This is a genomic window from Agarivorans sp. DSG3-1, from assembly GCF_046774965.1.
Taxonomy (GTDB): domain Bacteria; phylum Pseudomonadota; class Gammaproteobacteria; order Enterobacterales; family Celerinatantimonadaceae; genus Agarivorans.
Genome location: NZ_CP177241.1, coordinates 1,034,044 through 1,091,714 on the forward strand (window position 1 = coordinate 1,034,044; position 57,671 = coordinate 1,091,714).

Sequence of the window (57,671 nt, forward strand, 5' to 3'; positions counted from 1 at the left end):
TTAGCCAACACAAAGGCGTCACGGCCTAAACCAGCGGTTCCATCAATTACACTAGGGCGTTGACCCTTCTTAACACCTACGGCCTTGCTAACGGCTTCTGCGCCGCCATATTGACGACGATGAGCAGCCCTGCCGGCAAGAAAGTCCACAGAGATATCTCCCAACTTGGCCTCATCGCACCAGCGTAAACGCAAGCTATCTTCATCAAGTATCAAGCAAAAACCACTAGCAGGTAGTTGCGTACACAGCTGCAACGCAAAACGCTGCACTAAACTCGCGGCATATTCTGGCTTAGCGCTGTCTTCACAAAATAAACGTGGTTGCTGGTTACTCAATCGAGCTCTCCAAGAAAAAATAAGGTGGCTAGTTTATCTAGTCGCGGCTAGTTAAGCACTAACATCTCGATAGGTACTGGCTTACCAAAATGGTAGCCCTGAGCATAATCGACACCAATTTCCGACAGAATTTGATTAATCCCATCGTTCTCAACAAACTCGGCAATGGTTTTCTTACCCATAACATGCGCCATTTGATTGATGCTTTTTACAATTGCCGCATCCATGTGGTCATTCTCTAAATCACGAATGAAGATGCCATCAATTTTCAGGTAATCAATCGGCAGGTTTTTAAGATAACCAAACGACGATAGCCCAGAACCAAAATCATCCAGAGCAATTTTACAGCCCAATTGCCTTACTTTGTTAAAGAACTCGGTAGCAATATCTAAATTGGCAATCGCTACGGTTTCAGTGGTTTCGAAACACAATTTGTTCATTGGCAACGCACTGTTTTCTAGCGTATTTAGCAGCCATTCAACGAATTCGGCACTACCTAAAGATTGCCCAGACAGGTTCATTGAACACATGTTTAATCGGGTAAGGTGGCCAGGATTTTCGGCTAACCATTGCAGGCTTTTAGCAATAACGACTTTATCAATTTGGTCAGCCAAATTGTAATTTTCAGCGGCTGGTAAAAAGGCCCCAGGCGGTACAATTCGACCCGCTTCGTCAATCATTCGCAATAGCACTTCATAATGCAGATAATCATCATCAATAGCGGTAACCGGCACTATCGCTTGCGCGTATAACAAGAAGCGTTCTTCGCGCAGCGCTTGTTGAATACGAGTGACCCATTCCATTTGGCCTTGCCGCTCGAGCAGCATTTGGTCATCCATTTGGTACAAATAAACCCGATTTCGACCAAGAGATTTTGCCGTGAAACAGGCATTGTCGGCTTGTGCAATCAGCTCTTGAGCTGAACCTTGTTGCTGCTGAAACAAGGTTAAGCCAATGCTACAACCAAAACTAAACATCCGCTCATCACGCACATAATGACTATCGTTAAGTCTGTCGATAACCCGATTAGCAAAATCTAAACTGTCTTGCTGCGAACAAGCCTCTAATAAGATGGCAAACTCGTCGCTTCCCAAACGGGCAACAATGGCTGAGCGTGGCAATAGCTGCTCTAAGACTCCGGCAACCTGTTTAAGCGCTTGGTCACCCGAGCCATGACCAAAGGTATCGTTGATAACTTTGAACTGGGCTAAATCAATGAACAACAAAGCGTGCAGTTGGTTATCTTGGCTTGATCCTAACAGTAGCTCTAAACGCCGCTCAAAAAAGCCACGGTTGTATATACCGGTGAGCAAATCAAAGTTTGCATGAAAGTCCAACTCTTCGGCTAGGCTGCGAGTAGCGGTAACGTCTTCACATACCAACATAAATACATCTTCTTCAGCCATTCTCACAAACGACTCTTTAAACCAAAGTTGCTGGTTTTTACTATTGCGATAAGCAATTTGGCGAGTAACTTTGTGCTTGCCCACAGTGTCTAGGTATTCCAACAAAGTCGTTTGCTGCTCTGCCTCACCGTATAAACTGCGTAATTGCGACAGTTCTAGTTGCTTACGGGGATAACCCAAATGCTTAGCCGCCACTTTGTTACAACAAACAATCACCCCCAAGCGATTCACCAACATTAACAAGGCTGGGCTTTGTTCAAACAGTAATCGGTAATGGGTTTCGCTTTGCTTAAGTTGACGATGTTGCTGCTGAATCAGTGCAAGGTTTCTCATTTCCAGTACCACTTGCTCAACCCGATTGCTTTGGTCGAGCTGCGGGCTCATAGCAAAATCATACAGAATACTGTGTTTGCCTTGATCAAACTCGGCTTGAAAATGCACCGCGTCGCCACTCAAACTTTTAGCAATACCTTCTCGCAACTGCTGCTTAAGCGCCGACTGATGTTCCCAAATGTGGCTATCGAGCAATGAATTTCCAATAATAAAACCCGCGCGGTCACCCAATAAATCCATTAGTGCTTGATTGATTAACAAGACATGGCCGTTCTCGTCCAACAGCGCGCAGGCTTGCTCGGTTTTACTAAATACCGACGATAACTGCTTTTTCTGCTGCACCAAATGTGCTCTAGCGCGGCCGTAAGCCCGCCACAAAGCAAACAACAGTAGCCCAGCGAACAAGCTCAGCCCTGTCATCATCAAACTCGTTTGGTAGCGCTGCGACCACGATTGGTAGGCCTGCTGATTTAAATACTCACTTCCTGTGGCCAAATTAGCCCGAGACACCTTCCAGCGGTTTAGTTGAGTACTATCAAACAAATAGGTTTGCGGACCGCGCGTATTAATCGCAACATCACGTACGTCGGTACCAAGCAATACTTTTAACACCATATTACCAATCGCTTCGCCTAAAGGTTTAGGCTGGGTAACAAATCCACCGACCGCACCATTACCCACCGCATACTCCCAAAGGCTGTACATGGGCGCGCGCGATACCATAGATAAAGACTGAACCCGTTGCTCGGTTAACTGAGTTTTCCCGGTTGGCGCTTGTTGTAAAACCCCCAATAAAATCGCCTCATTGGCACTAAGTAACGACGTTTTAGCTTTTACTTCTTCGTAATCTTGCTCTTGCCAAAGGGTATAGGGAATAGCTAGCTGATCGGCCAATTGAATAAATTCTTTGCGAATATGTTCACTGCCAGGCTGGTCATCAATCAATAAGTGAACGGCTTCTAAATCGGGGATTAATTGACGAATAAGTAACAGGTTTTCGCGAATAGCGAGTTGCTCATGAATACCAGTAATTCGCCGTTCTCGCGGCCCCATATAGGCAGACAAGTCAGCGCCAGCAGCCACAATGGGGGCTTGCAAGATGCCCTCATCTTGCAAAGCGAGAGCAATATTAAGCGCTTGCTCACCTACGCTCACCACTAAATCAAACTGGTAATAGAGAATAATTTCATTCAGTAAATCAAACTGGGCTAAGCGGTAACTGGGGTCTTGATTAGGAGAAGGTTCAATACGGTGGTTAAACATCCATACCGAACGGTCGCCAACTTGCTGGCGCAAACCTAAGTCAAAACTGGCATCCCATTGCATACCCGCCTGGTAAGAATTGAGCATGAGGACTCGAGCAGTGCGGGCTTCAGCAGAACAAACCAAACAAAGTAACAGCAAGCCAAGCAAACCCAAATAGCTGAACTTTGAGTTGATGAGTGAAGAGCCGCTTGTTAAACACTTACCCACAGAAATAAACCGCCACCTTTGTCACCAACTATCCGTTTTTACTCATATTTTCAGAGCTTGAACCTACTACTAGGCGGAACCAAGCCTCTTCTGTAGAATATGCTATCAAACTACAGCAAGGTTTATCATATTTATGAATATTTTGATGGCTCTATCACAACTCGAAGTGACCGGAGCCGAAGTCTACGCCACTCAAGTTGGCGATCGGCTAACTCAGCGAGGACATCAAGTATTTTACGTCTCTGATACCTTAAGTTGCCCCCATCAAGGACAACACTTTAGATTACGTTTCAATAAACGCAGCTTACCCCGCAGAGTATGGCACGTATTCTACCTTATCTATCTAATTCTTAGATATAAAATTCAACTGGTCCATGCACATAGCCGTGCTTCTGGGTGGTCTTCTTATATCGCCTGTAAGTTAACTAACACGCCAATGGTTACCAGTGTGCATGGTCGCCAACCAGTGCACCGTTCACGCAAAAAGTTTCACGCCCTCGGTTATCATGCTGTCGCAGTATGTGAAAACATCGCTCAGCAAATTATTCGTGACTTAGGCGTGCCTAGCGAACAAGTCAGTGTGGTTCGCAATGGCGTTGATAGCCAACAATTTTCTCCGCTCCCAGCTGCCAATAACGATAAACCCATTATTCAAATCATCGGGCGATTAACCGGTCCCAAAGGCGAGCTTGTTTATCAATTGCTTAAACAATGCATTGATTTAGATGCCAACCAAGTACAAGTGATTAGCGGTAGTAAAGTGGAGCCACGCTTTGCTGAGTTTGAAAACAAAGTAGAGTTTTGTGGATACAGCGACAACATTCGCTCGACAATTAGCCAAGCTGATTTGGTCATAGGTGCCGGGCGTGTCGCAATGGAAGCGCTGTTGTGCCAAAAGCCTGTGTTTGCAGTGGGCGAAGCTAAAGCATTAGGATTTATCACCTTGGGTAATTTACCCGCAGCGCTAGCCAGCAATTTTGGTGATGTAGCCGATGACGGTAAAACTGAGCTGGATATCGACTATCAGCAACTTGCAAAGCAACTCTTAGATTTGCCGCAAAACACCGCCGTAAGTGAGCAATTAGTTACAGCTATAAAAGCTGAGTACGACCTTGATGAAGTATCTAAAAAGCTCTTAGATATTTATCAAAGCGCTTACGTTTATACCAAACAGCGCGAAGTACCCATCATTATGTATCACCGGGTGATTGACGATCCAACGCAACATGGCGCTTATGGGACTTATGTTACGGTGCAGCGATTAGAAGAGCATTTTCAAACCATTAAGTGGATGGGGCTAACCCCCATTACTTTTAGCGAGTTAGCAAAAGTAGGGCTTGAGCATCGCTTTAACCACGGTAAACGCTATATCATTCTTACCTTTGATGATGGCTACCAAGATAATTACGATTTGTTGCTGCCCTTGCTCAAAAAATATCAGTTTAAAGCAGTGATTTATGCCGTGAGTGGTACCGATCATAACCAATGGGATGTAAGCCACCCTACAAAACCTGACCAACGGTTTGAGCTAATGAACCCCGAGACTATGCGCAAGATAGACCAAAGTGGTTATGTGGAAATAGGCGGGCATACAGTGACTCATCCAAAGTTAGCAGAATTAAGTGAAGCCGAGCAACAACGAGAAATAGAGCAAAACAAAGCGGAACTAGAAGAGTTGTTGGGGCGCAAGCTAAACACCTTTGCCTACCCATACGGCAATCATAATCAACTAACCAAAAAACAGGCAAAGCAAGCAGGCTATACTTACACAGTGGCTACTGATTCTGGCCCAGTAGGCATGCACCAAGATTTACAACAAATACGACGGATTGTGATGTTCCCAAGCACGACCAAATTTGGCTTGTGGCGAAAAATTAAAGGAAACTACACCTACAAAAAAAATATAAAAGCGGATAGCTAAATATGCAAAACTTTCCCGTTATTACGGTCTACATTACAAGTTATAATCGCCCAGCAATGTTGGCACGAGCTATCGAATCCGTTATAAGCCAAGGTTTTGAAGATTGGGAGCTGATAATCATTGATGATGCCTCAAATAAAGACGTAGTTTCTATTTTAGACAAATATGCAGCGATAGAATCCCGAATAAATTACCTCAGAAATGATAAACAATCTGGTGCTAACTTTAATCGAAATTTAGCTATTAGTAAGGCTCAGGGAAAGTTTATTACCGGCTTAGACGATGATGATTATTTCAAACCGAATCGTTTACAGTTTTTTATTGATAACTACGACTCAAAGTACGCTTTTATTTGTGACAACAGAGATGTTTTAGAAAAGGATGGAAGCACTTCGCAATCCTATAAAAATCGCGAGCAAAAGGTCTCACTGGCTCAAATTATGAAAGCTAATGTTTGTGGCAATCAAGTCTTTGCTGAGACGGCTCGATTAAGAGGAGTCGGTGGTTTTGATTTAAATATCAAAAAATTTCAAGACCATGATACTTGGATCAGCCTAATTGCCAAATATGGCGATGCATATCGCTTCAATGAATGCAGTTATGTTGTTGATGTTCGCCACGAACAGCAACGAATATCTAGTTCCGAGAATACTTATGATGCAACGCTAGCTCTATATCAAAAGCATAAACATTTATATTCCTCTTATTCTGAAAGCGAAACACGTCTTAAGATTATGAACTTTAAAGGGCATCAAAGCTTAAAATTGAAAGCCAAAGATTTTCTTTTCTTTCCTTTACAATCGCTTAAAGCATTCAAAAAAACAACATTGACACGATCACAATGAAACCTGACCATCGACTAGCCATACTGATTAGCGGGCCGCTGCGTTATATTGACAGAGTTATTTGCTCACTTGAAGCCTCTGATATACCAGTACCTTTCGATTTTTTTATTCATGTGTGGAAGGAAGATACATCAAACAAAAAAAGAACCGATGAAACTAACCTAAGCAAAGTCTTTCAATTATCTCAAAAATGTCAAACACTCATCATTGACAGTGCTCCTGAGAACAAAGACATAAAAGAGCGATACGGTGAATGGACCGACACGCATTCAACTGTAGGTGCTATGTTTGGTATGTTTAGCGCGATTAATAAACTAATTCATTGCGTAGATAACGATCCTAGCGGAAGCAAATATACTCATGTGCTCCGGATGCGAACGGATATAAGTTTGCTACAGCCAAACTTTTTCAAAGGCATTAATTGGGCTTCAAATAAAATTTACTTAAGTGATAACAAAGTAGTTCAGCCCGCATGGATATCAGACCACATTATGCTTGCTAGGGTGGATGACTTTAAGTCTATATGGAAATTTGATGGCTTTAAGCACTTCGAGAAGAATTTTTCTTTGAAAGCAAGAAATCCAGAATTTTTTCTTAAATTCCGTGTTAGAAAATCACAAGTAATCAAACAATGGGTTCGCTATGAAGATTACCATGTCGTGTATAACCCACCTAAAGATACCGATCCAGAAATCTTAAACAATATACAAATTCAAGGTGGTCTAGATAGTATCTTTAATCTCAAATTAACTGCCGAGCAAAAAAAAGAAATCAAGATTCATAACGATAAACTCGCTAGCCACTATATTGGCTATTATAAAACCAAGTATTTGATTAAACGATTTTTTAAAAGACTTAGAAATAAACAAAAAGCAGTCTAGGTAAGGTAAAATGAAAAAGCTGATTGTAGATTTAGATGGCACGATTACCCAAGCGAACACTAGTGATTATAAAGTAGTATTACCGCGTCTAGATGTAATAGAGAAGTTAATCCATTACAAAGCTAAAGGCTTCTGTATTGTTATTTCAACAGCTCGCAATATGCGGACGTACGAAGGGAACGTTGGCAAAATAAATATCCATACATTACCAACTATCACAGAGTGGTTAGATAGACACAATGTCCCATATGATGAAATTCTGATAGGTAAACCTTGGTGCGGCCACGAAGGCTTTTACATCGATGACAAGTCTATTAGACCTTCTGAATTTACTAGTCTTTCAAGCCAAGAAATAACAGAATTATTAGATAAGGAAAAAGTATGTTCCTTATAATGTCAGCTGCCTATGTAGGACAAGAGTTACAATCTGAATTTGGAAAGCTTCCCCCAGTTTTTTGCCTTTAGCAAATAGGCGATTATTCCAACAACAAATCAGTTTAGCTCCAAAAGATGTGGCTATCTTCTTATCTGTTCCCGAGTCATATAGAATAATGAAAACGGATGTTAGCTGGTTGCAGGCAAATAACGTATCAATAATCTATACACCAGAAGGCATCAGTTTAGGTGCATCTCTAGTAGCTGCTTTAAACCTATCAGAACATAATTTAGATACTTCCCTACATATCTTATTTGGCGACACGCTTTTATCTGAACTCCCCTTAGGTGAGAACATAGTTTGTGTCTCTGATGTAAAAGAAAGTTACGATTGGGCAATAGTAACCACTGATGAGTCTCATTGGTTAAAAACCAGTGAGCAAGAAATAAAAAGCGACGCTCACAATGTAGTTAATGGTTATTTTAATTTCAGTAAACCTCGCCAATTAATCAGAGCTATGACTCAATGTAATTGGCAGTTTCTTGAAGGGCTCAACAACTACCGTGACCAAGTAGGGCTAACGACAATCTACTCCGAGCATTGGTTAGATTTTGGACATGTAAATAGTTACTATCGCTCTAAAGCTAATTTCACAACTCAACGGGCGTTCAATGAACTGATAATTACATCAGAGTGGGTTGAGAAGGCATCGTCGAACAATAAAAAGATTTCTGCTGAAGCAAATTGGTTTAATAAACTACCTTTTTCGCTACGTGGCTTTATTCCTCAATATTTGGGCTCTCAGCAGAAGCACGGCCGCATATCTTATCGTTTAGAGTACTTACACTTAACAGCGTTAAATGAGCTATACGTATTTGGAGACCTAGCGCTAAGTAATTGGGAGCAAATTTTAAGTGGATGCGTTAACTTTTTGAAGTCTTGCCAACAAGAAAAGGCACCGAGCACCGTATCAGTCAATTTATTACCTGAACTGTTGGAACAAAAAACTTACCATCGACTTGAAAAATACTGCATAAGCAAAAGCATCTCGTTGACTGATAAATGGCAATACAATAACGAGAAACCAATCTCCATTGAAGCGATGTTAAATGACTGCGCTAAACACCTTCCTAATATTACTTCAAGGGATGGTCTAACCATTCTTCACGGCGACTTCTGCTTTAGTAATGTGCTTTATGACTTTAGAGCAAATAAAATCAAAACAATTGACCCAAGAGGCATGACCAGTGCTGGCGAACCAACTCTTTTTGGGGATATTCGTTATGATATAGCGAAGCTAAGCCATTCAGTTATTGGGATGTACGATTGGCTTATTGCTGGATATTATGAAGTAGAAACAACAAACTTTAATATACACTTTCACATCGAAGAAAGCCCGCAACTCAAAGAAATTCAACAATTTTTTATAAACCTCGTAGAACGAGAGTTCTCCATTTCTGCTGTGAGTTTGTTGGCAATGCAAGTGCATTTATTTTTTTCGATGCTTCCATTGCATAATGACGATAACGTTCGCCAGCAAGCGTTATTTGCAAATGCTATTAGATTATACTTCACAATGAAGAGGTTTGAAGAATGATAGTAATTCCCATGGCAGGTCTTAGCTCTCGATTCTATAAGTCAGGCTACAGTATTCCAAAGTACATGCTAGAAGCTCAGGGGAAAACGCTATTTGCGCACTCAGTAGGAAGCTTTAGAAAATACTTTAATAATACCCCATTTTTGTTCATTGTCCGTGACACCTTAAACTCATGTGATTTCATCACTCAGCAAGCGTCTGCAATGGGAATAATTAACTACTCCATAGTAACTTTAGACCAAGAAACTCGAGGACAGGCAGAGACCGTGACTTTGGGGCTCATAGATTGGGATAATAAGCGTTCTGATGCTATCGACTCCCCTATAACAATTTTTAATATAGACACTTTTAGACCCGATTTCGTATTTCCAAACCTAGAAGAGTTAGATGATGGTTATTTAGAAGTCTTTCGCGGTAGTGGAGAAAACTGGTCGTTTGTTAAACCGTTAAATAATTCCTCGACAGAAGTTATAGAAACAGCCGAAAAGAGACAGATCTCAGACTTATGTTGTACTGGGCTTTATCACTTTAAATCATTTAAAGCTTATCTTGAGGTATATTTCGAGTATGCGGCCAAACCTAAAAGTGAATGGGAGAAAGGAGAGATATACGTAGCGCCTCTTTATAATCTGTTACTAAAAAGAGGGGGGAAAATACACTACGACTTAATAGGCCGGGAACAAGTTATTTTTTGTGGTGTACCAGAAGAATACATCGCATTTAAAGGCGATCGGCAACTATAAGTTCAAATTTGAATCACTAGATAGCAACTAATGATTTTTTTCATATTAACCATATGCGACATTGCCCTTAGCCTATTATATAATGACTATACTGAAATTAATCTTTTCACTGCAATTTTAAACGCTTAAAGCAATCTATATAGGAAAATGTAATCCATGGGCTATTGTTGGAATGATGATGGTGTATATATCAGCAAAAAAGCGAAAACAATACTTCCCAGCTTCCACCCTGATTCTGTCAAGCGTATAACTATCATTCGTCAAGCCGCGTTAGGAGACATGATAGTTACTCGCCCTTTTATTTTAGAAACTCGTAAGTTTTTTCCTAACGCTCATATCACTTTAAGTATTACCACAGACTCTCAGCTCGGTGCGCCAATAGACTTAGCAGATAGCGTGCACATTGTGCCGGGTAAAGATCAGCGTCACGGCCCCTTAAAAGAACGCTTTAAGCAACTAAATGCTCTGCCTGAGCAAGATATTATCTTTGATTTAGTCTGCACCAATCGCTCAAGTTACATAACCTTGCTCACAAAAGCTAAGTTGAAAGTAAGCTACCCACATCGCGATCTGCAAGCTCGCATGCTTTATGATATTTGCCTGAAGCGCAGTTCTTTTTCCTGTGAGGCTGAGGTAATGCTGCAAATGTTGATGTTTTTTGGTCATCAACCTAGCTTACCTTTAGATTTTCAATTACCTGATAACCGCCAGGTAAGGGATACGCACACACCCTACGTGAGTTTTTTTACGGGCTCTGCAGCTCCCAGCAAATGCTACCCTCTAGACCAATACAAGCAGGTAATCGAGCAACTGGCTAAGAGTTATCCACAACTAGACTTTGTATTACTTGAAGGCACTAAGCCCGAAGAAACACAGCAGGGTTGGGAAGCGGTTATTACTAACAATACCAATGTGCGAGTACAGCCACTATTATCAATAGATGGCGTTACTGAGCATTTGGCTAAGGCTTCTTTAGTCATCTCAAATGACACAGGGATCCGCAACGTAGCCATCGCAACCCATACCCCTACCTTAGGTATTTTTATTGGTACAGTGCCTTATCGTTACCTCCCGACTTACGAAGCCCACTATATCGTATACAACCCAGATAAGAGTATCGCATCGGTAGACAAAGTGTTTAATAAAGCAATTCAAGCTATTACCGAACTAAAGTTACTTGCAGAAAGTGAAGAGTAATATGAGTAGCTACCTGAATCTGAAAAAGAAGCAACTACGACGCTGGTATTTTGAAAAAAGGGTTCGTAAACAAGCGGGTTCCATTAAAGGCAGTATTTGGTGCAATAAAAAAGTTAAAGTCACCGGTAATACTCACTTAGGTGACAACGTTAACTTTGATGGTGCCCATTTATCCGGTGAAGGGAAAATTACCATAGGCGATAATTTTCATTCAGCTATTGGATTAGAAATTACCTCTTCTTGGCATAATTACCAAGGGCAAGAGCTACCGTTTGACTCTAGCTGGATCCACAAAGAAGTCACCATAGGTAATAATGTTTGGATTGGCGAAAACGTGCTGATTTTAGGTGGTGCCAACATAGGTGATGGCGCAGTAATTCAAGCCCGAAGTGTTGTTACTGGTTCAATCCCAGCCTTAGCCATCGCTGGCGGGCATCCTGCAAAAGTATTCAGTTACCGTGATAAAGAACACTACGAACAACTCGCTAGCCAAAAAGCGTGGCATAGTTATTCGTGGAACAAGTACATGACCTAAAGGTATTCAATGACTCCTCTCAATTATATTTTTTTAGCAACCGGACCAAGGCTGGCTTATCACACTCAGTTAGCGTTTTCTTTAGCGACTCTGCTGGCGAACACACCTAAAGATCGCGACTTTAAAATATATGTGGTCACCGACGCACCTCATTTTTATAAGTGGATATCTGATAGCGCGGTGATTGTTGAAAAATCAAAAGAAGAGTTAACAACTTGGCGAGGCAAGTATGACTTTTTCTTTCTCACTAAAATTGAAGCGATTTTGTCTATTTGTGAGTTAAAGTCTGATGAGCATTGTATTTTTCTAGACACAGATACAGCGTGCGTTAGCGATCTTGAAGCGATTGCGACCGAATTAGACAAAGGCGTCAATTACTTACACAAAAAAGAATATGAATTAGGCACGCCCAAATTAAAAGGAAACGCGAAAGCTATTAGTGACGGCACGTTAGGTCAAACATTTGCAGAGCAAGCGGTTATTGGCAGCAGTGCTATGTGGAATTCAGGTGTTGTGGCGATAGCTAAAAATAACCAACCCGCAAAAGTAATGCAAAAAGCTAAAGCCATTTGTGAGGCTATGTTAGATAGCGGCTTGAGGCAGACTTTTATCGAGCAACTCTCTATTGCGCTAGCGGTAACTTCATCAGGGAAAACTTTGGAAGCAGAGCCTTTGATCAAACACTATTGGGGTAACAAAGAGCCCTGGGATCAGCTAGCTTACCAGTTTCTAGCTGAAATCCGGCTACGTAATATAAGTCTGGCTGAGTCCGTGGCTCATTTAGATAAATATCCTTTAGATATGCCCGCCTACGTGAAAGAGCCGAAACTAGAAAAGCTAAAAAATAGTATTAAGAAACGTCTGCCGTCTATTTAGCTGATTAAAGACGCTCAAACTCTTTAAGTGCATTATCTGGCATAAAGCGTTGATAACATTCTTCAGTAATAGATGGAGGTGCAACGCTTAAGCGCTTCAAACCTTCAGAAAATGCGCTCACATTTCCTAATGGAATTAAATAATCGTTTAAACCGGCATAACCTAATATTTCTTTAGGTCCTGAAGGGCAATCCATCGCAAGAAGTGGCGTTTTTAGCATAAGCGCTTCCACCAAAACCAGCGGAGCCCCTTCTTTACTCGAGCTTAAAAGTAGTGCTTTAGCGTGCTTTATATACGGGTAAGGGTTAGTTTGAAATCCAGCAAAAACTACACGGTCAGCAATACCTAGCTCTGTTGCATATTGCTTTAACTCTGCTTCTATCTTTCCTTTGCCCAGCAATACTAGGCTCTCGGATACTTCGCTAGTGGCAAAAGCTTCAAACAATGCCTTATGCCCCTTGCGGTCTTCCAAAGCAGCGACACAAACAAAGTAGCCTCCTTGGATAGCAGGGTTTTCTGCGCAGGCTTCTCGCTGAATAAAATTAAAGTCGATCGGGTTCCAAAGCACCTGATTGCTTGCAGGCTTAATGCCGATAGTCTCTATGCTATTGGCTACACCATCAGATACGCATAACAGATGCTTGCCGTTGTAACGACGTTTAAACTTAGTAATGTGTTTAGCCTTACTTTCAGAATAATCTGCATGCAGCCAAAAATACTGATTAGCGTGGCGTAGGTGAGCACCAACCTTGTCGCTTGAACAACAAATCAACACATCTATTTGCTGTTTATCTAATTCTCTTTGTACACGTAGTGCTTGCCACTTTTGAATAAGGCTATTGTCAAAAGCTTTGGTAAAGGGAGTAATGATGTCTAATACGGTTACGTCTAGGTTGTCTGGTATCTTGTGTTCTATTTTGTTTCGTAATAGCCACACCTGTACGTCGTTACCGCGACTAGCTAAACCGCTAGCAACGGTGAGCAATACCTTCTCTGCACCACCGCCATAAAGATCATCAATAATAAATACAAAGCTTTTAGTTGTCATATTGCCCTAAATTAAAAAGAGTAGCCTACACGCAGCTGAAGCATGTCGTAGTCACGTAAGTTCGATTCACCAGGAGGGCGAGATAAATTATCATCCGCATCATTCGATGTAGAACGATATTCACCGCTTAGTGACCAGCGTGGGCTAAACTCATAGCGCAAATAGCCGCCATACAACAAACCAAATGCTGTGTGGTAGCGATTACTCATTTGCCCGCCTGCATACGCCCCAAAATAAAGCTGATCAAACAAACGATAACGAGCATCTACGGCCTTTAAGTACCAGTAAGAGTTTTGCGCTTCAAAATTAGATAAGTCACCAATAAAACCTGCGCCAAGACCTAATTGGAAGTTATCAGAAAACACTCCATGAACTTCAACAGCTATGTCACTGGCGAGTACTTTTTCAGTATTGTTACCAACACCAACCTCCTGCACGCCTAAACCTAGGTTAACCGAAGGGATAAACTGTGTATCCTTCAGCGATAGTGGCTCAGCATAGGCACTGCCAGCGAAAATAAATGTTATAAGTGCTAACAGTCTACAAATGATATTGTGCATATACTCTTCCATAAGAATCTTTCGAAGTATCACGACCAGCTAAGAAACCCGCTGCAACATCGTAACCAAATAAATTAAAGCTATACATCATATCCAGCTCAAAACCAGGGCTATAATCCGAATAGTAACTATCATTTTTAATGTAACGCAAAGTAGTAAACAGTTGTTCCTGATTGCTTAGCATACGCTCGTATTTAAAAGAGAAGGCGTTAGCACCAACGCCTTCATTAATGTCTTTACGGTTTCCGGCACCCCAATGCCCCATTACATTGCCATTATTGGTAAAGCCATTTTGATACATCCAGTGACTATACCAAGATGATTGCCAGCTATTCCATTCAACTCTCAACGAAGATTGCGAAGTTAACATGGGTAAGTAAACGCCTGCTCCCATAGTGATATTTCCAAGCTCATAATCACGATCGTTTGCAGTATCTTCGCCACCATACTCAAAATATACACTCATCGGCTGACCAACATCGATGTTAAAACGACTTTGGATGCTCATCAATTGATTGCCCCACGCATCATCGTTGGCGTTGCTTTGAACACACGTTGGGCATACTAAGGCTTCGAGAATATCTGACCAAGAGCGGTCAACGCCATCACCGCCATATTGAAGGTTACGAGTTATACCTATTTGCCACCAATCCACCGGCATAAGAGATAGTTGGAAACTTAAAAGCTCCGGTCGATCTTGGCGACACTCCCCCTTAACACGTATACAATCAACTTCTTCCAATTTGCTGTAAAAAAATTCGTACTGGAAACGCCAAGGTGTAAGCGGCTCAGAATTACTTAAGGTGATAGACGGAGAAACCTGAGCATGGGTGCTCATTAGCATAGACGAATCATTAAAAGGCGAGTACCAATGCTCTCGCATTCCTACGTCTAACTGCATCCAGTCAAAGCCTAAGGCGACAAAGGTTTCAGTCGGATTTAATTGATTTGCTTGAGTGTAATGAGCACCTAATGAAGCTGCAGCCCAGTCGGTGGCACGCCAATGACCGCGTATACTTGCCTGAAAATTATCTTCAACTTTCTGACCTCGAGCGTTGGCTAAACTTTGCTCGCCATGACCTAAAGAAAGCTCTACATTCGCATCGGTAAGCGCCCAATCTTGCTCGTAACGCTTCAAATAAGTATCAATGCGCGCATATAAGCTAGGGTAAGCCTCCGTTATTTGTTCTGCGTAATGACGAATTTGATTGACCGGATAAGGTCTTTTTAAACCAGGGGCGGAAGTAATAGTGACTAATTTTTCAATATCAGATTCAATGCCTGCATTTTGATTTAGAGGCAAATACAACGATACTTGCGCATAGCTACTAAAGCCAACAAATAACAAGCTTAGCCAAGCTAACGTTGGCTGCCTTAATCGTGTAAGTGTGAGAAGCAAGAGGAAATTCCTTTTAAATTAAGCTTATAAGAATCGTTTACTGAAGTGCAACGCCGAAGCGATCACTTTATCCATGTCGTAGTATTTATATTCTGCCAAACGGCCACCGAAATGAACAGCTTCAGTGCCTTTACTCAATTGGCGGTAGCGTTTATACAATTGCATGTTTTTATCATCGTTCACTGGGTAGTAGCGCTCCAAACCCTCGCGCCATTCCAGTGGTGATTCTTCTGAAATCACTGTGTGTTTAGTATCAGCATCCAACGCAAAGTGTTTATGCTCAATAACCCGAGTATAAGCAACTTCTTTGTCAATATAATTAACTACTGCGTTTCCTTGGTAATTATCTTGCTCCAAGCGCTGCGTGTTAAAGTGCAGAGAACGGTAGTCTAATTTACCAAAACAAAAATCATAATAAGCATCAATGGGGCCGGTATATACGACCTCTTTTGCAAGTGTTTGATAGTGAGCTTTCTGCTTCAAGAAATCAGTATTCATTTCTACATCAATCCCAACTAAAAGACCTTCGATTAAGGGGTTATACCCATCTACAGGTATCCCTTGATAAGTATCGTTGAAGTAGTTGTTGTCAAAAGTAAAACGCAGAGGAAGTCGCTTAATGATAAAGGCGGGTAAGTCTTTACAATCGCGCCCCCACTGCTTCTCTGTATACTCTTTTATCAGCAATTCATAGATATCTTTGCCAACCAACGCAATGGCTTGTTGTTCAAGATTTTGCGGTTCACCTTTCACCCCCCTTCGCTGCTCTTCAATTATGTCCAATGCTTGTTTCGGCGTTTTAACCCCCCAAATCTGAGCAAAAGTATTCATATTGAAAGGTAAGTTATAAAGCTTTCCTTTTGACAGCGCTAACGGCGAATTTGTAAAGCGATTGAAATCCACAAAACCATTAACAAAATCCCACACTTCTTTATTACTGGTATGAAATATGTGGGCGCCATATTTGTGTACTTTGATGCCATCGTTGTCTTCACAATAAATGTTGCCCCCTAGATGATGACGTTTTTCAACGACCAGTACATTTAAGCCTTGTTGCTTAGCTTTGTAGGCTGTGACCGCACCAAATAAGCCTGAACCAACTACAAGCAAGTCATAGTTCATTGGATGCCTCTTACAAACGGCTTTTCGTCTAAGGTAATAGTGGGTACTTCGAGATATTTAAGTTTAGTCTCTTTTAACAGCCAAACATCAATCAAGCGTTCCGACACAAAACCAAAAACACGTTGTTGGTAAAGCGTTCGGGATGCCATATCAAGACGCTGCTCAAGAGTAAACAATATCGGGAATAACCAAGAGCAATAGCAATCAAATATGCTTTTCGGCGCAATGAGCATGTTTAAGCCATGGTACTCACCAGAAGCCATAGCTTGGTCAAAGTAAAACACCGAACTAACATCAGTATCTTGAAGAACCTCTCGAACCAACATTAAATCAGCCAAGTCATGATGCTTCCTGTAATGTGCAGCAACGCTAGAGCCCAACTTCATCGGTCGAGGTAGAATCAAATCATAGCCTTTAGCAAACTGCTGCCTCCAAACTTCTTGCGGGTACGCCTTATCCTTTAACAAATACTTAAAAATCCCTCGATACTCTTTAATTACAAAGTAACGTCGATAATGGGAGATACCCACAACGTCCTCGTTTGTATGTTTCCACAAAGCATAAAGAGCAGTTAACTCGCAATAGTAAGCATTTTTGTCTGCAATATTATTAGCATAACTAGAATCATGATGGGTATCGCTAGCCATTGTTTCACCAACATATATTGGTTGATACCCTAAAGCATTTGGAAGTTCAAAAGGCTTATGAGATACAACATGCATAGTCATTTGCGAGTTACTTCCTTGAAATTTTAACTAGCGCCAATCTAAAATCACTTTACCACTCTGTCCTGAGCGCATTGCGTCAAAACCTTGTTGAAAATCATCAACAGAGTAGTGGTGAGTAATAATGGGGCTTAAATCGAGGCCAGATTGTACCAAAGATGCCATTTTATACCATGTTTCAAACATCTCTCTGCCATAAATACCTTTAATCACAAGGCCTTTAAAGATCACTTGGCTCCAATCAATGCCCATGTCGCTAGGGGGAATACCCAACATGGCTACTTTACCGCCATGGTTCATTAGCTCAAGCATTGAGCTAAAGGCACTGGGCACACCAGACATTTCAAGGCCTACATCGAAACCTTCAGTCATTTTAAGCTCAGCCATGGTGTCGTTAAGTGATTGCTTAGCCACGTTCACTACTCGAGTTGCGCCCATTTTTTTGGCTAACTCCAAACGGTAGTCGTTTACATCGGTGACGACCACATGACGCGCGCCCACATGCTTACAAATGGCTGCTGCCATTACGCCAATTGGCCCTGCACCTGTAATCAATACATCTTCGCCCACTAAGTCGAAGGACAAAGCACTATGTACGGCGTTACCAAAAGGGTCAAAAATAGCCGCTAAATCATCACTAATTTCATCGGGTAACTTAAAAGCATTTACTGCTGGTATCACTAAATATTCAGAAAAACAGCCGGTGCGATTAACACCCACACCAACGGTATTGCGGCATAGGTGGGTACGCCCACCGCGGCAGTTTCGGCAATGGCCACAGGTAATGTGCCCTTCTCCCGAAACGCGATCGCCAATAGCAAAACCTCTTACTTCTTGGCCTATTTCAACTACTTCTCCAGCATATTCATGGCCCACCACCATTGACACAGGAATGGTTTTTTGTGACCACTCATCCCAATTGTAAATATGTACGTCGGTGCCACAAATCGCTGTTTTATTAATTTTAATCAGTAAGTCGTTATGACCAAGCTCTGGCATCTCAACTTGAGTCATCCAAATGCCTGGCTCTGCTTTGGTTTTCGCTAAAGCCTTAATGCTCATGCTATTACTCCAAGCTCTTTACCTACCTCGGTAAAGGCTTTAACCGCATGGGCTAATTGTTCTGGCGTATGTGCCGCAGAAATTTGCGTACGAATACGCGCTTGACCTTTAGGTACCACAGGGAAGGAAAAACCAATCACATAAATACCACGTTCTAGTAATTTGTCAGCAAAGGTGCTTGCCAGTTTGGCATCGCCTAACATCACTGGAATAATCGCATGATCAGCGCCCGCAAGGGTAAACCCTGCCTTGCTCATTTCGGTTCTAAAGTAGCTAACATTATCCCAAAGCTGCTTACGCAGAGCATCGCCTTCGGTAAGTAATTCCAACACTTTTAAAGACGCTCTCACAATTGATGGTGCTAAGGAGTTTGAAAACAAATACGGACGCGAGCGCTGACGCAACCAATCTATCACCTCTTTTTTGGCAGACGTAAAACCACCCGAAGCGCCACCCATAGCTTTACCTAAAGTTCCGGTAATAATGTCGACTCTATCCATCACTTGATGATATTCATGGGTACCGCGACCTTGCTCACCAACAAAACCCACGGCGTGAGAATCATCTACCATCACCATCGCATTGTACTTATCCGCTAAGTCACAAATGCCGGGGAGCTTGGCAATGACTCCATCCATTGAGAATACACCATCGGTGGCGATAAGTTTAAAACGTGCACCTGCTGCATCGGCTTCTTTTAAACATTGCTCTAACTCAGCAAGGTTGTTGTTGGCATATCTAAAGCGTTTCGCTTTACATAAGCGAACGCCGTCGATAATAGATGCGTGATTTAAAGCATCGGAGATAATGGCATCTTCAGGGCCCAGCAAGGTTTCGAATAAACCCGCATTGGCATCAAAGCATGAAGAGTAAAGAATGGTGTCTTGCATACCCAGAAATTCGCTCAAGCCTTGCTCTAAGCGCTTGTGAATATCTTGAGTACCACAAATAAAACGCACTGAAGCAGCGCCAAAGCCGTGGCTATCTAGGCCATCTTTGGCTGCTTGAATAAGCGCTGGAGAATTGGCTAAACCTAAATAGTTATTGGCACAAAAGTTAACTGCTTGACCTTGGTCAACCGCAATAGAGGCTTGCTGTTGCGAACTAATGACCCGTTCACTTTTATATAAACCGTCATCTTTAACTTGTTGCAGTTGTTGTGAAATGAATGCTGAGAAAGCGGCTGTCATACCAAACCCTATTTAAATCCAGAAAATTAGCTGAATTATAGTGCTTTATTTGGCAAATACAGCCTTTAATCTCAATTAAAAACTATTCGCTGCGTTCAGCACATTTTACGTAGTGATCATACAAGCGCTGATAAATACTCATAGACTCTTCGGTAAAGTAAGGCCTTAAGGTAAACAGTATTTTTAGTACTCCTTGGTAGAGCCGAGGCTTAGTAATTTCGCCCCCCTTTAACTGCGCACTTTGGTAGCCGATCCACGCACCAATAATGAACTTAACGCTGTCTGCCAACTCAGCCATAGTCGCGTCATCACCACTAATAAAGCGGCTTTCTTTTAGCTGCAGTAAAATATCTCGACTCCAGTTAGACAATTCTAGCTGCATGTTTTGGTACTGTGTTTCTAGCTCAGGGTCTCGCGCCAGTAACTCCAATAAGTTGGCGTACATAAAGCGAAAACGCCACATTAACTCGAAACTGGCGTCTAAATATTGGGTTAAATGATCAAGACTCAGTAACTGGTCGGCATGCGGCCTAAAGCTGTTTTCTAATTGCTCTACATACAATTGAAAAATACTGCGGATAATCTCTTGCTTGTTACCGAAGTGGTAATACAAATTGCCAGGGCTAATGCCTAGCTCAGCCGCGATATGATTAGTAGTAATTTGGCGTTCGCCACGTTCATTGAAGAGCTGTAAAGAAGTGTGAATGATTTTATCTTTAGTTTTCATTTGGCTAAAAAGTTCTCCGTTATACTACTGTGATACCTGTAAACGCTGCCAAAATCCAGTTTTTCTTCGCTAGCTTCTGCTGTTGAGGCAATTGCTATTCCCCTCGCCACAGCATAAAATCCTTAGATTAACGGCAATTTTTGGAATGGTAGTATTATGATTATCGTAACAGGTGGGGCGGGCTTCATTGGCGCCAATATTGTAAAGAGCTTAAACGAGCAAGGTCATAACGACATTATTGTGGTTGACGACCTAAAAGACGGCACCAAGTTTGTTAATCTTGTCGACTTAGAGATTGCCGACTACCTCGACAAAGACGATTTTATTGCGCGTATTGTATCAGGTGAAGATATTGGCGCTGAATATGGCCAAAAAATTGAAGCCATTTTCCATGAAGGTGCATGTTCCGCCACCACTGAGTGGGACGGTAAGTACATGATGGAAAACAACTATGAGTACTCAAAAGAGTTACTTCATTATTGTTTAGATCGCCGTATTCCTTTCTTATACGCCTCGTCTGCAGCCACTTACGGCGATACCGATACCTTTATTGAAGAAAAGCAGTACGAAGGACCGCTAAACGTTTACGGCTACTCAAAACTACAATTTGATAACTACGTTCGCCGTTTGTTACCAGAGATTGAATCGCAAGTCGTTGGCTTCCGTTACTTCAATGTATATGGCCCACGCGAGCAGCACAAAGGCAGTATGGCGAGCGTTGCTTTCCACTTAAACAACCAAGTAAACGACGGACAAAATCCTAAATTGTTTGAAGGTTACGACGGCTACGGCAATGGCGGACAAAGCCGTGATTTCGTTTATGTTGGCGATGTTGTAAAAGTAAACCTTTGGTTCTGGAAAAATCCTGAACAAAGCGGCATTTTCAACTTAGGTACAGGCCAAGCAGAGCCCTTCCGCTCGGTAGCCGAAGCGGTGATTAATTATCATCAGAAAGGTGAGATTGAGTACATTCCTTTCCCTGAACACTTAAAAGGTCGCTACCAAAGCTTCACTCAAGCCAATATTGATAAGCTGCGTGCTGCAGGTTACCCAGACGCCTTTAAAGATGTAGCGCAAGGTGTTGCCGAATACATGAAGTGGCTAAACAAGTAGTTCTCAAAACCAATGGGAGCAACAGGCTCCCTTTTATTTAGGTAAACGATGAAAATTTTGGTGGTGGGCCCCTCTTGGGTGGGCGACATGGTGATGTCGCAAAGCTTGTACAACGCGCTTAAGCAACTGCATCCACAAGCTCAACTTGATGTGCTCGCCCCAGATTGGTGTCGTCCAATGTTAGAGCGCATGCCGGAGGTAGATAACGCTCTGCGTATGCCACTTGGTCATGGTGACTTACAATTAGCGGTTCGCTGGAAGCTAGCCAAACAACTCAAGCAAAGCCACTATGACTGGGCGATAACTCAGCCAAACTCACTTAAAGCCGCATTAATCCCTTGGTTTGCAGGTATAAAACAACGCACCGGTTGGAAAGGCGAAAGCCGTTATGGCTTGCTGAACGATTTACGTAGCAACAAGCAGGCTTTCCCACTAATGGTAGAGCGCTATGTTTCGCTAGCTCACCCTAAAGATAAAATGATCGATGCTAGCGTACTGCCAAGTTATCAACACCCATCACTAGCCGCAAACATTAACAATCAACAACAAGCGCTAGAACAGCTAAAACTTAATACTCAACAGCCAATACTCGCCCTATGCCCAGGCGCTGAATTTGGCCCAGCCAAACGCTGGCCAGAACAACACTACGCTAAAGTAGCAGCCCATTGGATTGAGCAATATCAAGGGCAGGTATGGATTTTTGGGTCAGACAAAGACCAAACGGTAGGCGAGCAAATCATCGAGCATTTGCCAATCGCCTTACAAAGCCATTGCCACAACCTTGCAGGTAAAACCAAACTAGCGGAAGCCATTGACCTAATGGCCTTAGCAAGGTTAGCAATCAGTAATGATTCAGGATTAATGCATATTGCAGCGGCACTGCAACTTCCCTTAATCGCCGTTTATGGTTCTTCGTCACCACAATATACGCCGCCACTGACCGATAAAGCCAAGATTTTACATACCAACATTGAATGCCGTCCGTGTTTTAAAAAAACTTGCCAATTTGGTCATTTAAAATGTTTAACGGAGCTAGCTCCCGAACGAGCTATTTCCGCTATAGCTAAACTTCTTAATTAGCTACACTTATCCCCATTAGCCGTTTAAAAGGAATCTTATGAGTTCTAACACTCCTGTTATTTCAATAATTTGCCCGTGTTATAACGAACAAGACACCGTTGCCTTATTTATTGACACGATGCTACCTGAGCTAGATAAAACTCAACTTAGTTACGAAGTCATCTTTGTTAACGACGGCAGCAGAGATCAAACCTTAAGCAAACTAAAAAGCTTACAAACGGTACACAGCGGTATACGCGTCATCAACCTCGCTAGAAATTTTGGCAAAGAAGCGGCACTTACCGCTGGCATTGATTTATCAAAGGGCGAGGTAATAGTTCCGATTGATGTAGACCTACAAGATCCCCCAGAGCTCATCCATGACTTCATCCGAGAGTGGAACAATGGTTACGATGTAGTGGTGGCAAAACGTATAGATAGAACCAGTGATAGCTTTGCTAAAAAACTTAGTGCTGAGCTGTTTTACAAGTTTCACAACAAAATTTCTCACGTTAAGATCCCCGAGAATGTTGGTGACTACCGTTTGATGACACGTCGTGTTGTCAGCGCTATTCAACAAATGCCAGAAAACCAACGCTTTATGAAAGGTATTTTCTCTTGGGTAGGCTTTAAAACTAAAATAGTAGAATACAAACGCGACCCTCGAGCTGCAGGCGAAACCAGTTTTAACGGCTGGAAACTATGGAATTTAGCCTTAGAGGGCATCACCAGTTTTAGCACTGCGCCACTACGCATTTGGTTATATATTGGTTGCCTTATTTCGTTCTTAGCCTTTATTTATGGCAGTTTAATTGTCGTTAAAACCTTAATTTATGGAATCGATGACCCTGGTTATGCATCGATTATCACTATCATCTTATTCCTCGGTGGTATTCAGCTTATTGGTCTTGGAGTGATGGGAGAGTATATTGGACGACTCTTTATGGAATCCAAACGTCGTCCTATCTATATCGTTGAAGAAGATAACTAGGTTATGGCGCCGCTCATTAGCAAATTGCTTACATTAAGAATTGTTAGGTATGGTCTTGCCGGAGGTGTGGCAACGCTGCTTCACTTTATGTTAGCGTTGTTGGTATTAAGCATATGGCCTCTAGCGTTTATAGTCGCAAATTTTGTCGGTTTTAGCGTGGCGTTTGTTTTTTCTTATTTAGTACAGACTCGATGGGTCTTTCAAAAAGATATCGACATCAATAATGCACTACGCTTTTTCGTGGTGCAGTCGGGAGCGCTATGTTTATCTATTTGGTTATCCTCCTTATTAACCGATTACCCAAATATTGTAAAAGTAATGCTAGTAATCATATTGCTGCCAGCAATTACCTTTATTGTTCACCGTTTTTGGACTTTTGCACGCGCAGAAGCCTCTTAGCTCTATTAAGCCCTACAAAATGAACTCAACTGTGTCCCTAAATAAAATCATAGAAAAACACTTTTTCACCATATACTGCTTAGTTTTTATTGCCGACTTTATCCTCTCGTTGATTTACGCCTCAAATCAAATACTAACAGGCGATCAATATCAAATGTTAATGAAAGGTTACTTAGGTGCCTACCAAGACAACTGGCTCAGCTACGGCAATGCCGCCAGTGTAGTGGGTAACGTTCCAGGCTCTTTATCAACCTACATTGTGGGCATCCCTTTGTTACTCTGGGATTCACCTTGGGCACCGATGTTACTCTTAATTGCGCTGCGAATCGCTTCGTTCCTATTATTTGATATAGTCATTAAGCAAATCTTTAGCCCCACAGTAAGGCTAAGTTTTTTAGTACTCTACCTGCTTAACCCTTGGTTCTTATTTGATAGCTTAATTTATAATCCAGCGTATTTATGTTTTTTTGCTGCACTACACTGTTGGTCAGCGTTTAACATGAGCCAACAGCGGTCATTCATGTTTAGTTTTATCAATGTGATTGCTATCGGCTTTGCAATGCAGCTACATTACTCTTGGCCTATTCTGGCAGTAATGTCGGCTTACTTGTTTTACCGCCGTTTAATTCATGTCCACTGGCTAGGGATCATTTTCGGTTGTGCAACCATTTTTGTTTCATTAATCCCTTACTTAATAGAGTTACAAGCTAATGAGGCAATACAAGGGCAAGAGTCTGACCGTTACATTGGTTGGGGTGGGGTTCACGTCTACCCAGTATTAAAATCCATTCTATATTGGCTACGTTACAGCTCATTCTTATTTTCTAACCGAATTATTACCGACGCAGAGTTCTTATGGCTAACAGACATTAACTGGCTGCGTATGGCTGTAGATTATCTTTGGCAAGCTATTTTGTATGTAGTAGGTGGCTTAACAGTTATTGTTTCTTGGGGTATCAACCAACGCGTGTGGCGAAGAATAAAACCACATTGGCGTTCTCGTGAACCTTTAAACTTATCCAGTCAAGATTGGTTAATGCACTATTCGTTTGCGGCGGTACTAGGCATTTTTTTCTCAGCCATATTGTCACCGATAATATTTTCTTACTGGCATCTTATTATCACCTTTGGTTTCGCCCTATTCCCTGTTTTATACCAAGCAGAGCGCTGGCAAAAAACCAAACCAGAGCTATTGTCTAAAATTATACTGATGGTTGCAGGCTATTTTCTCGTAATAAACTTGGTGGCCAGTCATGACAGCAATAAGTATTCCTATAAACACAGTTATGTAGAACAAAAACAGCAATACCTCATTGAACAAGGGCTAGTAAGCCCAACAAGTAAGTAATCACCATGCTCATTAAACTCCTCTACAATTTGCTGCTCATTCCTTTGCTGCCTTTAGCTATGTATAAGTTGTATTGGCCAAAAACTGGCAAACCCTCGGTGGGAAAACGTTGGATAGAGCATTTCGGTTTTGGTGAAAAAGCAACCAATATGGATTTGTGGTTTCATACTGTATCTGTAGGCGAAGTAATAGCCGCCACCCCATTAGTAAAACAGCTTAAGCAACAGCAGCCCGAGTTGCGAATACTAATAACCACCACCACTGCTACAGGTGCTGAGCAAGTAGCAAATAAGTTAGGCGAGTTAGTGGTACATCGCTACGCACCTTTTGATTTATGGCCGTGTATTAAAGTATTCGTGAGCAAGTATCAGCCCAAAGAGCTGTGGGTAATGGAAACAGAGCTATGGCCAAACTGGTTAAGTATTTGTAACAAGAAACAAATACCCGTCTCACTGATTAACGCGCGAATGTCTGAGCGTTCCTGCAAGGGTTATTTAAGATTTCGCCGTTTTAGCAAAAATTTATTTAGTAAAATCAACTTAGTATTAGCCCAGCATCAAGATGACGCCCAACGTTTTAATCAACTAGGTGTCGATGCTGCAAAACTCATGGTGAGTGGATCAATCAAATATGATCTACCCAATACCGAGACTATCCAACAGCAAGCAGAGCAGCTTCGCGCTGAATTGTTTGGCCAACGTTTGGTTTGGATCGCCGCCAGCACCCACAAAGGCGAAGACGAGCTAATACTGGATATTATGCAAAAGGTACGAAACCAATTACCCGATAGCTTATTAGTATTAGTCCCCCGCCACCCAGAGCGTTTTGAGCAAGTGGCCGAACTCATTGCAGATCGAGGGTTTTCATACTCTCGCCGAAGCTTGCAGCAAAACGTAGCACCAGACCAAGCCGTTTACTTGGCCGACAGTATGGGCGAAATGATGCTGATGTATGGTTGTGCAGATACAGCATTTATTGGTGGATCGTTGGTTAACATAGGAGGTCACAATTACTTGGAAGCCGCTGCTATGCGCCTACCTTGTGTGGCAGGCGAGTATGACTTCAATTTCTCTGATATTAGCCAACAACTACAAGCTTGTGGCGCCTTAAAACTAAGCGCTGACACCGAACAGCTAGCCAATTGGATTAAAGCATGGCTAAGTGATGAAAACGCTCGAAAAAAAGCGGGAGAGGCAGGCCTTGGCATTGTGAAACAAAACCAGGGAGCGTTAGCGCGCAGTTTAGATGCCTTGCTTAACCATTAAGCGCTTGTTTATAAGCTGCTAGTAGGTGCTGCCAATCAGACTCTAACCAATGACAATAGCCCGGCTTAGCCTGCTCTTTCTCCAGTGAGCGATAAAAACGAGCAATGTTAGCCTGTTGCCATTTTTTACGCGGGCGACAAAGTCGACCATTATCAAAATCGATTAACCATACCTTTTGCTGATCATCGACCATAATATTACGCAAATTGAGATCGGCATGGTAAACCCCAGAGCGATGAAACAATGCAATGGTCTCGCCTATTTTTTGCCACAAGCTCAATGGTAAACGTCGCTCACTCAGCATCTGTGCTAAATCTCTTGCGCCACTAATCCGCTCAAGAATAAGATCAGCCTGAAAAGTTAAGCCGGTGCGCTTCACTCTGCCCGCAACAGGCACCGGAGCAGGTAACTCCAGCGCTTGTAATTTCATCAGCAAGGCAAATTCTTTCCACACTCGGCTTCTATGCAAGCTGGAATAGAAATAACGATCGTTGCTCAGCTTAGAGACTAAACCACCACGGTGGTAATGGCGCAGTACAAACTCTCGATGCTCAAAACGGAAAAACAAGGTTTTACCTCTACCAATTGCTTGGCCCACTACCGCTCTATTTTGCTGCCAATGGCGCGCTTCAAAATACGCGTCGCTTACTTGTTGCCACACGGTAGAGTTATAGAATAGCCAGCCGTCGGGAGTTTTTTGTTTTTCAATCTGCATAGTTTTCGCTTGTGAAACAAATCCCAACAATTTTACATCGCGCACCGCAAAAAGCATAATACTTAAGAAAATCCGCCACTTTTAGCAAAATGACAACAAACCAGCCTGCCTTGAAAATTTGCATCCTACGCTTATCCGCCATTGGGGATGTATGTAATGCGCTTGCAGTAGTGCAGCAACTTCAACAAGCTCTTCCACAGGTAGAAATAACCTGGATTTGCGGCAAAGCTGAAGCACAACTACTAGCACTGTATAGCGACATTAAAGTTGTGGTATATGATAAAAAACAAGGCCTGAAAGGTTTACTCGCATTAAGGCGACAACTGGCGAATCAGCAATTTGATATCTTATGGCACATGCAAGCGGCACTAAGATCCAGTTTGGTGAGTTGCTGTATCAAGGCCAAACGGCGTATTGGTTTTGATAAAAGCCGAGCCAAAGACGGCCAATGGTTGTTCACCAACGAAAAAGTCTTACCCGCCAGCTCCCCTCATGTATTGGATGGCTTTTTGCAGTTTCTTTCGCAGCTAGATGTTGCTCCCAAGCCAGTGCATTGGCAGGTTCCTTTAAGTAAGCAAGATATTGAATTCGCTCAAGACTTACTTAACACTCAAAGTAACGATAAAGGCAAACATATACTTATATGTGCAGCAGCCAGTAAATCCTATAAAAATTGGACTCTTGAAGGTTATGTAGGTATTGCCCAATACCTACTAAAACAGGGCTTTCAAGTGAGCTTAATTGGTAGCCCTGCCAAAAATGAAGTGGTACTTGCCAAACACATCAATCAAGCCTGTAATCAACAACTCAATAACCTGTGTGGGCAAACCTCATTAAGTCAACTGTGGGCCCTTATAGCGCAGTCAGGTCTGCTAATATCTCCAGATACAGGCCCAGCCCACATGGCGGTGGCGGTAAACACCCCAGTATTAGGTTTATATGCTCACCACAATCCGCAACGCACTGGGCCTTATCATTACCGCCAGTATGTGGTGAGTGTATGGCAGCAGCTCATTGAAAAAGAACAGGGCAAACCAGCTAATCAGCTCAGTTGGCGCAGCAGGGTGAAAGATGCCAATGCCATGCAACACATTACACTCGATGCCGTTATCGAGATGTTTGAGACGATTAAACAAGAGCAACAGTTATGAGCGTAAACAAAACCAGCATTAGCGCTATTATCATCACTAAAAATGAACAAGACAGCCTTAAAGATTGCTTAGAAAGCCTAAGTTGGGTTGACCAAATAGTCGTGGTGGATTCTGGCAGTACCGATGGCACCTTAGAGCTCGCTAAACAATATACTCAAGACGTATACAGCAATACTGAGTGGCCAGGTTTTGGCAAACAAAAACAATTGGCGCAGAACTACGCCACTAGTGATTGGATTCTTGCGGTAGATGCCGATGAGCGCATCGACCACACCTTGCGCGAGAATATCGTAAAAATGCTAGAAAACCCACCTGCCGATACCGTGTTTAACCTTAACGAATTGACCTGGGTATTTGGCCGTTTTCTTAAACACTCCGGGTGGTATTACCGCCACGTGCGCTTATACCCGCGTGAACTCACCACTTACAACGACAACCTAGTGCATGAATCCGTCATTGTGCCAGAGGGTACGCAAGTGGCTGAGTTAGATGGTGATATCCTGCACTTCTCCTATCGTAACATTGAGCACTACCTAGTGAAGTCAGCCGGCTACGCCAAGGCTTGGGCCGACCAACGAGAGGCGCGAGGTAAACGCGTTACCTTAGGCCAAGGAGTGTTGCATGCCATTGGCTGTTTTGCCAAAATGTACTTACTCAAACGTGGCTTTTTAGATGGTAAAGCTGGCTTTTTAATCGCCGTATTATCAGCCCATTCTACCTTTGTAAAATACGCTGATTTATGGGCGAGACAACACGATAGTCATTACAGAAAGTAACTTATTCTAGGCCCAGCTCGGCTAAAAGTTCAGCGGCGTTAATCGCCGCAAAATCACTTAAGTTCACTGCGTGCTCTCCTAAACAGCCGTATTGGGCAATATTAGTTACCTTAAATAACCCCACACAATGCGCGCCTGCTGAACTAGCCAAATGCAAAGGACCAGTATCACCACAGAAAAACAAGGGAACTTGTTGTAAAAAAGCAGCAAGTTTTCTCAAATCGCCATTTGAATAAGTAAAGTCAGCATCTGTTAGCGGCTTCACTACATCAGGGCTGAGAATCTCGATAATATTTATTTGATTGCCATAATGTTGCTTAAATTTGGCCAACAGAGTCTGCCAATCTTGATCGGCAATCACCTTCGCACCACGCGCGCCCCTAAAATAGGCTAAGCAAGGTTTACTATTATCTTCACCTATCAACTCAACTAGCTGGTCACGCGCTTGCTGTTGTTCCACATCGCTTAACACTAAGCGAGCATAATAATCACTAGGCTCCGCGTCGTGCAGCTGTTCTAGCAGCTCCATACAGCCCAACGCATAGTGCTTATAACACCCTGTCTGTTTAAAAGTATGACTACATACTGCCTTATTAACCTTATCTTCAAAGGCAAATACGTTTTTGCTGGTAGTTAAGGCTGCTACAATTCTGTCACTAGAGCCGCTGTAAGGTATAAACACCACATCATAAGTTTGTTTACGCAAAGCTCGCATGGTGCTAAAAAATCCACCTAGTGTTTTTAAGCCAAATTGTGAATAGTGGATTTTGCTTAAGCCTAAGTTCTCAAACACTTGTCCCTGCCAAGGATCGGTGAGCAATAGCTCAACCTCTGCATCGGGATACATTTCGACCACTTTGTTTACGTAAGGCAGTAAAAAAAACATATTGCCGATACGTTTATTATTGCGAACAATCAACACCCGCTTGACTTGTTTGGGCGTCAGTATTTCTTGTTGTCGGCCTTTGCGACCGCCAATCAGTTTTAGAAAACCGGCTTCTAATGCCACCGAGTTATTACGGCGCTTGGCGTCAAACTGGCGTAACGCGGTGCGAATTTTTTTAGTTATGCTCATCGATTTACTCTACCGGATCATTAGCGTGTAGCTTTTGCCACCAAAGATTAATTTTCACTGCTGAATCACTCACATTAATTAAACTCATGTCTTCTTGAGTTAGCTCACCAGCAGGTGGAGAAAATGAAATATGCTGACCAGCACTATTAAGTGGTTGCCAGCGCAACGGTGTGGCGCTGCGTCTACTAGGGAAAAAACCTACCGTGGGTACATCTAACGCACCTGCGATATGTAATGGCCCGGTGGAGCCAGCAATAAACATATCTGCGCAAGCCAATACTTCACAAAAGGTAGTGAGGCCTTCTTCAGAAAAGTACAGCTGATGTGAGACTTCGGCTTTTGCCAATTGATTCACCAAATCTTGCGCTGCTACCAACTCTCCGGGGCCAGCGGTAATCACAAAATGTAGCTCAAGATTTAGCTTAGCCAAGCAATCAATTAAACTAAAATACTGCTCCACGCTTAAATTATTGGCTGAGCCGCCACTGCCGATATGCACCATTACCATGGGCTGCGAGCCGGTAAATTCGCTATTTTTACGCGCCTCTATTTGTGCGGGCGAAAAAGACAAGAAAGGGGCGTCTAAGGCTTTAGCGTCGATTTGGTGTTTCGCTAAAAAAGCCTTGGCTAAATCGAGGTTATACTCAAATTCAGGTTTACGTGATTGAGAGCGGCGCTGTTTTACTCGCTGAGTAAATAAAAACTGAGCCAACTTAGTGGCGGGTGCGCAACGGTGCTTGATACCCGCTCTTGCACCTAACCAAGCATTGCGCATAGTTGAGAACAAACACAAGTAACCATCAAACTGCTGCTGTTTAACCTGCTGTAACAAGCTTGCTTGAGCCTGGCCATCAGCCTCTACTCCACAGTCAATAATCACCTTATCAATCCAGGGACATAACTCTGCCAAAGGTGCCGTATAATTCGGTACTAGGGCAGTCACTTCGCAATCAGGCAAAGAATTTTTCAGTAAGGCAAAACTGGGCCAGGCCAACATGAAGTCGCCGATTTTATCGTTTCGCACTACCAACAGTTTTTGCATTTTTTTACCCTAATGACCAAGCTTGCGCATTGTGACCAATCTTGCAGGTATGCTCAAGAATTTTCCCCAATCGATTGAGCGGGTTATAATCCAGCTAACATTAATTTTTGGCAAATACTCATGACAACTCGGGTTATCTATCCTGGCACCTTTGATCCTGTAACCAATGGCCATAGTGATTTAATAAAACGCGCCGCAAAAATGTTCGACAAAGTGATTGTGGCAGTGGCCGCCAGCCCTAGCAAACAACCACTGTTTAGTTTAGAAGAACGGGTAGCGTTGTTGGAACAAACCGTAACCAAAGCAAATAATGTTGAAGTGATTGGTTTTACTGGCTTATTGGTTGATTTAGCCAAAAAACAAGATGCGAACGTATTGCTGCGTGGCTTGCGTACCGGCTCAGATTTTGAGTATGAAATGCAACTAGCGGATATGAACCGCCAGTTAGACCCAAACCTAGAAAGCGTATTTTTAACCCCAGGCGAAGGGGTTTCGTTTATTTCATCTAGCTTGATTAAAGAAGTGGCTAAACACGGTGGCGATATCGAACGCTTTGTATCACCACAAGTTGCTCAAGCTGTCAGCGCTAAACTTGCTGCGAGTTAACGCTGGCAATGCGGACAATAAAAGGTATTACGCTGACCAATGCGTAGTGCCTTAATTAACTCTCCACAACTATCACAAGCCTCGCCCTCGCGGCCATACACCGCCAATGTCTGCTTAAAATAACCGGGCTTACCGTCAGCGTTGGTAAAATCTTTTAAACTCGTTCCACCTTGCTCAATCGCCTCGGCTAATACTTGCTTAATGTTGTCGGTGAGCAGTTCTAAACGCACTTTACTGACTTTGTTGGCCGCGCGTTTTGGATGAATACCGGTTCTAAACAATGCTTCGTTAGCGTAGATATTCCCTACACCCACCACCACTTTGTTATCCATAATAAACTGCTTAACCGCTACGCTACGTTTAGCCGCGTGGGCAGCCAAATGCTCAACAGTAAATTCATCGGTTAAAGGCTCTGGCCCTAAATTAACCAACAAATTATGCTGCTCGATAGGCAACTGGCTAAACAATACACAGCCAAAGCGACGAGGGTCGTTCAAACGTAGTGCTTTGCCGCTCTCCAGAATAATATCAACATGATCGTGTTTTTCGGCACGCAGCCCACTCTCTACAATGCGCAAGCTGCCAGACATACCAAGGTGAATAATAATGTGACCGGCTTCGGTCTCCAGCAACAAGTACTTCGCGCGGCGGCTGACTGACAATACCTTCAAGCCTACACAGCATTGGATAAGCTCAGGCACCGGCCAACGCAATTTAGCTTGGCGCACAATAATCTCACTGATGACTTGTTGTTCGATATGCGGGCTAATACCACGCCGGCTGGTTTCAACCTCGGGTAACTCAGGCATGTTTATAAACTCGTATTAGGAAAAAGGGCGTGGTAGCTGTCTTGGTCAAGGCTCAATAGTTGGCCTTGCCAATTAGTCAACCAACGTTGCTGGCCTAACTCAAATAAAGTTAACTCGATAGGAGCAGCCGAATTGGCAAGGTAAATATATACCCCTTGGCTACTCGCGGCGCCGCCTAAGGCGTTTTGCCATGGCTCCAGGGTGATATGTAACCAAGCATCTATCACCGCGATAGAGCGCTCTGTAGGCGGCTCACTACGCCATTGGGTGCCCACTCGCTCAATGACCAACTCTGGCAGCTCTAAGCGAAGTATGGTCGCGCCTTTAGGCAATAGCTGGCCAGCAAGTTGCTGTTCAGACTCCGATTGCTGATTGTTTAACTCTACGTACTTAAAAATCAAAATCATTGAAGCAACAGCAAATATTATGATGTTGTTCCAGCCACGGCGGCTCATTTTCATCGCACATCTCCCTTTCTCACTTCATCATAAGCGCGAAGTAATTGTTGAGTAAAGGGCAAGCAAGCCTGCAAAGCACTAAAAAACGGCCAAAAAAAAGCCCAGCCTAAGCTGAGCTTTTTTACATAAGAGCCAAAATCTATTTGATTTTGCCTTCTTTGTACATAACGTGCTGACGAACAACAGGATCAAATTTTTTGATTTCCATTTTCTCAGGCATGTTACGTTTGTTCTTATCAGTGGTGTAGAAGTGACCAGTGCCAGCTGATGAGTTCAAACGAATTTTCTCGCGAATACCTTTAGCCATTATTTAGCTCCTTATACCTTCTCACCACGACCACGCATCTCAGCTAAAATAGCGTCGATACCTTTCTTGTCGATGATGCGCATACCTTTAGTAGATACGCGTAATTTAACAAAACGCTTCTCAGTCTCTACCCAAAAACGGTGAGATTGTAGATTAGGCAAAAAACGACGACGAGTGCGGTTTTTTGCGTGCGATACGTTGTTACCAACAGCTGGTTTTTTACCAGTAACTTGGCATACTCTAGACATGTCAGTCTTCTCCAAATATGTACTTCTGCTCGAGCATCTGTTCATGCCCCGTTAGGCCGTCGCCCGGGACGACAGAAAGGCCGCATTTTATACAGGAAATAGAACCCTAGATCAACTAAAAATTGAACAAAGATCAGATCCAACCGCGCTCGGCGAAAGACACTGTCTCTCCACAGCCGACCACTACATGGTCTAAAACTCGAACATCGATTAGCTCTAAAGCCTTGATTAATTTAGTAGTTATTTGCTTATCGGCCAAACTTGGTTCGGCCACACCCGAGGGGTGATTATGGGCAAATATTACTGCAGCGGCATTTTTTTCTAATACCCGCTGTACCACCACCCGTGGATAAACACTGGCGGCATCAATCGTTCCGAAAAATAGCGGCGCGAATTGTAACACCCGATGCTGATTATCCAAAAGCAATATCGCAAATACTTCACGTTGATGGTGAGATAATTCCATAGAAAGGTAGTTTTTTGCCGATTCAGCAGTATTCAGCACACTATTTTCACTGATCTCAGCCAACAAATACCGCCGACTCATTTCTATGCTGGCATGCAGTTGTGCATATTTTGCACTGCCCATACCGCGTTCAGCACAAAACTGCTGTTGATCAGCTGCTAATACTTTTCTTAAGGAGCCAAATTGAGTGAGTAAATGCTGCGCCAAACTCACTGCATCTAATCCCACACACCCTACGCGCAAAAAAATCGCCAGTAGTTCAGCATCACTTAAACTCTCTGCTCCTTGGTTTAATAGCTTTTCTCTAGGACGTTGTTCGGCGGGCCAATCACTTATTGCCATAAAATAGTAATAACAGATGAGTCAGTAAAAATAAGCGTAGTCGAAACTGCCACCTTGTGTATGCGGAGATCTTAAGTTTTGTGATAGGCTTGCCGATATCAAACGGTGATTAATATTTCGGTATCAGCATGTTAACGGGAAAGAAGATCCTGCTCGCCATAACCGGCGGTATTGCAGCGTATAAAATGCCAGAGCTTGTGCGTCGCTTAAAAGAGCAGGGCGCAGAAGTAAAAGTGGTAATGACTAACCACGCCACCAGCTTTATTACCCCGTTAACCTTGCAAGCGGTATCTGGCGAACCGGTGGGGCAAGAAGTGGTAGACCCCGCTCAAGAAGCCTCAATGGGTCATATTGCTTATGCCAAATGGCCAGATTTAGTATTGATGGCGCCTGCCACGGCAAATAGCATTGCCAAATTTAGCCATGGTTTAGCCGACGATTTAGTCAGTACATTGCTCCTCGCTACAGATGCCCCGATTGTGATTGCTCCAGCAATGAATCAACAAATGTATCAAGCGATAGCAACTCAAGCCAATTTAAGCCTTCTCAAGCAACGCGGCGTGCCCATTTGGGGCCCAGCTCAAGGCGAGCAAGCCTGTGGTGATGTAGGCCCTGGGAGAATGCTAGAGCCCGCTCAGTTATTGGCAAACGTACAAGCCATGTTTGCTCCAAAAGCACCTCCAGTGCTAAACGGCGTCAATGTAATGATTACCGCTGGCCCAACTCGCGAAGCCATTGACCCAGTGCGTTACATTAGCAATCACAGCTCGGGTAAAATGGGCTTTGCTTTAGCCGAAGCAGCTCAGCAACTTGGTGCCAAGGTAACTGTTATATCGGGCCCCGTAACTCTCGCCACCCCACAGGGTGTGGAGAAAGTTGCCATTAATACCGCTCAGCAAATGTTAGATGCATCGCTAGAACGCATTGAGCAATGCGACATTTTCATCGCCTGTGCGGCAGTCGCCGACTATCGCGTTGCCGACGTGGCCGAGCAGAAAATCAAGAAAACCGATGAAAGCGACGAGATGCAATTACGTTTGGTGAAAAACCCAGATATTGTGGCCACCATTGCAAGTTTAGCCAAAAAGCCTTTCACGGTAGGTTTTGCGGCAGAAACCCAAGATGTTAGCCACTATGCACAAGATAAAATGGCGCGAAAGAATTTAGATATGATCGCCGCCAATGACGTATCAAAACCTGAACAAGGTTTTAATAGTGAACAAAATGCCCTAACGGTATTTTGGCCAACCGGCCATCAGCAATTAGACCTCGCTGATAAATCGGCACTGGCACAACAATTACTGGCACTGGTTGCCAAGCAGTACGCTGCACAATAATCAAAATAAAAAAATGACCCAAATAGCACTAAAAATACTAGACCAAAGAATTGGCACTACCTTTCCAATGCCAGAATATGCAACGCCAGGCTCGGCCGGCATGGACTTACGCGCCTGCCTAGACCAAGCCGTAACATTAGCTCCCGGTCAAACCGAGCTAATACCTACCGGCCTTGCGATTCATATTGCTGACCCTACGCTTGCAGCCACCATTTTACCGCGTTCTGGCCTTGGCCATAAACACGGCATTGTACTGGGTAACCTCGTCGGACTTATCGACTCAGATTATCAAGGACAATTAATGGTGTCTTGCTGGAACCGCGGACAAAGCACTTTTACTATTGAACCCGGCGAGCGCATCGCCCAGTTAGTTTTTGTACCCGTGGTACAAGCTAGCTTTGAAATAGTAGAAGACTTTACCGCCAGCCAGCGTGGCGAAGGTGGCTTTGGCCATTCGGGCACCCAATAAACGGTTATCAAGTAGTACGCTAATAGACTAATAAAAAGGATTACAATAAAAATGGCGGGAAAACCAAAAAGCAATCGCCGCGAACAAATTCTGCAAGCGCTTGCGCGCATGTTAGAAACCAGCCACGGACAACGCATCACCACAGCCAGTTTGGCTAAAGAAGTCGGTGTATCAGAAGCCGCGCTTTATCGCCACTTTCCAAGCAAAGCACGCATGTTTGAAGGGCTAATAGAGTTTATAGAAGAAACCTTGTTATCACGCATTAATCTGATTCAAGAAGAGCAAAAAGATACACTTAACCGTTGTCAGCACATTCTTATGTTGTTACTCGGGTTTGCCGAGCGTAACCCAGGCTTAAGCCGCATTTTAACTGGTGACGCCCTGCAAGGTGAGCACGAACGTTTACGCGCTCGTGTGAGTATTTTATTTGAAAAAATAGAAGTGCAGCTAAAACAGGTATTGCGCGAACGCCGCCTGCGCGAAGGCCAAGGTTTCTTAATTGAAGAAAACAGCCTAGCTACCTTATTGCTAGCCTATACCGAAGGCCGAATTAGCCAGTATGTTCGCAGTGAATTTAAGCTTGAGCCCACCGCCCAGTTTGACACCCACTGGGGCTTTTTGAAGCAACAGTTGATTCAAGGTTAAACCCGCGTTCAAAACATTGCGCCCATGCATCTCATGCTGGGCGTACTTTGTGCTTTCTGTAAAAAAATTAGACACTTGTTTGTAATCAAAAAGCTGCTAAATTTGTAGCAACTTTTAACACTAATAGGTCTAAAAACATGGACGTACTAAATCAAGGCACAAGCTGGTTGGAAAACAACCAAGACTTGCTAATGCAATACGCAATTAATATTGCTGCCGCCATTGTTGTTCTGTTTGTTGGTATGATCGTAGCGCGCGTAATGGCGTCTAGCGTAGAAAAACTAATGAACGCCCGCAACCTCGACTCAACCATTAGCCATTTTGTTGGCTCAATGGTGAAATACGTGATTGTTGCTTTTGTTATCATTGCAGCGCTATCGCGCATTGGTATTCAAACCGCTTCTTTTGTTGCCATTATTGGTGCCGCTGGTTTAGCCGTTGGTTTGGCACTACAAGGTTCACTATCTAACTTTGCTGCCGGTGTGCTAATTATTGGTTTCCGCCCATTCAAAGCGGGTGACTACGTAGAAATTGCCGGTACTTCTGGCTCTGTTGCTTCAGTGCAGATTTTTACTACGGTATTAAAAACGCCAGATAACAAGCAAGTTGTGGTACCAAACGGTTCTGTATTGGGTGGCAATATTGTTAATTACTCTACTCATCCAACTCGCCGTGTAGATTTGGTTGTTGGTGTTAGCTATAACGCCGATTTGGCTAAAACCAAAGCCATTTTGCGTGAAGTATGTGAAGCAGATTCTCGAGTACTTAAAGATCCAGACATCACTATTGGTGTGTCTGAATTGGCTGACAGCTCAGTAAACTTAGTGGTTCGCCCATGGGTAAACAGTGCTGATTATTGGGGTGTGTACTTTGATTTAAATGAAAACATCAAAGTAGCATTAGACAATGCAGGTATCGAGATTCCGTTCCCACAAATGGATATACATTTGGAAAAAGTAGCCAGCTAAGCGGCACACTTCTCCAAATAAAAAGCACAGCCTAGGCTGTGCTTTTTTGTGCCTTAAATTTGGCTAAATATCGTCTAAGCGATGAGTAGCATGCACCATTTGTTGTTGGCGTTTTTCTTGATGCTCAATTAAGTTTGCTAAAAATTGCCTAGCACCCAACATCGTGAGTTCATCTTTAGCTAAGCGCAATAAGCTTAAAGACTGCTCACTAAGCTCCAAGGCCAAATTGCTTACATCATCACTGCTAATATCGGCTGGTTGACTCAGTTTAGCCATATAATCCAATAAATCTTTTTCCACGCGAATGTCGGTCCAAGTCTCTAACAACTCAGGTTTGGCCTGGCTAATAAAATCCTGTAAATGCTCGGCATTTATTCGCTCTTGATGCTGCAGGTAAGCCAGTAACATGCGCACTCGCTCTGCATCGCTATTTAACTCCAAGCGCCGATATAGAGCCATCATCGCTTCGCGGCACGATACAAAGTGTTCTAGCAGCAGTTTTAGTTGATTAAATCGCATATCTGCTCTCCCGTATAACTGGTGATAATTACAGTGTAGAAGCTAGCTTTTCATCTGTTTTAGCTAAGCAATCTTGGCTTGATTTACATCAAAATGCACCGCCACCAAAACGCAAAGTTGAGAGTTATCGCAAGCTTTCATCAAGCAAGTAATTGTTAAGCAGTTCGTCAGCAAATTTGCTAAATTATTAACTAATCCATTGATATAGGTTAGCTACATGAAAAAGCTCATGGATTGGAGCGAAAAGAACAACTTCTACTTTCTTACCATTGCTTTGGTGGGTTATATCTTTCTCGCCGCTTGCTTAGATCAATTCTGGCAAGGAGACGGTTTTAGGTTTTTACAAATAGCCATGGTACTGGTGCTAGCCGCTGGAGTGTGGCAGGCCAAAGGCAAACGCTTATGGTATGTAACGGGCATCGGCTTCTTATTCACCACCTCGGTACTAGCATTTTTTAGTTATTGGTTTGAAGCAGAAGGCTTAGTGAGTTTGTACCTCACCATTGTGTTCTGTTATTTGCTATTAACTACCTGGACAGCTTTGAAACAGGTGCTATTTACCGGCCATATAGATAGCAACAAGATCGTGGGTGCAATCTGTATCTTTTTATTGATAGGCCTAGGCTGGGCGCATTTATATACCATTTTAAACTTTTGGTTAAACGACGCATTTAACGGGGTGCCTAAAGAGCATTGGAGCACCCAAATGACCGACTTCATCTACTTTAGCTTTGTTACGCTAACTACCCTAGGATACGGCGAAATCACCCCTAATACGCCTATCTCCCGTTTTTTCACTTTTAGTGAAGCAGTGTTTGGCCAGTTCTACATGGCAATATTGGTAGCAAGCTTAGTAGGTGCAAGAATGTCGGAGCGCGAGAGCGAACGTGACTAACGAAACCAAGGCTGCTTAGGCAGAGACTAAACAGCCTTTAAGCAGCCAATAAGTCAGTGGCTAGTTTTGTTTGGTGGCTATCATCATCGCAACAACACGTAGCGATAATGCCACCAGCATAAGAACGCTAGGCCCGCTTACCCCCTGGGCTTTAAGCAAGCTGGTACTGTTTTGAATCACCATGGTATTGCTGGTATTAGCAGTAGTAGACGCGCTTTTAGCCAAGCTTTCTAAAGAGCTTAACAGCTGTTCATAAGAGCTAACCTCACCGGCTAACATATCCATCAACTCATAAGCTTTTTTGTCTTTAAACGGAGATTTAACCGACTCATCCTTAAGCTGTTTTGCAATCTTCTTCATCGCGCTGTTCACAGCCTCTTCTAAGCCATTCATATTAGCCAATTTGCTATTGGTTGATTGCTTAGCGCTAAAACGATGCTGCGGCGCAGCCTGTTTTTGTTGAACATTGCCAAAGTGCTGCACATTACTTTTAGATGATTTAATGGTTTTACTTAAATGCGCTAATTTATCAGCAACCGCTTTAACTTTTTGCTCCCATTGAGCGTCGGTGTTGCGGTTTTTTATCGCGGTTAAAGCGTTTGAAACGAGCAAAGATATTTGAGTTTTTGTGGCATTGAGTTCAACAGACATGAGACTTCCTTAGTTCTCTGAATTACATGCAATTTCCGAAAATACAGGGTTATTAACCCTAAGCATCGCTACTCTATCCATTAAAAACAAAAGCATCAATATAGCGGGTGATAAATACCGCATTTTGGCCAAAAAAAAGGCGACTTAACAAAGCCGCCTTAGGTTTAGATATTATAAATGCTAAGCAATACCGTATTGTTCGCGATAAGCGCTCACTGCCTTTAGTGCTGTTTGATTATCGCCTTGTTTTTCTAAGTAGGTGATTAAATCAGCCAACTTAACAATCGAGATAACCGTAGCGCTGTAATCGCGTTCAACTTCTTGAATTGCCGACAGCTCGCCTTTACCTTTCTCTTGGCGATCTAAGGCAATAAGCACACCGGCTAACTCAGCGTTGTGGGCATTAATAATGTCCATAGATTCACGAATCGCAGTACCAGCAGTAATTACGTCGTCCACCAACATTACTTTGCCAGCTAACTCAGAGCCAACCAAGCTGCCACCTTCGCCATGAGTTTTAGCTTCTTTGCGATTAAAGCAGTAAGGCACGTCTTTGCCGTGGTGCTCATCTAAAGCAACCACAGTAGTGGTAGCAATAGGAATACCTTTGTACGCTGGGCCAAATACCAAGTCATAATCAATATTTGAGTCTTGCAGCGCCGCAGCGTAAAACTTGCCTAAGCGGTTTAAATCTCGGCCTGTGTTAAACAAACCCGCATTAAAGAAGTAAGGGCTAGTTCGGCCAGACTTTAAGGTAAATTCGCCAAATTTTAATACGCCTTTGGCTAAAGCAAATTCAATAAACTCACGTTGATAAGCTTTCATTTTTCTCTCTCAATTACTTAGCTAGAGCTTCGCGCTGGGCAATGTTAATTTGACTAATACCCTCTTTAGCAAAGGCCAGCATTTCTAATAATTCTTCATGGCTAAACGGTGCGCCCTCTGCAGTGCCTTGCACTTCAATCATGTTGCCGTCTTCACACATAACAACGTTCATGTCGGTTTCAGCTACGCTGTCTTCAGTGTATTCAAGATCACACACTACTTTGCCATCAACCACGCCTACCGATACTGCAGCAATAAGCTGCTTAAGTGGGCTAACTTTTAGTTTCTTCTGCTCCATCATCCACCAAATGGCATCTTGCAAGGCTACGCAAGCACCAGTAATAGCCGCAGTACGCGTACCACCGTCGGCTTGAATAACATCACAATCCACTACAATGGTGTATTCGCCAAGCGCTTCTAAATCAACTGCAGCACGTAGTGAGCGACCAATTAGGCGTTGGATTTCTTGAGTACGACCACTTTGCTTACCACGAGCAGCTTCACGGCCCATACGGCTATGGGTAGAGCGCGGCAACATGCCATATTCAGCGGTAATCCAGCCTTGGCCTTTACCTTTTAAGAAACGTGGTACACCGTCGTCTACCGAGGCATTACATAGCACTTTGGTATCGCCAAATTCGACCAAAACCGAACCTTCAGCATGTGCCGTGTAGTTTCGAGTAATAGTAATTGGACGCATTTGTTCAACAGCTCTTCCGTTCGGACGCATGGTAATAACCCTGTAATTTAAAATTCGCGGCTATTATATAGGCTTTTGTCGCACTTGGTCACGCCTAGACTGACTAAGCGCCTATTAGCCGCTATAATCGAGCAAATTTATTAAAGGCTATCAATTATGATCCACAGCATGACAGGCTACGCACGCCACCAAATCAAAGGCGATTGGGGCAGTGCAACATGGGAAATTCGCAGCGTAAACCAACGTTACCTAGAAACCTACTGGCGCATGCCAGAACAGTTTCGCTCCCTAGAGCCAGTACTGCGTGACAAAATTCGCAAAGCCCTGCAGCGTGGTAAAGTTGAATGTAACCTGCGCTTCGAGGCCGACCAAGCCAACCGTGGCGAACTGCAGTTAAATAAAACCCTTGCCGAACAACTTATTCAAAATGCCGAATGGGTACAGCAGCAAGCGGGCGGGCAAATTAACCCAGTAGATATACTGCGCTGGCCTGGCGTAATGGAAACTCCAGAGCAAGACGCCGACGCCATTAGCAAAGAGCTACTCGCTGGCTGGCAAGAAGCGCTAACGGCATTTATCGAAAGCCGCGCCAGCGAAGGGGCAAATACCGCGGTGATGATTACCACCCGCCTTGATAAAATTACCGAGCAAGTGGCCTTTGTACGTGAGCAAATGCCAGCAGTGATGCAATGGCAGCGCGAGCGCTTAAAAACCCGCCTAGCCGACGTGATTGAAGAGCTAGACCCGCAGCGCATCGAGCAAGAAATGATTATGGTAGCGCAAAAAATTGATGTAGCTGAAGAGCTAGATCGCCTAGATTCACACGTAAGCGAGACGCAAAAAATCCTGAAAAAAGGCGGTGCCTGCGGCCGACGCCTCGATTTTATGATGCAAGAGTTTAACCGCGAAGCAAACACTCTAGCGTCTAAATCGATTAACGCCGAGATCACCCAAGCTGCGGTAGAGCTTAAAGTGTTAATTGAGCAAATGCGCGAGCAGATCCAGAATATTGAATAACATTTCATGCACCACCACTAGATACACGACACCATGTAAATAAAGAGATCTAGTGCGAGTGGTAATTTCATTGGATTTCATAAATGGTGACATAATTTCAGACTAATGGTGACAAATTTGGTGACAGATATTCAAAGCAATGATACGTTGCCTGTTATCTGTCACCAATTTTTTATAACCTATGAATGACGCACAATTAAAAGCTAAGTTAAAAGAAGGGAAAGTTGGGAAGTTTAAGGTAGATACTGGCCTCTACTTTCGAGTAACAGAGCAAGGAAGTGCTTTTTGGGTACTTCGTTATTCGATTAATGGTAAACGGCGAGAGCTAACAATTGGCAGATATGGCAAAACACCTGAAGGATTACCCTTTAGCGACGCAAAGCTTCAAGCTCTACAAATTCGTGCATCTGTTAAGGATGGTGTTGATCCCCTTGCAGAGAAAAAGAGACAACAACTCCCTCAATTCCGAACAGTCGACGATGTTGCAAAAGACTGGCTTACCGAGTGCGAGCGCCACTTAAAAAACCCTCAGATTCCCGCTCGTGTATATCGTAAGGATATATCCCCCTACATTGGAGAACTAGCCGTTGATAAAGTAAGTTCTCGGGATATTCTCCAAATAATCCGCCTAATTAATCAAAGTGGTCGCCCTTCAATTTCAAATGACGCCTTGAACTACTGTAAGCAATTATTTAATCACGCACTAAAACTGGATCTATTACAAAACAATCCAGCAGCCCCATTTACAGAAAAAGATGCAGGAGGAACGGAAAAAGCACGAGATAGAGTTCTGTCACTCCAAGAAATTGAAAACATCTTCAAAATTTTTGACAAGAACTCAGACGTAATGACTCGCGAAAATTATTTAGCGATAGCTATGCTTATCATCTTTGGTGTTCGTAAGGGAGAATTAATTGCCGCTCAGTGGGATGAATTTGATTTTGAAAATTTGTGTTGGGAACTACCATCACAAAGAACCAAAACTGGAGTAAAAATTAGCATTCCAATTCCAGAAAAAACGCTTCCATGGTTCAAAGAGCTACATATGAGAGCTAATGGCTCGGGCTACCTCTTTCCCTCTCGTCGAGCCAGTAAAAGACGCCAGTATATTAGTGATGATACGCTAAATCACGCCTTAGCTAAGCTGTTTGGTAAAAAAGTAGATTCCAAAAAACAACCATTGCCAAACATCCTTGGAGAACATGGGATTGAGCATTTTGTAGTACATGACTTAAGAAGAACTTGCCGTAGTCTTTTGGCTGAAAACGGTGTCCCTAGCCATATTGCAGAACGGTGTCTTAATCACAAAGTTAAGGGCGTTGAAGGAATTTATGACCGATATGATTATTTAGAGGAACGACGAAAAGCTTTAACTGACGTAGCAGCTAGGATCACTCCTCTTGTTCAAACCGCTCCTCATTATCTTATTTTCTAACAACACATTACATTTAAACCTACAACAGCATATTTAAATGCTGTTGTGAAAAGCCTAGTTAAACTCTACATAGCTTAAATTGCTAATCAACCATCTGGACTTTAGAGGCAATAATATTAATTTTCTTAAGCTGCGTTCTTACCTGATCGTGAGTCAAGCCAGTTTCAAGAGCAATTTCTTTCTGGGTAATACCTTTAGTCCGAAGCTCTACAATTCGATACTGCTCAAATGTTAAACTGTTGAGGAATTTAATTTTGAGGTCGTTTGCTATATGCGCCCTTTCAGGATTAGTGACATCAATATCATTGGTCTCATTGTCATCAAATTCATAAAAGCCGAAGTCAAACTTTTTCGTCTTATTTTCTATTTCAGAGAGTTGCTCTTCTTCAGATAGCGGGTTCTCTTGTTTAGCTGCATGTTTTGCTTTCTCTTGTTCTTTGCGAGTTTCTGTACTCTCTTTTGAACGATGATTTTCCGTACGAACATACATATCAATAGCTTTCTTTACGGCTATTGTATCGATCAAACCACCAATCGAATCATTTTTATCAAAGCTCAGACTATCAATCGGCTTGTGAAGTAAATTGGCCAAAACCATCGATTTAAAATCTTCAAATAGAACATCTACCGAGTAAGACAGCTTATGTTCTATTGATTTAAAGCTTCGATTAAAAATCGCTTTAAGTTTTGAATCATAGCGTTTACCTAAAATAGAAAATGCTAAAGAACTTCCTTTTACACTACCTGTGAATAACTCTTTATCCGTTGAATTCTTAGAATATACCGACATATAAACCTTACAAATCAATCGATTACACCCATCAGGGTGAGTAAAACTTAATCATATCACATGCTGATACATTTGATTAGAAATTTGCATTCTAATCAATGTCAATTCACCGTTCAAAAACCTGATAGACCAATAACTCCTATTTAAAAAGAAAAATTTCAAGATTTTTCCTTACTTATCCCACTTTTTAGAAAACCCTCGGTAAATGTAAGTGAGGCGGATAACACCCCTTCACTAAGGGGCAAGACGATTAAGAAATTTTCATCAATTTCCCCACTTTGTTGAGAACCATCGATAAGGGTAAGTAGGGTGGATGACACCTCCCTTAATGTAAGGGCAAGACGATTAAAAAACTTTCATCAACTTTCCCACTTTTTCAAAAACCGTCGGTAAAGAAGATTAAGGCAACTCAAAAGTCTAGAGGACAGGATATTGGAAATAGACACTCAGAAAAGAACAAGGCTTTTTATCCGATCAAATGAATTATCGGAAGCCTTAAGCATCAGTCATTCAACATTATGGCGCTGGAGAAAAGCAGGTGTCGTACCTGAACCGATAGCACTAGGTCCAAGAATTGTTGGATGGCGCACAAGCGACATTCAGAACTGGTTAAACAATCAATAAGGAAAAATAGATGAAAAAACTAACTGAAATCCAAAAAGAACTAGAGCATACAACTGAAAGAATGTTCGAAGATTCAGACACTAGGTACAAGGCATATATTGCGTACTTAAAGATAGGAATATTCCACGGACGTTCCCCTGTAGAAGTAGCAAACGACTTTGGTACAGAGGAGACACTTAAAATACTAGATAGGGCGGATGGTATTCAAAGTGAAAACCATCAGCTTGAAGGAAAAAACCCAAATTACGCTCGAGTAATTTCAGGAAAAAAAGCGAACTTAGCAAGAGGTATTACAACAACTACTCGTATCAAATGGGTAGTTCTTTGCTGGGCTTTACTGCAAATGGAAAGACTCAGACCTGAACGCTGCTAAGTCAGCTTTAGGTCAAACCTAAAACTCACGCTAAAACCAATCAGTACAAGGGGTTAGCGTGTATTCACCTCTGAATACGTTCGTTAGGTTTTATGCTAAAAAAACCAGCAAATTCAGAGCGTTTACATTGAACACACGAAGAAGACGCAATATGACTCGCTTAAAGCCAAAATCGAACACTGAAAAGACAATAACCTTGCGTGTTACAAGACACCAATATAACCGAGTTACGCAAGCGGCGGAAGAAAAAAACATGAATAATTCCGCCTTTATTCGCTCTGTGGTAGACGACCGTCTCAACCAACAAGATACCAATATAAAGATAGATTTACTCGAAAGACGCCTAGAAAAACGAGTGTTTGAGATGGTTGCATCAATCGCTGGGCTTAATGACCAGCAGCGCTTGCAAGCAAAAAAACATTACCTCTCGAACCTTAAGCGGGAGACAAAACGATGAAACCAGCATCTCGCATCTACCAAGCGGTTACCTTTTCATTAGCCAATATGGCGCTCTCTATTCTGGTAGCTACCGTGATGATTAGCACCTATTGGAGCGTATCAACAAAGCTCAATCTTATGGCCTTACTTTCTATATTTTTGGAGTTTATGTTTACCTTGAAAAGCTCTTTTACGTCAATAGAGCTCAGCGCTTTGCCGGAGTGGTTCTCTCAAAATAAGGTGGCAGAGATAACCCTTCAATTTATATTTATTCCATATTTCGTGTCACTTTTCTTGTCAGTGTTATTTGTAGCGTTCTGCTTTAAAAATAGAGTATCGCCTAAGCAATTAACTCACGTGAGTGGCCCCAAGTTTTACTTGGGAAAGAAAGCCATCAAGCACGGTCAATCGAAGCATAAGCATGACTTGAAAGGCAATAGTTTAACGGCTGACGGGGTCAAGGTTCATCCTAAAATGAAAATTTCGATGGCGCGAGAACAGAATAACTTTCTCATACTTGGGACAACTGGCTCAGGTAAATCGACCGTCTTTAAACCTCTCGTTAAGCAGGCCATTGAGCGCGGCGATAACGCCGTTATCTACGATGCGAAAGGAGGTTAATACACAGGGAGCTTTTATCGCAAAGAATCAAGTGTATTGATAGCGCCTTGGGACAAGCGAGGGGCTAAATGGAATATCTCTGATGACATAAAAAGCAAGCAGGACGCCGAACTTTTCGCACAATGTCTAATCCCAAACTCCACGAGTGCCGATCCTCTATGGGATCAAGGTGCTCGAATTATTCTTGTCAGTATGCTGATGAGATTGATCAACGAGCAAGAAAGCCAATGGGGTTGGACTGACCTATACAAACAACTCACATTTAGCCCTGAAAAAGCACGTGCCATATTTGTTAAGCATTACCCTTTAGCCAATAGCCTACTTGAGCCTAGCTCAAAAACCACACAGAGTTTTTATGTTCACATTATGAGTAAGTTAAGCTGGGTGGAAGATCTAGCAAAAGCGTGGCCTAAACAACTTAAGAATGAGTTTAGCCTTAGCCAATGGATTACATCAGATAGCGCTAAGCGCGTCATCATTATTCAAGCCGATAGCCAGTTTCAAACCCTTGGTGAGCCTATATGCAATGCCATTATTTCATTCATGACTAAGCATTATTTAAGTAGAAGTATCTCATCAAAAAGAAAAACGTGGTTGTTTATTGATGAGTTCGCCAACCTTCCGCGCAACCCTAGTATTTCTAAATGGTTGGAGTTAGCACGGGCTAACGGTGCTCGCTCGGTACTTTGTACTCAGTCCATCTCTCAGCTATATGATATTTATGGAAAAGATGAAACTAACACCATTCTAAATTTACTATCTAACGTTATCGCTTTTCGCATGGGGGCCGCGGGTAATGATGCCAAAGACACCGCCAATATTTTTGGTCAATACGAAGCAGAGATCCCTAATTACGAACACCCTAAACACATCGGCACAAGGCTTGATAAACCACTAGTCACAACGTCCGATTTGATACAGCTAAGCCAGCCCACACGAAGAGGAGTTGAAGGGTATATACAAATACCTGGCTGGGAATCGGTTTACAAACTGCGATGGCCTTTGTTCAAAGACATCAGGCGTTCTAGAAAGAAAATACCGGCTAAATGGTTAATCGATGCAGAACGAAAACAAGAAACACAAGCCATCAATAAAAGCCCAATTAATCGATTAAACAAAAGGAACACCAGCCATGATGTCAATTAGTCCAGTAAACAACATCGCCTATTATGCTGATTTGGCAAAAGAAGATTATTACTCTGGGCATGGGGAGCCTAAAGGCACTTGGGCAGGGCTTGGTTCTCGAATTTTTGGCTTACAGCATCAAACCATCAATGATAACGATTACCAAATGTTGATGACTGGATACTCTCCTTCAGGTGAGCCATTGGTTCAGAATGCAGGCAAAGATAATCGTCGAGCAGCATGGGACTGCACTCTCAGTGCGCCTAAGAGTGTAAGCCTTGTATGGGCTAGCGCTTCACCTCAGCTGAAAAATAAGATTGAGAAAGCTAAAGAAGCAGCGGTGCAAAAAACCATTAGTTTTATGGAAAACCAAGTTGCATTAACGCGCAGAGGTAAAAAGTCTGCGCTTTATGAGCGAACATCTGGGCTTGTCTTTGCTTGTTTTGAGCATTGCTCTAATAGAAACGAAGACCCACAGCTACATACACACCTATTAGTTCTAAATGTGGCCCCTCGCCTCGATGATACATGGGGCTCTGTGGCTTCAGACAGCCTTTACCACTGGAAAATGGCCTCAGGTGCTATGTATCGAGCAGAGCTCTCATTTCAGATGCAAAAACTCGGTTTTAGCATTGAAGCTGATGGTGATTCTTTTCACATAAAGGGGGTATCGAAACAGGTGTGTGATACCTACTCTAGCCGAGCCAAAGAGATTGAGAATGAACTAAAAAAAGCGGGGATAAAAAGTAGCTCAAGTAAGCAAGGTGCTAGCTTTAAAACCCTAACAAGAAAGGCCAAGAAAAATGTTGATCGGGTTCCGTTATTACAGCGTTGGAAGAATGAGCTACAGAGCCATGGCCTATCAGAGGCTTACATTGAAACCCTAACTAGCCCTGAAAAAGCAATGATTCCAGCTGAATTAGATCAAGATCTAGCCTTATCAGATCTCACAGAACAAAAAGCAGTTTTCACAGAGCAAGAGCTGTTCAAAGCTGTCGCCGTGCAAGCATCACACAGCGGTATGAATGCCATACAAGCCGAAGAGTTGTCACGTTTAATGCTAGAAGAAGGCTTGATACCGTTAAGGCCGAAGAACGCCTTCTCACGGCTATTCACCACTGAAGATGTGCTTTCATGCGAGAGCTTAATGCTTAATGACGCCCAAATACTAGCTAAACGGCACACAAAGCCTATCCGTGTGGAGCAAGTTACCAACGCAGTTATAACGGCTGAAAAGCAACTGGGCTTTTCTTTTGACGAAGAGCAAAAAGAAGCCATTCAATACACGCTTTGTTCGGGTGACTTATCAATCACTCAAGGCAGCGCAGGAGCTGGGAAAACAACCTTAATGCTTGCGGCAAAGATTGCTTACGAAAAGCAAAACCTAACGATCAAAGGAGCCTGCATTGCTAAAAAGGCAGCTGATAACCTAAGTCAAGAAACGGGAATTCAATCTCAAACGGTTGCGTCCTTGGTTACAGCAATTAACACGAATAAGCGCCCCCTTAATAAGGTTGATGTGCTAGTTGTCGATGAAGCAGGCTTATTACCCAGTACAGACTTGCAACTACTACTTTTCGAAGCAAACACTTCAGGTTGCAAGGTCATTCTCACAGGAGAAGATAAGCAGTTAGATGCGATAAATCGTGGAGGTGCTTTGCGCTTTTTATCGCGGCCTGAAATTCTTGGTACACAGCGTATCGAAACAATCCGTCGCCAGCGAGAAATGTGGGCAAAGCAAACCGTTGTTGATCTGCGAGATAAGCGTTCAGAGCAGGCTTTGCATACCCTACAGCAACATAACTGCTTGCACTGGGCGAAAAGTAATGACGACGCGATACAAACACTCATTAACGATTGGCATCGCTATCAAAAATCGCATCCAGAGAAGCAATCGTTGGTTATTGCTCGTGAATGGGAAGACGTCAAACAGCTCAGCAAGGCGATACGAGATATCCACATCAAAGAAGGCAAGGTTAGCAAAGAGAGTACCAAGCTAACATGTAGCGTAGCCGACAAACGCTTTGAGTATGACTATTCCGAAGGTGATAGGGTCAAGTTTTGCCGTAATGAATACAAACGTTTACAGGTCTCCAATGGCACACTGGGAACCATTACTTCAATAGCTCAAGTAGATGGCGATGTGCGCTTGTCTGTATTGCTAGATGATGAGCGAAGCATTTCATTTTTAGCATCAGAATATTGTGACGAAATTGGTGTCAATTTATGCCACGCTTACGCATTAACAATCTTTAGCTCACAGGGCACAACCGTTGATGGCAATACATTTACTCTCTATTCAGGCCGCATGGCGCAACGAGAAACCTATGTTGCCCTCAGTCGCCACAAAGATGAATCTCACGTTTATGTTAATGCAGCAGAAATAAATGAGCGAGCGAGATCGTATGAAGATGGCATTGAGCCCAATAACGAGCTAAGACAAGCCGCATTGGCTCAGTTAATGAAACAAGATCGTCATGCGTCTTTGGCGGTTGAACATTTAGAAAAGGGGATGCAGCAGCAATCAGAGGTCAATCAGCATATATCTCAAATAATTTAGGGTTGTATTCGATGTAAAATCGCACAACATGAGCATATACAAAAATCTAATGACATAGTTGATGATATAATCAGCACAAATTTTTCTCATAAGTGCTGATTTCCTATGTCCCAAGATACGACTAACAACAACCATTCTTCAGTAGCAGCGTTTTTATGGTCGGTGGCTGACCTTCTACGTGGTGACTTCAAGCAGTCGCAATACGGACGTATCATTCTCCCATTCACTCTGCTAAGACGCTTAGAATGTGTGCTTGAAGCAACAAAACCAGACGTTCTCACAAAATATGAAGCAGTAAAGGTAATGCCAATTGAGGCACAAGATAAGCTACTAACGCATGCGGCGCAGTTAAGCTTTTACAACACCTCAAAAATGGATTTAAACCGTCTTGGTGAAACAGGTGTGGCGAGTAACCTAGAGAGCTACATTCAATCGTTTAGTCCTAATGCTCGTGAGATTTTTGAGCACTTTGATTTCTTCAACACCATCGACAAATTAGAAGAAGCGGATCTGCTCTACAATGTGGTAAAACACTTTAGGAAAGAAGATCTCCATCCAAATACCATTGATAACTACGGTATGGGGTTAGTGTTTGAAGAACTGATTAGACGCTTTGCCGAAAGCTCCAATGAAACAGCAGGAGAACACTTCACCCCAAGGGACATTGTTGAACTAACAACATCACTACTATTCGCCAATGAAGAAGAGCTAACCAGTTCTGGCTTAGTTCGTTCTATTTACGATCCTACAGCTGGTACAGGTGGCTTCTTATCATCTGCTATGGAATATGTTCTAAAGCTCAATGACAAAGCTTCTCTGTCTGCCTTTGGTCAAGAGCTCAACCCTGAGTCATACGCAATCTGTAAAGCCGATATGCTTATCAAAGGGCAAAAGGTCGATAACATTAAGTTAGGTAATACCCTGTCTAATGACCAACTCCGCACCGATAAGTTTGACTATATGCTATCTAACCCTCCGTTTGGTGTGGATTGGAAGAAGATCCAAAAGTTCGTCAATGACGAACATAACGACAAAGGCTTTGAAGGTCGTTTTGGTGCAGGTTTACCACGAGTTTCTGACGGTTCGTTACTGTTCTTAATGCACCTTGTGAGCAAGATGCGCCCTCAACACGAAGGTGGTTCACGTATCGGTATTATTTTAAATGGCTCGCCACTCTTTACAGGTGGTGCTGGTAGCGGTGAAAGTGAAATTAGACGCTACATTCTTGAAAATGACCTACTTGAAGCCATTGTGGCTCTGCCTACCGATATGTTCTACAACACGGGCATTGCAACTTATGTGTGGGTTTTATCTTCTCACAAGCCAGCTAACCGCAAAGGCAAAGTTCAACTTATCAATGCATCAAAAGAACGAGCTAAAACAGGTGGGCGTGGTCGCAGCGGTGGCGGTGAAGTGGAAGGTAATGATGAGAATGTATTCTATGCAGCAATGCGTAAATCATTAGGTAGTAAGCGTAAAGAACTCACCCCAGCTGCGATTGATACGATTGTAAAAACATACGGTCAGTTTGCTGAAAATGAGTTTAGTAAGATTTTTGATTATCAAGAGTTTGGCTACCGCAGAATTACTGTTGAACGCCCTCTTAAACTAGCGATTTTCCCGAAAGATGAACTACGTCTTGAAGCACTACAAGCTGATAAAGCGTGGAGTAAATTAGGTGAGTCAGTTCAAGAAACGGTTTTAGAAGCCCTAGCTTCATTCACTGAAGAAAAGCTGTTCTCTCGTGATGCGTTCCTAAAAACGTTTATCGCTAAAACAAACAACATAAAGCTAACCGCAGCCCAGCAGAAATTGATCATTAAGCATTTAGGTGAGCACGATGATGAAGCTGAAGTGTGTAAGGCAAAAGGTAAGATTGAAGCAAATCCAGATTTACGTGATAACGAAAACGTGCCATTAACCGAAACCGTTGATGATTACTTTGCTCGTGAAGTTCTACCGCACGTTCCTGATGCGTGGATTGATACCAAAAAGACCGATGAACTTGATGGCGAAGTCGGTGTTGTGGGTTACGAAATCCCATTTAACCGCCACTTCTACGTTTATGAACCACCAAGAGCACTTGAAGCGATTGATGCTGATTTAGATGCAGTATCGGCTGAGATTATGCAGCTACTTCAAGAGGTGCATTCATAATGACAGGTCGTTATAAAGCATATCCTGAATATAAAGAGTCAAATACAACTGAGTTAGGATGTATTCCATCTCATTGGAAAACAAGTAAAGTCAGATATTTATCTTATTGCTTAGATGGTAAACGAATACCTCTCAATGGCTCAGAACGAGGTGAAATGCAAGGTTCGATCCCTTACTGGGGAGCAAACAGCATAGTTGATTACGTAAACAACTATATTCTTGATGAAGACCTAATTCTTCTAGGTGAAGATGGTGCTCCTTTTTTTGATGCTACCAGAAATGTTGCATTTTTTGTGCAAGGTAAGGTATGGCCAAACAACCACGTACACGTTTTGCGCCCTAGAAAAGATAAGGTAAAAGCACAATTTCTTGCATACGCTTTAAATTGTGTTGATTACCATCTTTATATTACTGGTAGCACAAGAGATAAACTTAACCAATCTGCAATGAATGATATTGCTCTTAGGTTGCCTACTTACGAAGAACAACAAAAAATCGCCAACTTTCTCGATAACGAAACCGCCAAGATCGACACCTTAATCACCAAGCAAGAAAAGCTGATTGAGCTGTTAAAAGAAAAGCGCCAAGCGGTGATTTCTCACGCAGTGACCAAAGGGCTTAACCCAAATGCACCAATGAAAGATTCTGGTGTGGAGTGGTTGGGGAAAGTGCCTGAGCATTGGGATATTACCCCGTTAAAACATCTTTGTAGTTTTTCTGGTGGTGGTACTCCAACCAAAGACAACTTGAGTTATTGGACAAATGGTACTGTCCCTTGGGTTTCACCGAAAGATATGAAGTCACAGAGAGTTACTCAAACAAGTGATTATATTACTGATACAGCAGTAATGGAGTCTTCCACCAACTATGTGGACTCAGGGGCATTACTAATGGTTGTTCGTTCAGGCATCTTGCAACGAACTATTCCAGTAGCGATAAATGATGTAATCATTACTTTAAATCAAGATATGAAGGCTCTGAAGTTCAATCTAAAAATGGATGTAGAGTTTGCTTTGCATTTTATAGCTGGAAACGAAAAAGCACTTCTTCTAGAGTGGTCAAAAGAAGGAGCTACGGTTGAAAGCATTGAACACGAGTACTTGTCTAATGGCTTGATACCAGTGCCACCAATGGAAGAACAATTATCCATAATCCAATATTTATCCGTTGAAATGAATAAGTTTTCCCAGCTTGAAGCAAAAGCAGGCATTGGAATTACTCTTTTAAAAGAACGCAAAACAGCTCTTATCTCTGCCGCAGTAACAGGCAAGATTGATGTGTGTGGTTGGAGTTAGGCTTAATGGAAAATAATATAACTGATGACCTAGCGGGCTTTATTGAAAAAATATCGAAAATACCGAGAAAAAAGGATCACACTCTTTTTTTTAGAGGGCATGCAAAAGATAGCTTTCCAGCATTGCCAGCGGTGTTTAGAGATATACCTAAAAGTAGCACCCCAGCAAAATATATAGATAAAGAGTCACAGCTTTTTCATAATATGATTATGCAATGCCCAGATGAGTTCAAAGGTTCGATTTCGACCTTTGATTATTTAGTGAAGATGCAACATTATAGCTTACCAACACGTTTGTTAGATATTACAACTAACCCTTTGGTCGCTCTATATTTCGCATGCTCTGAGTTTGTAGAAGAAGGTCATAATGGGGAGGTTCTGGTTTATCAAATACCGAACAACGAAATAAAATTCTATAACAGCGACACCGTTTCCGTCATCAGCAATTTAGCCCAGATAAACAATGAATTTAATATAGATAACGATGCCGATAGAGGTAAATTCATTCACATCATAAAAAATGAAAAACCTTATTTCTTAGATGTAATCGATAAGAAGGATTTGAGTCGGGTAGTTTGTGTGCAACCAAAGCAGGACAACAAAAGGCTCATAAAGCAAAGTGGAGCTTTCCTTTTGTTTGCAATGGGCAGTGAATTCAAAAAAAACACACCAGCAAAAATCCCAAGCGAATTCACACTAAAAAAATACAATATAACCATACCTTGTAAAAACAAAGATCAGCTTCTTGCATCTTTGGAGTATCTAGCCATATCAGAAGCAACTCTTTTCCCAGAGATAGATAATGTTGCTAAGTTCCTAAAGAAAGCACCAAGAACCTATGTAAACTCAGCTCAAAATAACTTTATAGTTAACAATCCCAAATACATAAAACTTATCGTAAACAGCTTAACTAGAAACGATGACCTGTTGGAAAGCATAAGAAATAATTCGAGAGAAGCTTTTCTGCAAAGCGATTTGATGGACGATAATGTAAATGAAGCCGTTATCGAAACGATGCAAACACACGATGAAGAAGCAACTCTATTACTATCTGAGCCAGAACTGATGAAAGAAGTTGTTAGTTACTGCTATGAGCAACTAAAAAAATCATAGTTGCCAAACGGAAATGGTTTAAGAAAATGATGAACACAGCACAAGATGCTATTACCAGAGAAGCACAGTTCCAAAACGACATTCTTGACCAAATGCAGTCTCAAGGCTGGTTGCTAGGTGAGTCGAACAAATACATTAACTCTAACTTAGAGGATTCAGAAAATGCCTGAACTAACACCACCTCAAGGGCAATTTATCCTCTTTCAAAGTGCTGAAGGTAATACACAAGTTGAATGTCGCTTTGAAGCCGATAACCTATGGCTCAATCAAAACCAGATTGCGGAACTGTATCAAAAGAATGTTCGAACGATTAATGAGCATTTAGTTAATATTTATAGTGAAGGTGAACTTGAACAAAATCTAACTATCCGGAATTTCCGGATAGTTCAGCAGGAAGGTTCTCGGCAAGTATCCAGAGATGTAGTCCATTACAATTTAGATGCCATTCTAGCTATAGGTTATCGTGTTCGCTCGGCGCAAGGCACACAGTTTCGACAGTGGGCAACCAACACACTCAAGACTTATTTAACCAAAGGTTTTGTGATGGATGATGAGCGTCTAAAAGAACCTGGAAATAGCCAGTATTTTGATGAATTACTTAACCGTATACGTGATATACGCTCATCGGAAAAACTATTCTGGCAAAAGGTCTGTGATATTTATGCCACGAGTATTGATTACGATGGCAAAGCTCAAACCAGTATGCAGTTTTTCGCCAAAGTGCAAAATAAAATGCACTGGGCTACTCATGGACATACTGCTGCTGAGTTGGTATTTAAACGAGTAGATGGCGATAAGCCCCATATGGGGTTAACCAGCTACAAAGGTAAAGAGCCAACCAGAAAAGAAGTAGTCACAGCCAAAAATTACCTTTCTGAACAAGAGCTAGATACATTAAACCGCTTGGTGACATCCTATCTTGAGTTTGCCGAGCTGCAAGCAAGACAAGGTAAGTTAATGAAGATGGCTGATTGGGCTGCAAAGTTAGATGATTTCTTGAAGCTCAGTGATTTTGATATTTTAACTCACGCAGGAAAAATATCGTCAGAACAAATGAAACAAAAAGCCAAAGCTGAATACGATAAGTTCCGCCGAGTCATTGATGCAAGGCCCACTCAGGTTGACAAAGATTTAGCTCAGGCGATAAAAAGCTTAGAAAATAAAAAGGGTTAAGGGTGTTAAATGAGCAATAAATCTCAAGAAGCGATGACACGAGAGTCACAATTTCAAAACGACATTCTTGATCAAATGCAGTCTCAAGGCTGGTTGCTAGGTGAGTCGAACAAATACAACAAAGAGTTGGCACTTTACCCTGAAGATGTGATTGCGTTTGCTAAGACAACACAGCCTGAACAGTGGGATAAATTAGCGCAGCACTTCCCAGAAACAGATCGTAACCCTACCGCTACGACTAATGCACTTCTCAAATTATTAGAGAGGGAATTAAAAAGCGAAGGCACGTTATGGGTTCTACGAAACAGACTCAGTGATCGTGGTGCGAAGTTCGATACGTGTAGCTTTAAGCCTGATCACGATTTGAACCCAACGGCAACGGCACGTTATGAGCAAAATATTCTACGTGTTGTGCCAGAGCTGATTTACTCACCAAATGGTTATGATGGTCGTTTAGATTTAACCCTATTCGTTAACGGTATCCCTGTCGCTACCTGTGAGCTTAAATCTGAGTTTAAACAGTCGATTGATAATGCCAAAGTCCAGTATATGAAGGACAGGCAGCCTAAAGATCCTAAGACTAAAAAACCAGAGCCATTATTGACCTTTAAACGTGGTGCATTGGTTCACTTTGCTGTGAGCCAATACAACGTAGCGATGACCACTCGTTTAGACGGTAAAAAGACGTTCTTTTTGCCGTTTGACCAAGGCACTTCTGAAGGTGGTAAGGGCAATGACGTTCCTGCTTTATCAACAGATGGCTCTTTTCCCGCTGAAGGCTCTGATAGCTATGCAACGGCTTATCTTTGGAATGAGATTTTTCAAAAAGATAACCTACTGCTGATCCTCAGTCGATACATTCACCTTGAAGTAAAAGATGTTGAGCAGCTAGACGGTTCAATCAAAGTCAAAGAGACAATGATTTTTCCTCGTTATCATCAATGGGCGGTCGTTTCAAAACTACTTAATACCGTTGATAGCGAAGGCACAGGGCAAAAATATCTTATCCAGCACAGTGCTGGCTCTGGTAAATCAAACTCGATTGCGTGGTTGTCTCACCAACTTGCTTCAAAGCATTACACTTCTCCGTCTATAGAAAGTGACCATCCAGAGCTAGGTAAAAAGGTCGGTGATAAGGTCTTTGACTCAGTGATAGTGATTACTGATAGAACAGTGCTTGATAGTCAGTTACAAGATACGATTTATCAGTTTGACCATAATGAAGGAATGATTGCTCGTGTTAACCGAGAAGAGGCCCTCTCTTCAGGTGGGGGGCGCTCTAAATCTAGCCAATTAGCTGGCGAGTTAAAAGCAAGCACCTCTATCATAATCGTAACCATTCAAACATTCCCTCACGTTTTAGAAGCGATCCGCAAAGACTCAACTCTTTCAGGTCGAAGCTTTGCGGTTATTGCCGATGA

At 42.6% G+C, this 57,671-nt stretch carries 58 protein-coding genes and 1 pseudogene (2 of these 59 only partly in view); 36 read left to right on the forward strand and 23 right to left on the reverse strand.

The window, feature by feature from the left end:
- On the reverse strand, positions 1-269 hold the 5' portion of the coding sequence (locus tag ACLD71_RS04845; protein WP_411994827.1) for a class I SAM-dependent methyltransferase. It extends 424 nt beyond the left edge of the window; the window shows 269 of its 693 coding nt (coding positions 1-269); its start codon is at positions 267-269; its stop codon lies beyond the left edge, outside the window.
- Between the two features lie 113 nt (positions 270-382).
- Complete coding sequence (locus ACLD71_RS04850; protein WP_411993310.1) at positions 383-3,424, reverse strand: ABC transporter substrate binding protein; 3,042 nt, start codon at positions 3,422-3,424, stop codon at positions 383-385.
- A gap of 256 nt (positions 3,425-3,680) precedes the next feature.
- Between ACLD71_RS04850 and ACLD71_RS04855 the strand changes: the two genes are divergently transcribed.
- The 9 genes from ACLD71_RS04855 (at position 3,681) to ACLD71_RS04895 (ending at position 12,518) form a co-directional block, all read left to right on the forward strand.
- Entirely contained in the window at positions 3,681-5,468 is a 1,788-nt protein-coding gene (locus ACLD71_RS04855; protein ID WP_411993311.1) for a polysaccharide deacetylase family protein, read from the forward strand.
- 2 nt (positions 5,469-5,470) lie between these two features.
- Positions 5,471-6,313 (forward strand): glycosyltransferase, encoded by an 843-nt coding sequence (locus tag ACLD71_RS04860; protein WP_411993312.1) that lies wholly within the window; start codon positions 5,471-5,473, stop codon positions 6,311-6,313.
- Positions 6,310-7,194, forward strand: a complete 885-nt coding sequence (locus ACLD71_RS04865; protein WP_411993313.1) for a hypothetical protein — start codon at positions 6,310-6,312, stop codon at positions 7,192-7,194. Before ACLD71_RS04860 ends, ACLD71_RS04865 begins: the two co-directional genes overlap by 4 nt.
- Before the next feature lie 10 nt (positions 7,195-7,204).
- Positions 7,205-7,588, forward strand: a complete 384-nt coding sequence (locus ACLD71_RS04870; protein ID WP_411993314.1) for a capsular biosynthesis protein — start codon at positions 7,205-7,207, stop codon at positions 7,586-7,588.
- 157 nt (positions 7,589-7,745) lie between these two features.
- The gene (locus tag ACLD71_RS04875) at positions 7,746-9,167 is read left to right on the forward strand and encodes a capsular biosynthesis protein (RefSeq protein ID WP_411993315.1); all 1,422 of its coding nucleotides are present in this window, start codon (positions 7,746-7,748) and stop codon (positions 9,165-9,167) included.
- Positions 9,164-9,910: a glycosyltransferase family 2 protein gene (locus tag ACLD71_RS04880; protein ID WP_411993316.1), complete on the forward strand. Its 747-nt coding sequence runs from the start codon at positions 9,164-9,166 to the stop codon at positions 9,908-9,910. Before ACLD71_RS04875 ends, ACLD71_RS04880 begins: the two co-directional genes overlap by 4 nt.
- A gap of 279 nt (positions 9,911-10,189) precedes the next feature.
- Positions 10,190-11,107, forward strand: coding sequence for a glycosyltransferase family 9 protein (locus tag ACLD71_RS04885; RefSeq protein WP_303552593.1), 918 nt, complete (start codon positions 10,190-10,192; stop codon positions 11,105-11,107).
- A gap of 1 nt (position 11,108) precedes the next feature.
- Positions 11,109-11,642, forward strand: a complete 534-nt coding sequence (locus tag ACLD71_RS04890; protein WP_411993317.1) for an acyltransferase — start codon at positions 11,109-11,111, stop codon at positions 11,640-11,642.
- Positions 11,643-11,822: 180 nt separating this feature from the next.
- Positions 11,823-12,518 carry a hypothetical protein gene (locus tag ACLD71_RS04895; RefSeq protein WP_411993318.1) on the forward strand — a complete coding sequence of 232 codons (696 nt, stop codon included), beginning with the start codon at positions 11,823-11,825 and terminating at the stop codon, positions 12,516-12,518.
- Between the two features lie 4 nt (positions 12,519-12,522).
- Here ACLD71_RS04895 and ACLD71_RS04900 read toward each other — a convergent pair whose 3' ends face one another.
- From ACLD71_RS04900 to ACLD71_RS04935, 8 genes are all read right to left on the reverse strand, one after another.
- Positions 12,523-13,566 carry a glycosyltransferase gene (locus tag ACLD71_RS04900; protein WP_411993320.1) on the reverse strand — a complete coding sequence of 348 codons (1,044 nt, stop codon included), beginning with the start codon at positions 13,564-13,566 and terminating at the stop codon, positions 12,523-12,525.
- An 11-nt stretch (positions 13,567-13,577) separates the two neighbouring features.
- Positions 13,578-14,126 carry an outer membrane beta-barrel protein gene (locus tag ACLD71_RS04905; RefSeq protein ID WP_411993321.1) on the reverse strand — a complete coding sequence of 183 codons (549 nt, stop codon included), beginning with the start codon at positions 14,124-14,126 and terminating at the stop codon, positions 13,578-13,580.
- Positions 14,107-15,525 (reverse strand): capsule assembly Wzi family protein, encoded by a 1,419-nt coding sequence (locus ACLD71_RS04910; RefSeq protein ID WP_411993323.1) that lies wholly within the window; start codon positions 15,523-15,525, stop codon positions 14,107-14,109. The genes ACLD71_RS04905 and ACLD71_RS04910 overlap by 20 nt, the downstream gene beginning before the upstream one ends.
- A 24-nt stretch (positions 15,526-15,549) precedes the next feature.
- The gene (gene glf / locus ACLD71_RS04915) at positions 15,550-16,647 is read right to left on the reverse strand and encodes a UDP-galactopyranose mutase (protein WP_411993324.1); all 1,098 of its coding nucleotides are present in this window, start codon (positions 16,645-16,647) and stop codon (positions 15,550-15,552) included.
- Positions 16,644-17,375, reverse strand: a complete 732-nt coding sequence (locus ACLD71_RS04920; RefSeq protein ID WP_411993325.1) for a DUF4422 domain-containing protein — start codon at positions 17,373-17,375, stop codon at positions 16,644-16,646. Before ACLD71_RS04920 ends, glf begins: the two co-directional genes overlap by 4 nt.
- 27 nt (positions 17,376-17,402) lie before the next feature.
- Positions 17,403-18,428, reverse strand: a complete 1,026-nt coding sequence (gene tdh, locus ACLD71_RS04925; protein WP_411994829.1) for an L-threonine 3-dehydrogenase — start codon at positions 18,426-18,428, stop codon at positions 17,403-17,405.
- Positions 18,429-18,430: 2 nt separating this feature from the next.
- Positions 18,431-19,624, reverse strand: coding sequence for a glycine C-acetyltransferase (locus ACLD71_RS04930; protein WP_411993326.1), 1,194 nt, complete (start codon positions 19,622-19,624; stop codon positions 18,431-18,433).
- A gap of 82 nt (positions 19,625-19,706) precedes the next feature.
- Positions 19,707-20,351 (reverse strand): TetR/AcrR family transcriptional regulator, encoded by a 645-nt coding sequence (locus ACLD71_RS04935; protein WP_137674412.1) that lies wholly within the window; start codon positions 20,349-20,351, stop codon positions 19,707-19,709.
- A gap of 156 nt (positions 20,352-20,507) precedes the next feature.
- Here ACLD71_RS04935 and rfaD point away from each other — a divergent pair, with 156 nt between their 5' ends.
- The 6 genes from rfaD (at position 20,508) to waaA (ending at position 26,526) form a co-directional block, all read left to right on the forward strand.
- The gene (gene rfaD, locus ACLD71_RS04940) at positions 20,508-21,464 is read left to right on the forward strand and encodes an ADP-glyceromanno-heptose 6-epimerase (protein ID WP_411993328.1); all 957 of its coding nucleotides are present in this window, start codon (positions 20,508-20,510) and stop codon (positions 21,462-21,464) included.
- A gap of 48 nt (positions 21,465-21,512) precedes the next feature.
- Positions 21,513-22,544, forward strand: a complete 1,032-nt coding sequence (gene waaF, locus ACLD71_RS04945) for a lipopolysaccharide heptosyltransferase II (protein WP_137674410.1) — start codon at positions 21,513-21,515, stop codon at positions 22,542-22,544.
- Positions 22,545-22,581: 37 nt separating this feature from the next.
- The gene (locus tag ACLD71_RS04950; RefSeq protein WP_411993329.1) at positions 22,582-23,514 is read left to right on the forward strand and encodes a glycosyltransferase family 2 protein; all 933 of its coding nucleotides are present in this window, start codon (positions 22,582-22,584) and stop codon (positions 23,512-23,514) included.
- A gap of 3 nt (positions 23,515-23,517) precedes the next feature.
- On the forward strand, positions 23,518-23,913 hold the full coding sequence (locus ACLD71_RS04955) for a GtrA family protein (protein ID WP_411993330.1): 396 nt from the start codon (positions 23,518-23,520) through the stop codon (positions 23,911-23,913).
- Between the two features lie 154 nt (positions 23,914-24,067).
- Positions 24,068-25,261, forward strand: coding sequence for a 3-deoxy-D-manno-octulosonic acid transferase (locus ACLD71_RS04960; protein WP_411993332.1), 1,194 nt, complete (start codon positions 24,068-24,070; stop codon positions 25,259-25,261).
- Positions 25,262-25,266: 5 nt separating this feature from the next.
- Positions 25,267-26,526, forward strand: coding sequence for a lipid IV(A) 3-deoxy-D-manno-octulosonic acid transferase (gene waaA / locus ACLD71_RS04965; protein WP_411993334.1), 1,260 nt, complete (start codon positions 25,267-25,269; stop codon positions 26,524-26,526).
- On the opposite strand, the gene ACLD71_RS04970 is transcribed toward waaA, so the two are convergent.
- The gene (locus tag ACLD71_RS04970; protein ID WP_411993336.1) at positions 26,516-27,241 is read right to left on the reverse strand and encodes a 3-deoxy-D-manno-octulosonic acid kinase; all 726 of its coding nucleotides are present in this window, start codon (positions 27,239-27,241) and stop codon (positions 26,516-26,518) included. The two genes, waaA and ACLD71_RS04970, sit on opposite strands and share 11 nt — an antisense overlap.
- A 110-nt stretch (positions 27,242-27,351) precedes the next feature.
- Between ACLD71_RS04970 and ACLD71_RS04975 the strand changes: the two genes are divergently transcribed.
- Both ACLD71_RS04975 and ACLD71_RS04980 read left to right on the forward strand, forming a co-directional pair.
- Positions 27,352-28,392 (forward strand): glycosyltransferase family 9 protein, encoded by a 1,041-nt coding sequence (locus ACLD71_RS04975; protein ID WP_411993338.1) that lies wholly within the window; start codon positions 27,352-27,354, stop codon positions 28,390-28,392.
- On the forward strand, positions 28,389-29,168 hold the full coding sequence (locus ACLD71_RS04980; protein WP_411993339.1) for a glycosyltransferase family 2 protein: 780 nt from the start codon (positions 28,389-28,391) through the stop codon (positions 29,166-29,168). Before ACLD71_RS04975 ends, ACLD71_RS04980 begins: the two co-directional genes overlap by 4 nt.
- A 1-nt stretch (position 29,169) precedes the next feature.
- Here the strand turns inward: ACLD71_RS04980 and ACLD71_RS04985 are convergent, their stop codons facing one another.
- Complete coding sequence (locus ACLD71_RS04985; protein WP_411993341.1) at positions 29,170-30,243, reverse strand: glycosyltransferase family 9 protein; 1,074 nt, start codon at positions 30,241-30,243, stop codon at positions 29,170-29,172.
- A 4-nt stretch (positions 30,244-30,247) separates the two neighbouring features.
- Positions 30,248-31,285, reverse strand: a complete 1,038-nt coding sequence (locus ACLD71_RS04990) for a glycosyltransferase family 9 protein (RefSeq protein WP_411993343.1) — start codon at positions 31,283-31,285, stop codon at positions 30,248-30,250.
- Between the two features lie 120 nt (positions 31,286-31,405).
- Between ACLD71_RS04990 and coaD the strand changes: the two genes are divergently transcribed.
- A complete protein-coding gene (coaD, locus tag ACLD71_RS04995) occupies positions 31,406-31,891 on the forward strand; it encodes a pantetheine-phosphate adenylyltransferase (protein WP_137674400.1) in 486 nt (161 codons plus the stop codon).
- Here coaD and mutM read toward each other — a convergent pair.
- The 5 genes from mutM to radC form a co-directional block, all read right to left on the reverse strand.
- Entirely contained in the window at positions 31,888-32,700 is an 813-nt protein-coding gene (gene mutM / locus ACLD71_RS05000) for a bifunctional DNA-formamidopyrimidine glycosylase/DNA-(apurinic or apyrimidinic site) lyase (RefSeq protein WP_411993345.1), read from the reverse strand. The two genes, coaD and mutM, sit on opposite strands and share 4 nt — an antisense overlap.
- Positions 32,701-32,702: 2 nt before the next feature.
- A complete protein-coding gene (locus ACLD71_RS05005; RefSeq protein WP_411993347.1) occupies positions 32,703-33,161 on the reverse strand; it encodes a hypothetical protein in 459 nt (152 codons plus the stop codon).
- A 136-nt stretch (positions 33,162-33,297) separates the two neighbouring features.
- Positions 33,298-33,453, reverse strand: a complete 156-nt coding sequence (gene rpmG, locus ACLD71_RS05010) for a 50S ribosomal protein L33 (protein WP_343212515.1) — start codon at positions 33,451-33,453, stop codon at positions 33,298-33,300.
- 23 nt (positions 33,454-33,476) lie between these two features.
- Positions 33,477-33,713, reverse strand: a complete 237-nt coding sequence (rpmB, locus tag ACLD71_RS05015) for a 50S ribosomal protein L28 (protein WP_137675396.1) — start codon at positions 33,711-33,713, stop codon at positions 33,477-33,479.
- Between the two features lie 133 nt (positions 33,714-33,846).
- Positions 33,847-34,521, reverse strand: a complete 675-nt coding sequence (gene radC / locus ACLD71_RS05020; RefSeq protein ID WP_137675395.1) for a RadC family protein — start codon at positions 34,519-34,521, stop codon at positions 33,847-33,849.
- A gap of 128 nt (positions 34,522-34,649) precedes the next feature.
- On the opposite strand from radC, the gene coaBC reads away from it, so the two are divergent.
- The 4 genes from coaBC to mscS all read left to right on the forward strand — a co-directional run bounded on the left by coaBC (position 34,650) and on the right by mscS (position 37,940).
- Positions 34,650-35,858: a bifunctional phosphopantothenoylcysteine decarboxylase/phosphopantothenate--cysteine ligase CoaBC gene (coaBC, locus tag ACLD71_RS05025; RefSeq protein ID WP_411993350.1), complete on the forward strand. Its 1,209-nt coding sequence runs from the start codon at positions 34,650-34,652 to the stop codon at positions 35,856-35,858.
- 13 nt (positions 35,859-35,871) lie between these two features.
- Positions 35,872-36,327, forward strand: a complete 456-nt coding sequence (dut, locus tag ACLD71_RS05030; protein ID WP_137675393.1) for a dUTP diphosphatase — start codon at positions 35,872-35,874, stop codon at positions 36,325-36,327.
- A 51-nt stretch (positions 36,328-36,378) separates the two neighbouring features.
- A complete protein-coding gene (slmA, locus tag ACLD71_RS05035; protein WP_137675392.1) occupies positions 36,379-36,972 on the forward strand; it encodes a nucleoid occlusion factor SlmA in 594 nt (197 codons plus the stop codon).
- A 137-nt stretch (positions 36,973-37,109) separates the two neighbouring features.
- The gene (gene mscS / locus ACLD71_RS05040; RefSeq protein WP_303513325.1) at positions 37,110-37,940 is read left to right on the forward strand and encodes a small-conductance mechanosensitive channel MscS; all 831 of its coding nucleotides are present in this window, start codon (positions 37,110-37,112) and stop codon (positions 37,938-37,940) included.
- Positions 37,941-38,003: 63 nt separating this feature from the next.
- Here the strand turns inward: mscS and ACLD71_RS05045 are convergent, their stop codons facing one another.
- Entirely contained in the window at positions 38,004-38,459 is a 456-nt protein-coding gene (locus ACLD71_RS05045) for a hypothetical protein (protein WP_411993353.1), read from the reverse strand.
- Between the two features lie 217 nt (positions 38,460-38,676).
- Here ACLD71_RS05045 and ACLD71_RS05050 point away from each other — a divergent pair, with 217 nt between their 5' ends.
- Positions 38,677-39,354 (forward strand): potassium channel family protein, encoded by a 678-nt coding sequence (locus ACLD71_RS05050; protein ID WP_411993354.1) that lies wholly within the window; start codon positions 38,677-38,679, stop codon positions 39,352-39,354.
- Between the two features lie 60 nt (positions 39,355-39,414).
- Here ACLD71_RS05050 and ACLD71_RS05055 read toward each other — a convergent pair whose 3' ends face one another.
- The 3 genes from ACLD71_RS05055 to rph all read right to left on the reverse strand — a co-directional run bounded on the left by ACLD71_RS05055 (position 39,415) and on the right by rph (position 41,560).
- A complete protein-coding gene (locus ACLD71_RS05055; protein WP_411993355.1) occupies positions 39,415-40,005 on the reverse strand; it encodes a hypothetical protein in 591 nt (196 codons plus the stop codon).
- A gap of 180 nt (positions 40,006-40,185) precedes the next feature.
- Positions 40,186-40,830 (reverse strand): orotate phosphoribosyltransferase, encoded by a 645-nt coding sequence (gene pyrE / locus ACLD71_RS05060; protein WP_411993357.1) that lies wholly within the window; start codon positions 40,828-40,830, stop codon positions 40,186-40,188.
- Positions 40,831-40,843: 13 nt separating this feature from the next.
- Entirely contained in the window at positions 40,844-41,560 is a 717-nt protein-coding gene (rph, locus tag ACLD71_RS05065) for a ribonuclease PH (protein ID WP_152785282.1), read from the reverse strand.
- Between the two features lie 126 nt (positions 41,561-41,686).
- Between rph and ACLD71_RS05070 the strand changes: the two genes are divergently transcribed.
- Both ACLD71_RS05070 and ACLD71_RS05075 read left to right on the forward strand, forming a co-directional pair.
- Positions 41,687-42,547: a YicC/YloC family endoribonuclease gene (locus tag ACLD71_RS05070; RefSeq protein WP_411993359.1), complete on the forward strand. Its 861-nt coding sequence runs from the start codon at positions 41,687-41,689 to the stop codon at positions 42,545-42,547.
- A 181-nt stretch (positions 42,548-42,728) separates the two neighbouring features.
- Complete coding sequence (locus ACLD71_RS05075) at positions 42,729-43,982, forward strand: tyrosine-type recombinase/integrase (protein WP_411993361.1); 1,254 nt, start codon at positions 42,729-42,731, stop codon at positions 43,980-43,982.
- Between the two features lie 82 nt (positions 43,983-44,064).
- Here ACLD71_RS05075 and ACLD71_RS05080 read toward each other — a convergent pair whose 3' ends face one another.
- Positions 44,065-44,772 carry a helix-turn-helix transcriptional regulator gene (locus ACLD71_RS05080; protein ID WP_411993363.1) on the reverse strand — a complete coding sequence of 236 codons (708 nt, stop codon included), beginning with the start codon at positions 44,770-44,772 and terminating at the stop codon, positions 44,065-44,067.
- A 432-nt stretch (positions 44,773-45,204) separates the two neighbouring features.
- On the opposite strand from ACLD71_RS05080, the gene ACLD71_RS05085 reads away from it, so the two are divergent.
- The 11 genes and pseudogenes from ACLD71_RS05085 to ACLD71_RS05135 all read left to right on the forward strand — a co-directional run.
- Positions 45,205-45,396, forward strand: coding sequence for a helix-turn-helix transcriptional regulator (locus ACLD71_RS05085; RefSeq protein WP_411993365.1), 192 nt, complete (start codon positions 45,205-45,207; stop codon positions 45,394-45,396).
- 10 nt (positions 45,397-45,406) lie between these two features.
- On the forward strand, positions 45,407-45,769 hold the full coding sequence (locus ACLD71_RS05090; RefSeq protein WP_411993367.1) for a hypothetical protein: 363 nt from the start codon (positions 45,407-45,409) through the stop codon (positions 45,767-45,769).
- Positions 45,770-46,022: 253 nt separating this feature from the next.
- Positions 46,023-46,226 carry a hypothetical protein gene (locus ACLD71_RS05095; protein ID WP_411993369.1) on the forward strand — a complete coding sequence of 68 codons (204 nt, stop codon included), beginning with the start codon at positions 46,023-46,025 and terminating at the stop codon, positions 46,224-46,226.
- 455 nt (positions 46,227-46,681) lie between these two features.
- Positions 46,682-47,974, forward strand: a pseudogene (locus tag ACLD71_RS05100) (type IV secretion system DNA-binding domain-containing protein).
- Positions 47,961-50,513, forward strand: a complete 2,553-nt coding sequence (mobF, locus tag ACLD71_RS05105; protein WP_411993371.1) for a MobF family relaxase — start codon at positions 47,961-47,963, stop codon at positions 50,511-50,513. The pseudogene ACLD71_RS05100 and the gene mobF overlap by 14 nt, the downstream one beginning before the upstream one ends.
- Before the next feature lie 105 nt (positions 50,514-50,618).
- On the forward strand, positions 50,619-52,670 hold the full coding sequence (locus tag ACLD71_RS05110; RefSeq protein ID WP_411993373.1) for a type I restriction-modification system subunit M: 2,052 nt from the start codon (positions 50,619-50,621) through the stop codon (positions 52,668-52,670).
- A complete protein-coding gene (locus ACLD71_RS05115) occupies positions 52,670-53,965 on the forward strand; it encodes a restriction endonuclease subunit S (protein ID WP_411993374.1) in 1,296 nt (431 codons plus the stop codon). The genes ACLD71_RS05110 and ACLD71_RS05115 overlap by 1 nt, the downstream gene beginning before the upstream one ends.
- 5 nt (positions 53,966-53,970) lie before the next feature.
- Positions 53,971-55,077, forward strand: coding sequence for an FRG domain-containing protein (locus tag ACLD71_RS05120; protein ID WP_411993376.1), 1,107 nt, complete (start codon positions 53,971-53,973; stop codon positions 55,075-55,077).
- Positions 55,078-55,103: 26 nt separating this feature from the next.
- A complete protein-coding gene (locus ACLD71_RS05125; protein WP_411993378.1) occupies positions 55,104-55,247 on the forward strand; it encodes a hypothetical protein in 144 nt (47 codons plus the stop codon).
- A complete protein-coding gene (locus tag ACLD71_RS05130) occupies positions 55,240-56,250 on the forward strand; it encodes a virulence RhuM family protein (RefSeq protein ID WP_411993380.1) in 1,011 nt (336 codons plus the stop codon). The genes ACLD71_RS05125 and ACLD71_RS05130 overlap by 8 nt, the downstream gene beginning before the upstream one ends.
- A gap of 9 nt (positions 56,251-56,259) precedes the next feature.
- Positions 56,260-57,671, forward strand: the 5' portion of a protein-coding gene (locus ACLD71_RS05135) for a type I restriction endonuclease subunit R (protein ID WP_411993382.1). It continues 1,888 nt past the right edge of the window; the window shows 1,412 of its 3,300 coding nt (coding positions 1-1,412); it begins with the start codon at positions 56,260-56,262; the stop codon falls past the right edge of the window.

Excerpts from the sequence above, each read along its gene's own strand:
- ACLD71_RS04850 (WP_411993310.1), bottom strand. The coding sequence starts at position 3,424 with ATGCTCAATTCTTACCAGGCGGGTATGCAATGGGATGCCAGTTTTGAC.
- ACLD71_RS04855 (WP_411993311.1), top strand. The coding sequence starts at position 3,681 with ATGAATATTTTGATGGCTCTATCACAACTCGAAGTGACCGGAGCCGAA.
- ACLD71_RS04860 (WP_411993312.1), top strand. The coding sequence starts at position 5,471 with ATGCAAAACTTTCCCGTTATTACGGTCTACATTACAAGTTATAATCGC.
- ACLD71_RS04865 (WP_411993313.1), top strand. The coding sequence starts at position 6,310 with ATGAAACCTGACCATCGACTAGCCATACTGATTAGCGGGCCGCTGCGT.
- ACLD71_RS04870 (WP_411993314.1), top strand. The coding sequence starts at position 7,205 with ATGAAAAAGCTGATTGTAGATTTAGATGGCACGATTACCCAAGCGAAC.
- ACLD71_RS04875 (WP_411993315.1), top strand. The coding sequence starts at position 7,746 with ATGAAAACGGATGTTAGCTGGTTGCAGGCAAATAACGTATCAATAATC.
- ACLD71_RS04880 (WP_411993316.1), top strand. The coding sequence starts at position 9,164 with ATGATAGTAATTCCCATGGCAGGTCTTAGCTCTCGATTCTATAAGTCA.
- ACLD71_RS04885 (WP_303552593.1), top strand. The coding sequence starts at position 10,190 with ATGATAGTTACTCGCCCTTTTATTTTAGAAACTCGTAAGTTTTTTCCT.
- ACLD71_RS04890 (WP_411993317.1), top strand. The coding sequence starts at position 11,109 with ATGAGTAGCTACCTGAATCTGAAAAAGAAGCAACTACGACGCTGGTAT.
- ACLD71_RS04900 (WP_411993320.1), bottom strand. The coding sequence starts at position 13,566 with ATGACAACTAAAAGCTTTGTATTTATTATTGATGATCTTTATGGCGGT.
- ACLD71_RS04905 (WP_411993321.1), bottom strand. The coding sequence starts at position 14,126 with ATGCACAATATCATTTGTAGACTGTTAGCACTTATAACATTTATTTTC.
- glf (WP_411993324.1), bottom strand. The coding sequence starts at position 16,647 with ATGAACTATGACTTGCTTGTAGTTGGTTCAGGCTTATTTGGTGCGGTC.
- ACLD71_RS04920 (WP_411993325.1), bottom strand. The coding sequence starts at position 17,375 with ATGACTATGCATGTTGTATCTCATAAGCCTTTTGAACTTCCAAATGCT.
- ACLD71_RS04930 (WP_411993326.1), bottom strand. The coding sequence starts at position 19,624 with ATGACAGCCGCTTTCTCAGCATTCATTTCACAACAACTGCAACAAGTT.
- ACLD71_RS04935 (WP_137674412.1), bottom strand. The coding sequence starts at position 20,351 with ATGAAAACTAAAGATAAAATCATTCACACTTCTTTACAGCTCTTCAAT.
- rfaD (WP_411993328.1), top strand. The coding sequence starts at position 20,508 with ATGATTATCGTAACAGGTGGGGCGGGCTTCATTGGCGCCAATATTGTA.
- waaF (WP_137674410.1), top strand. The coding sequence starts at position 21,513 with ATGAAAATTTTGGTGGTGGGCCCCTCTTGGGTGGGCGACATGGTGATG.
- ACLD71_RS04950 (WP_411993329.1), top strand. The coding sequence starts at position 22,582 with ATGAGTTCTAACACTCCTGTTATTTCAATAATTTGCCCGTGTTATAAC.
- ACLD71_RS04955 (WP_411993330.1), top strand. The coding sequence starts at position 23,518 with ATGGCGCCGCTCATTAGCAAATTGCTTACATTAAGAATTGTTAGGTAT.
- ACLD71_RS04960 (WP_411993332.1), top strand. The coding sequence starts at position 24,068 with ATGTTAATGAAAGGTTACTTAGGTGCCTACCAAGACAACTGGCTCAGC.
- waaA (WP_411993334.1), top strand. The coding sequence starts at position 25,267 with ATGCTCATTAAACTCCTCTACAATTTGCTGCTCATTCCTTTGCTGCCT.
- ACLD71_RS04970 (WP_411993336.1), bottom strand. The coding sequence starts at position 27,241 with ATGCAGATTGAAAAACAAAAAACTCCCGACGGCTGGCTATTCTATAAC.
- ACLD71_RS04980 (WP_411993339.1), top strand. The coding sequence starts at position 28,389 with ATGAGCGTAAACAAAACCAGCATTAGCGCTATTATCATCACTAAAAAT.
- ACLD71_RS04985 (WP_411993341.1), bottom strand. The coding sequence starts at position 30,243 with ATGAGCATAACTAAAAAAATTCGCACCGCGTTACGCCAGTTTGACGCC.
- ACLD71_RS04990 (WP_411993343.1), bottom strand. The coding sequence starts at position 31,285 with ATGCAAAAACTGTTGGTAGTGCGAAACGATAAAATCGGCGACTTCATG.
- coaD (WP_137674400.1), top strand. The coding sequence starts at position 31,406 with ATGACAACTCGGGTTATCTATCCTGGCACCTTTGATCCTGTAACCAAT.
- mutM (WP_411993345.1), bottom strand. The coding sequence starts at position 32,700 with ATGCCTGAGTTACCCGAGGTTGAAACCAGCCGGCGTGGTATTAGCCCG.
- ACLD71_RS05005 (WP_411993347.1), bottom strand. The coding sequence starts at position 33,161 with ATGAAAATGAGCCGCCGTGGCTGGAACAACATCATAATATTTGCTGTT.
- rpmB (WP_137675396.1), bottom strand. The coding sequence starts at position 33,713 with ATGTCTAGAGTATGCCAAGTTACTGGTAAAAAACCAGCTGTTGGTAAC.
- radC (WP_137675395.1), bottom strand. The coding sequence starts at position 34,521 with ATGGCAATAAGTGATTGGCCCGCCGAACAACGTCCTAGAGAAAAGCTA.
- coaBC (WP_411993350.1), top strand. The coding sequence starts at position 34,650 with ATGTTAACGGGAAAGAAGATCCTGCTCGCCATAACCGGCGGTATTGCA.
- dut (WP_137675393.1), top strand. The coding sequence starts at position 35,872 with ATGACCCAAATAGCACTAAAAATACTAGACCAAAGAATTGGCACTACC.
- slmA (WP_137675392.1), top strand. The coding sequence starts at position 36,379 with ATGGCGGGAAAACCAAAAAGCAATCGCCGCGAACAAATTCTGCAAGCG.
- mscS (WP_303513325.1), top strand. The coding sequence starts at position 37,110 with ATGGACGTACTAAATCAAGGCACAAGCTGGTTGGAAAACAACCAAGAC.
- ACLD71_RS05045 (WP_411993353.1), bottom strand. The coding sequence starts at position 38,459 with ATGCGATTTAATCAACTAAAACTGCTGCTAGAACACTTTGTATCGTGC.
- ACLD71_RS05050 (WP_411993354.1), top strand. The coding sequence starts at position 38,677 with ATGAAAAAGCTCATGGATTGGAGCGAAAAGAACAACTTCTACTTTCTT.
- ACLD71_RS05055 (WP_411993355.1), bottom strand. The coding sequence starts at position 40,005 with ATGTCTGTTGAACTCAATGCCACAAAAACTCAAATATCTTTGCTCGTT.
- pyrE (WP_411993357.1), bottom strand. The coding sequence starts at position 40,830 with ATGAAAGCTTATCAACGTGAGTTTATTGAATTTGCTTTAGCCAAAGGC.
- rph (WP_152785282.1), bottom strand. The coding sequence starts at position 41,560 with ATGCGTCCGAACGGAAGAGCTGTTGAACAAATGCGTCCAATTACTATT.
- ACLD71_RS05070 (WP_411993359.1), top strand. The coding sequence starts at position 41,687 with ATGATCCACAGCATGACAGGCTACGCACGCCACCAAATCAAAGGCGAT.
- ACLD71_RS05075 (WP_411993361.1), top strand. The coding sequence starts at position 42,729 with ATGAATGACGCACAATTAAAAGCTAAGTTAAAAGAAGGGAAAGTTGGG.
- ACLD71_RS05080 (WP_411993363.1), bottom strand. The coding sequence starts at position 44,772 with ATGTCGGTATATTCTAAGAATTCAACGGATAAAGAGTTATTCACAGGT.
- ACLD71_RS05090 (WP_411993367.1), top strand. The coding sequence starts at position 45,407 with ATGAAAAAACTAACTGAAATCCAAAAAGAACTAGAGCATACAACTGAA.
- ACLD71_RS05095 (WP_411993369.1), top strand. The coding sequence starts at position 46,023 with ATGAATAATTCCGCCTTTATTCGCTCTGTGGTAGACGACCGTCTCAAC.
- mobF (WP_411993371.1), top strand. The coding sequence starts at position 47,961 with ATGATGTCAATTAGTCCAGTAAACAACATCGCCTATTATGCTGATTTG.
- ACLD71_RS05110 (WP_411993373.1), top strand. The coding sequence starts at position 50,619 with ATGTCCCAAGATACGACTAACAACAACCATTCTTCAGTAGCAGCGTTT.
- ACLD71_RS05115 (WP_411993374.1), top strand. The coding sequence starts at position 52,670 with ATGACAGGTCGTTATAAAGCATATCCTGAATATAAAGAGTCAAATACA.
- ACLD71_RS05120 (WP_411993376.1), top strand. The coding sequence starts at position 53,971 with ATGGAAAATAATATAACTGATGACCTAGCGGGCTTTATTGAAAAAATA.
- ACLD71_RS05125 (WP_411993378.1), top strand. The coding sequence starts at position 55,104 with ATGATGAACACAGCACAAGATGCTATTACCAGAGAAGCACAGTTCCAA.
- ACLD71_RS05130 (WP_411993380.1), top strand. The coding sequence starts at position 55,240 with ATGCCTGAACTAACACCACCTCAAGGGCAATTTATCCTCTTTCAAAGT.